At 41.1% G+C, this 57,671-nt stretch carries 54 protein-coding genes and 1 tRNA gene (2 of these 55 cut by a window edge); 20 read left to right on the top strand and 35 right to left on the bottom strand.

Annotated elements, in window-relative coordinates; translation table 11 throughout:
* Nucleotides 1-1,455, bottom strand: partial view of a multicopper oxidase domain-containing protein gene (locus AC04QZ_RS15130; RefSeq protein WP_478358436.1) — the 5' portion only. 837 nt of this gene lie to the left of the window's left edge; the window shows 1,455 of its 2,292 coding nt (coding positions 1-1,455); it begins with the start codon at nt 1,453-1,455; the stop codon falls past the left edge of the window.
* A gap of 15 nt (nt 1,456-1,470) precedes the next feature.
* A complete protein-coding gene (locus AC04QZ_RS15125) occupies nt 1,471-1,941 on the bottom strand; it encodes a DUF3347 domain-containing protein (protein WP_478358435.1) in 471 nt (156 codons plus the stop codon).
* 322 nt (nt 1,942-2,263) lie between these two features.
* Here AC04QZ_RS15125 and nth point away from each other — a divergent pair, with 322 nt between their 5' ends.
* Together nth and recA are read left to right on the top strand one after the other, a co-directional pair.
* Complete coding sequence (gene nth, locus AC04QZ_RS15120) at nt 2,264-2,929, top strand: endonuclease III (protein WP_478358434.1); 666 nt, start codon at nt 2,264-2,266, stop codon at nt 2,927-2,929.
* Between the two features lie 135 nt (nt 2,930-3,064).
* A complete protein-coding gene (gene recA / locus AC04QZ_RS15115; protein ID WP_086549214.1) occupies nt 3,065-4,078 on the top strand; it encodes a recombinase RecA in 1,014 nt (337 codons plus the stop codon).
* Nucleotides 4,079-4,192: 114 nt separating this feature from the next.
* Here recA and AC04QZ_RS15110 read toward each other — a convergent pair whose 3' ends face one another.
* The gene (locus tag AC04QZ_RS15110) at nt 4,193-4,390 is read right to left on the bottom strand and encodes a hypothetical protein (RefSeq protein ID WP_057930348.1); all 198 of its coding nucleotides are present in this window, start codon (nt 4,388-4,390) and stop codon (nt 4,193-4,195) included.
* A gap of 243 nt (nt 4,391-4,633) precedes the next feature.
* Nucleotides 4,634-5,635: a tRNA (adenosine(37)-N6)-threonylcarbamoyltransferase complex transferase subunit TsaD gene (gene tsaD, locus AC04QZ_RS15105; protein WP_478358433.1), complete on the bottom strand. Its 1,002-nt coding sequence runs from the start codon at nt 5,633-5,635 to the stop codon at nt 4,634-4,636.
* Nucleotides 5,636-5,709: 74 nt separating this feature from the next.
* On the opposite strand from tsaD, the gene AC04QZ_RS15100 reads away from it, so the two are divergent.
* Nucleotides 5,710-10,140 carry a translocation/assembly module TamB domain-containing protein gene (locus AC04QZ_RS15100; protein ID WP_478358432.1) on the top strand — a complete coding sequence of 1,477 codons (4,431 nt, stop codon included), beginning with the start codon at nt 5,710-5,712 and terminating at the stop codon, nt 10,138-10,140.
* A 609-nt stretch (nt 10,141-10,749) separates the two neighbouring features.
* On the opposite strand, the gene AC04QZ_RS15095 is transcribed toward AC04QZ_RS15100, so the two are convergent.
* The 3 genes from AC04QZ_RS15095 to AC04QZ_RS15085 form a co-directional block, all read right to left on the bottom strand.
* Complete coding sequence (locus AC04QZ_RS15095) at nt 10,750-11,961, bottom strand: bifunctional 3,4-dihydroxy-2-butanone-4-phosphate synthase/GTP cyclohydrolase II (RefSeq protein WP_478358431.1); 1,212 nt, start codon at nt 11,959-11,961, stop codon at nt 10,750-10,752.
* Between the two features lie 139 nt (nt 11,962-12,100).
* A complete protein-coding gene (locus AC04QZ_RS15090) occupies nt 12,101-13,525 on the bottom strand; it encodes an LptF/LptG family permease (RefSeq protein WP_086544751.1) in 1,425 nt (474 codons plus the stop codon).
* Nucleotides 13,526-13,555: 30 nt separating this feature from the next.
* Nucleotides 13,556-13,936, bottom strand: a complete 381-nt coding sequence (locus AC04QZ_RS15085; protein ID WP_029278206.1) for an START-like domain-containing protein — start codon at nt 13,934-13,936, stop codon at nt 13,556-13,558.
* A gap of 689 nt (nt 13,937-14,625) precedes the next feature.
* On the opposite strand from AC04QZ_RS15085, the gene AC04QZ_RS15080 reads away from it, so the two are divergent.
* The 3 genes from AC04QZ_RS15080 to AC04QZ_RS15070 all read left to right on the top strand — a co-directional run bounded on the left by AC04QZ_RS15080 (nt 14,626) and on the right by AC04QZ_RS15070 (nt 16,404).
* Nucleotides 14,626-15,369, top strand: a complete 744-nt coding sequence (locus tag AC04QZ_RS15080) for a hypothetical protein (protein ID WP_478358430.1) — start codon at nt 14,626-14,628, stop codon at nt 15,367-15,369.
* 301 nt (nt 15,370-15,670) lie between these two features.
* Nucleotides 15,671-15,744, top strand: a tRNA-Met gene (locus tag AC04QZ_RS15075).
* A 180-nt stretch (nt 15,745-15,924) separates the two neighbouring features.
* On the top strand, nt 15,925-16,404 hold the full coding sequence (locus AC04QZ_RS15070) for a hypothetical protein (RefSeq protein ID WP_478358429.1): 480 nt from the start codon (nt 15,925-15,927) through the stop codon (nt 16,402-16,404).
* A gap of 271 nt (nt 16,405-16,675) precedes the next feature.
* Here AC04QZ_RS15070 and AC04QZ_RS15065 read toward each other — a convergent pair whose 3' ends face one another.
* Together AC04QZ_RS15065 and AC04QZ_RS15060 are read right to left on the bottom strand one after the other, a co-directional pair.
* Nucleotides 16,676-17,500 (bottom strand): hypothetical protein, encoded by an 825-nt coding sequence (locus tag AC04QZ_RS15065; RefSeq protein WP_478358428.1) that lies wholly within the window; start codon nt 17,498-17,500, stop codon nt 16,676-16,678.
* Nucleotides 17,501-17,657: 157 nt separating this feature from the next.
* Complete coding sequence (locus AC04QZ_RS15060) at nt 17,658-18,131, bottom strand: DinB family protein (RefSeq protein ID WP_478358427.1); 474 nt, start codon at nt 18,129-18,131, stop codon at nt 17,658-17,660.
* 522 nt (nt 18,132-18,653) lie between these two features.
* Here AC04QZ_RS15060 and AC04QZ_RS15055 point away from each other — a divergent pair.
* The 3 genes from AC04QZ_RS15055 to AC04QZ_RS15045 all read left to right on the top strand — a co-directional run bounded on the left by AC04QZ_RS15055 (nt 18,654) and on the right by AC04QZ_RS15045 (nt 20,868).
* Nucleotides 18,654-19,199: a DUF4365 domain-containing protein gene (locus AC04QZ_RS15055; protein ID WP_478358426.1), complete on the top strand. Its 546-nt coding sequence runs from the start codon at nt 18,654-18,656 to the stop codon at nt 19,197-19,199.
* Nucleotides 19,189-19,557, top strand: coding sequence for a hypothetical protein (locus AC04QZ_RS15050; protein ID WP_478358425.1), 369 nt, complete (start codon nt 19,189-19,191; stop codon nt 19,555-19,557). The genes AC04QZ_RS15055 and AC04QZ_RS15050 overlap by 11 nt, the downstream gene beginning before the upstream one ends.
* A 270-nt stretch (nt 19,558-19,827) precedes the next feature.
* Entirely contained in the window at nt 19,828-20,868 is a 1,041-nt protein-coding gene (locus tag AC04QZ_RS15045; protein ID WP_478358424.1) for a reverse transcriptase family protein, read from the top strand.
* Nucleotides 20,869-21,098: 230 nt separating this feature from the next.
* Here AC04QZ_RS15045 and AC04QZ_RS15040 read toward each other — a convergent pair whose 3' ends face one another.
* The 9 genes from AC04QZ_RS15040 to AC04QZ_RS15000 all read right to left on the bottom strand — a co-directional run bounded on the left by AC04QZ_RS15040 (nt 21,099) and on the right by AC04QZ_RS15000 (nt 32,797).
* Nucleotides 21,099-21,911 (bottom strand): helix-turn-helix domain-containing protein, encoded by an 813-nt coding sequence (locus AC04QZ_RS15040; RefSeq protein WP_478358423.1) that lies wholly within the window; start codon nt 21,909-21,911, stop codon nt 21,099-21,101.
* A complete protein-coding gene (locus tag AC04QZ_RS15035) occupies nt 21,912-22,883 on the bottom strand; it encodes an aldo/keto reductase (protein WP_478358422.1) in 972 nt (323 codons plus the stop codon). It abuts the gene before it with no gap.
* A gap of 72 nt (nt 22,884-22,955) precedes the next feature.
* On the bottom strand, nt 22,956-23,801 hold the full coding sequence (locus AC04QZ_RS15030) for a helix-turn-helix domain-containing protein (protein WP_478358421.1): 846 nt from the start codon (nt 23,799-23,801) through the stop codon (nt 22,956-22,958).
* A 118-nt stretch (nt 23,802-23,919) separates the two neighbouring features.
* Entirely contained in the window at nt 23,920-24,408 is a 489-nt protein-coding gene (locus AC04QZ_RS15025) for a hypothetical protein (protein WP_478358420.1), read from the bottom strand.
* Nucleotides 24,409-24,866: 458 nt separating this feature from the next.
* Nucleotides 24,867-25,715 (bottom strand): NAD(P)-dependent oxidoreductase, encoded by an 849-nt coding sequence (locus AC04QZ_RS15020; RefSeq protein ID WP_478358419.1) that lies wholly within the window; start codon nt 25,713-25,715, stop codon nt 24,867-24,869.
* A 148-nt stretch (nt 25,716-25,863) separates the two neighbouring features.
* Nucleotides 25,864-26,709, bottom strand: a complete 846-nt coding sequence (locus tag AC04QZ_RS15015; protein ID WP_478358418.1) for a sugar phosphate isomerase/epimerase family protein — start codon at nt 26,707-26,709, stop codon at nt 25,864-25,866.
* A gap of 108 nt (nt 26,710-26,817) precedes the next feature.
* Complete coding sequence (locus AC04QZ_RS15010) at nt 26,818-27,990, bottom strand: efflux RND transporter periplasmic adaptor subunit (protein ID WP_478358417.1); 1,173 nt, start codon at nt 27,988-27,990, stop codon at nt 26,818-26,820.
* A 9-nt stretch (nt 27,991-27,999) separates the two neighbouring features.
* Nucleotides 28,000-32,376: a CusA/CzcA family heavy metal efflux RND transporter gene (locus AC04QZ_RS15005; RefSeq protein ID WP_478358416.1), complete on the bottom strand. Its 4,377-nt coding sequence runs from the start codon at nt 32,374-32,376 to the stop codon at nt 28,000-28,002.
* Nucleotides 32,377-32,479: 103 nt separating this feature from the next.
* On the bottom strand, nt 32,480-32,797 hold the full coding sequence (locus tag AC04QZ_RS15000) for a DUF6660 family protein (protein WP_478358415.1): 318 nt from the start codon (nt 32,795-32,797) through the stop codon (nt 32,480-32,482).
* A 199-nt stretch (nt 32,798-32,996) separates the two neighbouring features.
* Here AC04QZ_RS15000 and AC04QZ_RS14995 point away from each other — a divergent pair, with 199 nt between their 5' ends.
* On the top strand, nt 32,997-34,112 hold the full coding sequence (locus AC04QZ_RS14995; protein ID WP_478358414.1) for an acyltransferase family protein: 1,116 nt from the start codon (nt 32,997-32,999) through the stop codon (nt 34,110-34,112).
* An 82-nt stretch (nt 34,113-34,194) separates the two neighbouring features.
* Here AC04QZ_RS14995 and AC04QZ_RS14990 read toward each other — a convergent pair whose 3' ends face one another.
* The 11 genes from AC04QZ_RS14990 to AC04QZ_RS14940 all read right to left on the bottom strand — a co-directional run bounded on the left by AC04QZ_RS14990 (nt 34,195) and on the right by AC04QZ_RS14940 (nt 44,179).
* Entirely contained in the window at nt 34,195-34,656 is a 462-nt protein-coding gene (locus tag AC04QZ_RS14990; protein ID WP_478358413.1) for a (2Fe-2S)-binding protein, read from the bottom strand.
* 30 nt (nt 34,657-34,686) lie between these two features.
* Entirely contained in the window at nt 34,687-36,948 is a 2,262-nt protein-coding gene (locus tag AC04QZ_RS14985) for a xanthine dehydrogenase family protein molybdopterin-binding subunit (RefSeq protein WP_478358412.1), read from the bottom strand.
* Between the two features lie 38 nt (nt 36,949-36,986).
* Nucleotides 36,987-37,625, bottom strand: coding sequence for a hypothetical protein (locus AC04QZ_RS14980; protein WP_478358411.1), 639 nt, complete (start codon nt 37,623-37,625; stop codon nt 36,987-36,989).
* 83 nt (nt 37,626-37,708) lie between these two features.
* On the bottom strand, nt 37,709-38,185 hold the full coding sequence (locus AC04QZ_RS14975; protein ID WP_478358410.1) for a cupin domain-containing protein: 477 nt from the start codon (nt 38,183-38,185) through the stop codon (nt 37,709-37,711).
* A 2-nt stretch (nt 38,186-38,187) separates the two neighbouring features.
* Nucleotides 38,188-39,249 (bottom strand): alpha/beta hydrolase, encoded by a 1,062-nt coding sequence (locus AC04QZ_RS14970; RefSeq protein ID WP_478358409.1) that lies wholly within the window; start codon nt 39,247-39,249, stop codon nt 38,188-38,190.
* 20 nt (nt 39,250-39,269) lie between these two features.
* Nucleotides 39,270-40,004 (bottom strand): carboxymuconolactone decarboxylase family protein, encoded by a 735-nt coding sequence (locus tag AC04QZ_RS14965; RefSeq protein ID WP_478358408.1) that lies wholly within the window; start codon nt 40,002-40,004, stop codon nt 39,270-39,272.
* Between the two features lie 29 nt (nt 40,005-40,033).
* On the bottom strand, nt 40,034-40,564 hold the full coding sequence (locus AC04QZ_RS14960) for a flavodoxin family protein (RefSeq protein WP_478359150.1): 531 nt from the start codon (nt 40,562-40,564) through the stop codon (nt 40,034-40,036).
* A gap of 173 nt (nt 40,565-40,737) precedes the next feature.
* Nucleotides 40,738-41,808, bottom strand: a complete 1,071-nt coding sequence (locus AC04QZ_RS14955; RefSeq protein ID WP_478358407.1) for an alpha/beta hydrolase — start codon at nt 41,806-41,808, stop codon at nt 40,738-40,740.
* Between the two features lie 14 nt (nt 41,809-41,822).
* Nucleotides 41,823-42,284 (bottom strand): nuclear transport factor 2 family protein, encoded by a 462-nt coding sequence (locus AC04QZ_RS14950; protein ID WP_478358406.1) that lies wholly within the window; start codon nt 42,282-42,284, stop codon nt 41,823-41,825.
* A 46-nt stretch (nt 42,285-42,330) separates the two neighbouring features.
* Nucleotides 42,331-43,314: an aldo/keto reductase gene (locus AC04QZ_RS14945; RefSeq protein ID WP_478358405.1), complete on the bottom strand. Its 984-nt coding sequence runs from the start codon at nt 43,312-43,314 to the stop codon at nt 42,331-42,333.
* A gap of 13 nt (nt 43,315-43,327) precedes the next feature.
* On the bottom strand, nt 43,328-44,179 hold the full coding sequence (locus AC04QZ_RS14940; protein WP_478358404.1) for an aldo/keto reductase: 852 nt from the start codon (nt 44,177-44,179) through the stop codon (nt 43,328-43,330).
* Between the two features lie 149 nt (nt 44,180-44,328).
* Here AC04QZ_RS14940 and AC04QZ_RS14935 point away from each other — a divergent pair, with 149 nt between their 5' ends.
* The 3 genes from AC04QZ_RS14935 to AC04QZ_RS14925 all read left to right on the top strand — a co-directional run bounded on the left by AC04QZ_RS14935 (nt 44,329) and on the right by AC04QZ_RS14925 (nt 46,227).
* Nucleotides 44,329-45,231, top strand: coding sequence for a helix-turn-helix domain-containing protein (locus AC04QZ_RS14935; RefSeq protein ID WP_478358403.1), 903 nt, complete (start codon nt 44,329-44,331; stop codon nt 45,229-45,231).
* A gap of 167 nt (nt 45,232-45,398) precedes the next feature.
* Nucleotides 45,399-45,650 carry an FUSC family protein gene (locus AC04QZ_RS14930; RefSeq protein WP_086544725.1) on the top strand — a complete coding sequence of 84 codons (252 nt, stop codon included), beginning with the start codon at nt 45,399-45,401 and terminating at the stop codon, nt 45,648-45,650.
* Between the two features lie 85 nt (nt 45,651-45,735).
* Complete coding sequence (locus AC04QZ_RS14925) at nt 45,736-46,227, top strand: cupin domain-containing protein (protein WP_478358402.1); 492 nt, start codon at nt 45,736-45,738, stop codon at nt 46,225-46,227.
* Between the two features lie 29 nt (nt 46,228-46,256).
* Here the strand turns inward: AC04QZ_RS14925 and AC04QZ_RS14920 are convergent, their stop codons facing one another.
* The 3 genes from AC04QZ_RS14920 to AC04QZ_RS14910 are packed head-to-tail and all read right to left on the bottom strand — an operon-like array spanning nt 46,257 to nt 50,286.
* A complete protein-coding gene (locus AC04QZ_RS14920; RefSeq protein WP_478358401.1) occupies nt 46,257-47,777 on the bottom strand; it encodes a TlpA family protein disulfide reductase in 1,521 nt (506 codons plus the stop codon).
* Nucleotides 47,778-47,788: 11 nt separating this feature from the next.
* Entirely contained in the window at nt 47,789-48,547 is a 759-nt protein-coding gene (locus AC04QZ_RS14915) for a LytR/AlgR family response regulator transcription factor (RefSeq protein WP_478358400.1), read from the bottom strand.
* A complete protein-coding gene (locus AC04QZ_RS14910; RefSeq protein ID WP_478358399.1) occupies nt 48,544-50,286 on the bottom strand; it encodes a sensor histidine kinase in 1,743 nt (580 codons plus the stop codon). Before AC04QZ_RS14910 ends, AC04QZ_RS14915 begins: the two co-directional genes overlap by 4 nt.
* Before the next feature lie 153 nt (nt 50,287-50,439).
* On the opposite strand from AC04QZ_RS14910, the gene AC04QZ_RS14905 reads away from it, so the two are divergent.
* Nucleotides 50,440-50,610: a quinol oxidase subunit 4 gene (locus AC04QZ_RS14905; protein WP_478358398.1), complete on the top strand. Its 171-nt coding sequence runs from the start codon at nt 50,440-50,442 to the stop codon at nt 50,608-50,610.
* A gap of 52 nt (nt 50,611-50,662) precedes the next feature.
* Here the strand turns inward: AC04QZ_RS14905 and AC04QZ_RS14900 are convergent, their stop codons facing one another.
* Together AC04QZ_RS14900 and AC04QZ_RS14895 are read right to left on the bottom strand one after the other, a co-directional pair.
* Nucleotides 50,663-51,169, bottom strand: a complete 507-nt coding sequence (locus AC04QZ_RS14900) for a hypothetical protein (RefSeq protein WP_478358397.1) — start codon at nt 51,167-51,169, stop codon at nt 50,663-50,665.
* Between the two features lie 30 nt (nt 51,170-51,199).
* Nucleotides 51,200-51,997 carry a DUF4382 domain-containing protein gene (locus AC04QZ_RS14895; RefSeq protein WP_478358396.1) on the bottom strand — a complete coding sequence of 266 codons (798 nt, stop codon included), beginning with the start codon at nt 51,995-51,997 and terminating at the stop codon, nt 51,200-51,202.
* Between the two features lie 194 nt (nt 51,998-52,191).
* Between AC04QZ_RS14895 and AC04QZ_RS14890 the strand changes: the two genes are divergently transcribed.
* Genes AC04QZ_RS14890 through AC04QZ_RS14875 form a run of 4 tightly spaced genes read left to right on the top strand, consistent with a single transcriptional unit; the run spans nt 52,192 to nt 55,379 of the window.
* Nucleotides 52,192-52,479 carry a hypothetical protein gene (locus AC04QZ_RS14890; RefSeq protein WP_478358395.1) on the top strand — a complete coding sequence of 96 codons (288 nt, stop codon included), beginning with the start codon at nt 52,192-52,194 and terminating at the stop codon, nt 52,477-52,479.
* An 11-nt stretch (nt 52,480-52,490) separates the two neighbouring features.
* On the top strand, nt 52,491-53,342 hold the full coding sequence (locus AC04QZ_RS14885) for a hypothetical protein (protein ID WP_478358394.1): 852 nt from the start codon (nt 52,491-52,493) through the stop codon (nt 53,340-53,342).
* 5 nt (nt 53,343-53,347) lie between these two features.
* Entirely contained in the window at nt 53,348-54,022 is a 675-nt protein-coding gene (locus AC04QZ_RS14880; RefSeq protein ID WP_086544715.1) for a response regulator transcription factor, read from the top strand.
* Nucleotide 54,023: 1 nt separating this feature from the next.
* Nucleotides 54,024-55,379: a sensor histidine kinase gene (locus AC04QZ_RS14875; protein WP_478358393.1), complete on the top strand. Its 1,356-nt coding sequence runs from the start codon at nt 54,024-54,026 to the stop codon at nt 55,377-55,379.
* Nucleotides 55,380-55,391: 12 nt separating this feature from the next.
* Here the strand turns inward: AC04QZ_RS14875 and AC04QZ_RS14870 are convergent, their stop codons facing one another.
* The gene (locus AC04QZ_RS14870) at nt 55,392-55,760 is read right to left on the bottom strand and encodes a hypothetical protein (protein WP_478358392.1); all 369 of its coding nucleotides are present in this window, start codon (nt 55,758-55,760) and stop codon (nt 55,392-55,394) included.
* A 166-nt stretch (nt 55,761-55,926) separates the two neighbouring features.
* On the opposite strand from AC04QZ_RS14870, the gene AC04QZ_RS14865 reads away from it, so the two are divergent.
* Both AC04QZ_RS14865 and AC04QZ_RS14860 read left to right on the top strand, forming a co-directional pair.
* The gene (locus AC04QZ_RS14865) at nt 55,927-56,742 is read left to right on the top strand and encodes a helix-turn-helix domain-containing protein (protein ID WP_478358391.1); all 816 of its coding nucleotides are present in this window, start codon (nt 55,927-55,929) and stop codon (nt 56,740-56,742) included.
* A 546-nt stretch (nt 56,743-57,288) separates the two neighbouring features.
* On the top strand, nt 57,289-57,671 hold the start of the coding sequence (locus AC04QZ_RS14860; RefSeq protein WP_478358390.1) for an FAD-dependent monooxygenase. Its footprint extends 1,159 nt past the window's final position; 383 of the gene's 1,542 nt are visible here — the first part of the coding sequence; the start codon lies at nt 57,289-57,291; the stop codon falls past the right edge of the window.

Genomic DNA, 57,671 nt, shown 5'->3' with positions numbered 1-57,671 from the left:
GTTTTCGCCCTTTTTGATGTGGATTTTATCTTCTTCTGAGATGGTTTTATTGTCCAAAGTCCAAACATAACGGCTCATATTGCCCGTTAGCTGAAACTCCATTTGCCGGGTTGGAGCTTTAGGTAAAGTCGTTTTTTCAGGCGAGCGCAACATATCGTAGTTTAAAGTTGTTATCGGACCTTTCACGCCTTTTTCATTAGCCATGTCATGGCCCTGATGTGCATCCGAAGCAACCGTATCTGTCCCCGCGTCATCCAGCTCAGCATACATGACCGTATTCATATCCATCACCTGGTTCTGCATTTTCATCCCATCCATCTGCACCAGATTGCCGTTCATATCCATCATTTCGTTCATCATTTTCATGCCTTCGAAATACTTCAATTTGGGCAATTTTTGAGCCGGCACTTTCTGCCCGCTGCCCAGCCACAGCGAAGCCGATTTGGTACGATCTTCGGGCGTTACCAAAAACTCATAACTTTTATTTTTGGGAACAGTTACAATTACATCATAGGTTTCGGAAACGGCAATAATTAGCCGGTCTACCTCTACCGGATTTACATCGTTACCATCATTAGCCACTACCGTTATTTTACCACCGGCATAAGTGAGCCAAAAATAAGTAGATGCTCCTCCGTTAGCAATACGTAATCTTACCTTATCCCCTGCTTTAAGGTTGTTGGGTACCTGGTACTGATTTTTTCCATTCACCAAAAAGGCTTCATAATACACATCACTCACATCCATGGCGGTCATCCGCTTCAGTTCGTTGGTGAGCTTGGTTTTAAAGTATCCGCCTTTTATGGCTTCAGCATAACTCTGGGTAGTGCCTTTTTTTATCGCGAACCAATCATTGGCATTATGTAATCTCCTGTCCACTTCGTGGGGCATCATATTGCTCCACTCACTTAAAACAACAGGTACTGTAGGTATAGCCGGTTCTTTTCTTTTATTCAAAATCATCGCACCGTACATCCCAATTTGCTCCTGCAAACCGGAATGACTATGGTACCAATGCGTACCGTTCTGTATAATAGGGAAACGGTAAACATGGGTTTTATTGGGTTCAATAGGCATTTGGGTTAAATACGGAACGCCATCATACCGATTCGGCAGAAATAACCCGTGCCAATGCAATGAGGTTGACTCTTTAAGTCTATTATGCACATGTATTTCTGCGGTATCGCCCTCTGTAAAGGTTAGTGTGGGCATGGGTATTTGCCCGTTCACCGCTATGGCTCTTTTAGCTTTTCCGCCAAAAGTTACGGTTGTATCGGCAATGTACAAATCATAACGAACAACCCCTGGCAGCTTGTTGCTACTTAAAGTTTCGATATCGCTTGCTTTCTGGGGGGCTTTTTTGGGGGCAGCTGCTTTTACCTCGTTGTGCTGATGCTGGCCAAAAGCAAAACTGCTGAGCAAAATACTAAGGCAACAAACTAAAATAAACTTCATTTTGTAGCGTGTGTTTTATTTAAGTACCTCGGCAACCTTACCACAAGTTAACATTTTATTGCCATAATATGGATTCTTTATCGCCTCACCTTCGCTTAACCAATAGCTTTTTTTCATCGGACAATAAGCGTAATAAACAGGCTTATCGTTAAGTTTTACGGCTTTTACCAATGCATAAAAATCGGTTGATAATGAGGTGAAATGATCTCTTTGATGTTCGATATCTTTACTCTCGGCAATGTGCTCGGCATCAAATAATATTTTATCACGCAATGCTTTTGAAGCGTTGGTTTTTTCGCTGGCTTTTATAGCGTTAATTAATACCGTAGCCTTCGTGCCGGCCAAGCCTGCATTACTGCTGATTAAAGCATCTTTAACATCGTAATAGGCCTGTAGCGGGCTAACCGTTGCTGCTTTTTCCTGTGCCGAGACACTGCCTGTAACCATTATCGCAATGATTGTAAATAATTTAAATAACCTTTTCATTTTGTGTTTAAGTTAAATGTTACCAATATTTTCCTCGTAGCCAGCAACGGCTTGCTTTTTTGCATTAACTCGCCAAACCGGAACGGGTTTTATTTTTAAACAAAGCTAGCGGCATAGCCTTTCGGGATGTTATACTTTTACCGAAAATGTTTATATAATTATCGCCCTACAGTCGGGTAATGCGTTTGGACTTGATGTAGTAATTAAGCTTTATTTATGCAATAAAATTATTCCTCAGGGTAACAAACCGCAGTTTTACCGCTTCCATCATCCTTCTTACATTTCCCATCTTACATTTTCCATCTTTCCCCTATATTTGCACATGCTTAAAAAAGAACGCTACAAACTTTTTGTAGAACATTTTTCGGCCAAGCAGCCTGATGCAGAAACCGAGTTACATTATCATAATCCCTATCAGCTTTTAGTGGCCGTGATCCTATCTGCACAATGCACCGATAAAAGGGTAAACATGGTAACCCCTGCACTTTTTCAACGCTTTCCTAATGCCAAAGCTTTAGCCGAAGCTACCCCCGATATTGTTTTCGATTACATCAGAAGCATCAGTTATCCCAATAATAAAGCAAAACACCTGGTGGGCATGGCGAATATTTTGCTTAACGAATTTAATGACGTAGTGCCTTCGGGCATTGACGATTTACAGAAAATGCCTGGTGTGGGTCGCAAAACGGCCAATGTAATCGCCTCGGTAATTTATAACGCCCCGGCAATGGCGGTTGATACCCACGTTTTTCGTGTGGCCAACCGTTTGGGTTTAACCAATGGCAAAACTCCATTGGCGGTTGAAAAAGATCTAGTTAAAAACCTGCCCGAACACGATATCCACATCGCACACCACTGGCTTATTCTGCACGGACGTTATGTTTGCGTAGCCAGAAGCCCTAAATGTGAGATTTGCGAAATTACCTACATGTGCAGGTACTTCGAACGTTTAACCGCTCAAAACGAAAGAGATAAATTAAAAGCTTAAAAAATTATTTTCACTTTACTATTGACATTAGCTAAAAAACATTTACCTTAGCTAAATATATTAGTATTATAAATATCAACATTTAAGCATATTAGCCGATAATCGATTATATTTACGCAATCAATGAAAAAAGACATGAGCACTGCAAATCCAGATAAATTAAAAGCTTTACAACTTACTTTAGATAAACTAGAGAAATCTTACGGTAAAGGTACCATCATGAAACTTGGCGATTCTGCCGTTGAACCGATAGATTTTATTTCTACCGGATCAATCAGCTTAGATATTGCTTTAGGTATTGGCGGTATTCCAAAAGGCCGTGTAATTGAAATTTATGGACCAGAATCATCTGGTAAAACAACTTTAGCTACACATATTATTGCCGAAGCACAGAAAAAAGGCGGTATTGCTGCCTTTATCGATGCAGAGCATGCTTTTGATCAGTTTTATGCAAAGAAACTAGGTGTAGATACAGATAACCTTTTAATCTCTCAACCAGATAATGGTGAGCAGGCATTAGAAATTGCCGATAACTTAATCCGTTCGGGTGCTATTGATGTCATTGTGATCGACTCTGTTGCGGCTTTGGTTCCTAAAAGTGAAATTGAAGGCGAAATGGGCGACAGTAAAATGGGTTTACATGCCCGTTTAATGAGTCAGGCACTACGTAAATTAACCGGAACGATTTCTAAAACCGGATGTTGCTGTATTTTCATTAACCAGTTACGTGATAAAATTGGTGTCATGTTTGGTAACCCTGAAACCACAACAGGTGGTAATGCATTGAAATTTTATGCATCGGTACGTTTAGATATCCGTCGTATTTCGCAGATCAAAGATTCTGATGAAGTTTCCGGTAACCGCGTTAAAGTAAAAATTGTTAAAAATAAAGTAGCTCCACCTTTCCGTATTGCAGAATTTGATGTGATGTTTGGTGAAGGTATTTCTAAAAACGGTGAAATTATCGACTTAGGTGTTGATTTTGGTATCATCAAAAAAGCGGGGTCATGGTTCTCTTACGGAGATACCAAATTAGGGCAAGGTAGAGACGCTGTAAAACAATTGTTAAGCGACAATCCTGAACTTGCAGAAGAGTTGGAAATTAAAATTAAAGCCGAAGTAACAGGCGATAAATTGGCTGAGAAATAAGCCGGGCTTCAATGCTATAATATTAAAACGCCCTGCTAAAATTATTTTAGCAGGGCGTTTTGCTTTATACGTTATGCTGATTTATTTACAGGCTTTGCTGAAAAAGCGCAGCTATTAGTTTTGACTAAATATGGCGCTAAAATCTTTGGTTACATACACAATAACCAACAGTGCAGCGATTACCAAGGCACCCAGGATAATTACCCCCCAACTTCCTTTCAGTTTGTTTTTATCATTTCTGATTAACCAATATAAAATACCAATCAGCGGTATCGCACAAACAATCCAAAATATTAACGATGCTCCAGTCATATGTATATTTAATTTAAACAATTCTCTTTGCCAGTTTTCAGCTGGCGGTTTACAGTTTTTGCCACGGTAACACAGAAGTAAATAGCGTTGACTACCGTAGTAAGATTGCTTCCCCGAAGAGTCGGGGCAGGCAGTTCCTCGCAATGACGAACGATGGATAACCAATGAACAAGCCATGCGTTTGGAGTTGCGCGTTTAGCCGTCGATTAACCAATTTCAACAATTAACCGATTAACCATCCCTTTAAAACTCCATCCGCGCCATTGGCGAAACATCCTGTCCTACAAAATCCTGTTTCAGGTACTTCTGGTAACCTGCTATGGCAATCATGCCCGCATTATCAGTGCAGTATTGAAATGCCGGGATGTATATCTTCCAGCCCAACTCATCGGCCGTTTGTTGCAGGCCATTTCTTAAACCAGAGTTTGCCGAAACACCCCCTGCAATAGCAATTTCATTAATTCCGTATTGTTTTGCTGCTTTCTTTAACTTGTTCAGCAAAATTTGTACAATACTATGTTGAACCGATGCGCAAATATCATTTAAATTTTCGGCAATAAAATGCGGGTTCTCTTTTTCCTGTTTCCTGATAAAATACAGAATAGAAGTTTTAAAACCGCTAAAACTAAAATTCAGGTCGGCAATTTGCGGCTCGGCAAATTTAAAGGCCAAAGGATTTCCATGTTGCGCATGTTTATCAATCAGTGGTCCCCCCGGATAAGGCAAGGCCAGTAATTTTGCGGTTTTATCAAAAGCTTCACCGGCAGCATCGTCTAACGTTTCGCCTACAATTTCCATATCAAAGTAATCTTTTACCAGCACAATCTGCGTATGTCCGCCCGAAACGGTTAAACAGATAAAAGGGAAACTAGGCTTAGGATCATCAATAAAATGCGCTAAGATATGCGCATGCATGTGATTGACAGAAATTAAAGGTATATTTAAAGCTAATGCAAAAGATTTTGCGAAAGAAACACCAACCAGTAACGAACCTAAAAGACCAGGACCACGTGTAAAAGCTACGGCATTAATGTCCTGTTTTGTAACTTTAGCATTAATTAAAGCTTGCTGTACGGCAGGCACAATATTTTGTTGATGTACCCTTGAAGCTAATTCAGGTATAACACCACCATAATTTTGATGAATTGTTTGGTTTGCAATAACATTGGCAGTAATTTTGCCGTTGTTACAAATAGCAACGGATGTATCATCGCAAGAAGACTCAATAGCAAGTATAACAGACAAATTATTAATATTTAAGCTGCAAAATTATTAAAAAACTATTTAAAATACTCCTTTGGGTAATCGCATCAATAATCTTGCTGCTTGCGCTTCTTATTTTTTCGCTACAATTTAAGTCCGTTCAAACTTATTTTGCGCAGAAAACTGCTGCGTACTTATCAAAAGAGCTTAAAACCACCGTTTCCATTAAAAGTCTTTACATTAAACCCTTTAAATCTATCGTACTGGAAGATTTATTGATATTGGATTTACAAAAAGACACTTTATTGAGAACCCCGGAGTTCATGGTCGATATTAATCAATTATCCATTGAAAAAAAGATTATCGATATCAATACCGTTCAAATCAACAACGGGCGGTTTTTCCTAAAGGATTTCAAAGATAAGTCTTCTAACCTCGATTTCATTATAAACTACTTCGATTCTGGTAAACCCACTGTAAAGAAAAAGAAAAGCAAGCCATATGATATCAATATCGGCCGTATTATTTTAAACAAATTTGCCTTCAGGTATAAAAATTACGCAGCAAAAGATACCACTCAGGGCAAAAGTGTAAACTTCGATAATGTTGATGTTAAAGAACTCAGCGGTATTTTTGAAGGGCTAGATACCAAAACACATTTGGTTAAAACCAATATCAAAAACCTGACTTTCAAAGAAAGAAGCGGATTTTACCTGAAAAACCTTACTGCCCAAACCACGATAGACAGTAATGCCATTGAGCTGAAAAACCTGTTGCTCGAAACCAATCAGAGCCGTTTAACCGATTACTATCAAATGCGGTTTAAAAGTTATAAAGACTTTAACCACTACGTGGATAATGTGCGGATGAAAGCCATTTTTAAGGATAGCCACATCACCTCCAGGGATGTTGCTTTCTTTGCGCCTGAGCTGAGCACGATGAAACTCGACCTCGATGTTGATGGTCAGATTACAGGATTAGTGAATAACCTTAAAGCCAAAAAACTATCGTTAAGAACCGGAAAAGCCACACACATTAAAGGTGACTTTATTTTAAAAGGGCTGCCGAAATGGAAAGAGACCTTTATGGACCTCAACATTGAAATGGCGGGCACGAATAAAACCGATCTGGATGAAGTACTGGCCGGCATTACCAACAGCAAGAAAAAAATTGTTCCGGTAATTGTAAACAAATTTGGCAACATTAACTTTAACGGAAGTTTCACCGGTTTCCAGAACGACTTTATTGCCTATGGCGAATTTAAAACCAAACTGGGCCGTATTGTTTCGGATGTGAACATGAAAATCGATAAAAACGATGTTCCTTCTTATACCGGGAACGTAAAAAGCTATGATTTTAACCTGGGTAACCTGATTGATGAAAAAAGCCTTGGCCGCATCAGTTCTTCCCTATATGTTAAAGGCCGTGGCACGGAGCTTAAAGAGTTAACCGAGAAAATAAACGGTGACGTAGCCTATATCGATTTTAATGGTTACCGTTACCACAATGTGAAAATTGACGGAACTTTTAACAAAAAATATTTCGACGGCAAACTGAGCATTAACGACCGTAACGTGAAACTGGTTTTTGATGGCGGGGTAAACCTGAATCCAAAACTGCCGGTATTTAACTTCAATGCCACGATTTCTAAAGCAAAATTAAAGGCTTTAAAACTCCTGAAAGATTCGTTGCAGGTTGACGCTAAATTTACCACCAATTTCTCGGGCACCAACCTGAACAATATATCAGGCAAATTATTAATTGAAGAAATCAGGCTGCAAAACCCGAAAGGCGTTTACAGTGTCGATTCGGTGCAGTTAATGGCCAACGGTATCGGTACCAGCCGCGTACTCGATATCCGTTCAGATATTTTAGATGCCAGCATTAAAGGTGAATATGATTTAAATTCGATTGTTTCTTATTACAAAGCCATCGCCAAAACCTACATCCCTTCGTTAAAGGCCGATATCATCAAATACAAGAACCAGATTTTTCAGTTTAACCTGAAGGTTAAAAAGTTCGAACCGCTGGCGCAGATATTTGTACCTGGCCTCGAATTAGAAGAAGGTGCAACGGTAACAGGTGATTTCGATTCGCGCAATAATACCGCAACGCTGAATGGTTTTGTGAAGAAACTGAAATACAATGGCATTGTGGTCAACAATATCATCCTCGATGAAAATACCACCACCCAACAACTTCAACTGATTGTCACCTCCGATCGTGTGCAGATTAACGATAGTTTATTTATTAAAGATGTAAACATTTCCAATATCCTGCGGAACGACAGTTTGGCTTTCAACGTAAAAATGTCGAACGCCGAAGAGGATAATCAGCTCGATTTAAACGGTTTGGTAGAATTTACCAAAAACCAGGACACTACCGCAAGACTCAGCGTATTACCTTCTATCTTAAAAATTAATAACGAAGAGTGGCGCATCCAGGAGAAAGTACGTATTGTGCTCAACAATGGCAAAACCGAGATCACTAATTTCGATTTAACCAACGGAAAGCAGCAGGTGATCATTGATGGATTAATTTCAGAAGATCCGAAAGATTTAATTAGTGTTGGTTTTAAAGATTTCAACTTAAAAACCCTGAACCCTTTTACCAAAGGCTTTGGTGTTAAATTGGGTGGAAGCCTAAACGGGACTACCGATTTGTATGGGGTATTAAAAGCACCAAGGGTAACCGACGATTTAAAAATCGATTCGTTAAACTTTAACGATATCTATATCGGCACCTTAACTGATACCTCATCTTACAGCAACGAGAACAAAAAAATAAACGTATTTACCCGCATCATGGCCGACGGTTCGGAGACTTTTAAACTGACCGGAAATCTGGATCTAAAAGAAAAAGAAATCGACCTTGACGTAAAAATGGACGAAAGCAAACTCACCATTCTAGAGCCTTTTGTGAAACAACTCGTATCCAATTTAAAAGGAAATATCTCGGCTGATTTAACCGTAAAAGGTAAATTAGAGAAACCGGAAATTAATGGAAGTCTATCGTTAGATAAAGGACAGCTGATGGTAAACTACCTTAAAACCACATATGTCATTACCGATAAGGTAGAAATCAACAACAGTGTCATTAAACTCGAAGATTTTGTCCTTAACGATTTGGAAGGCCACGAAGCCACCGCAAATGGTACAGTAGATTTAAACGACATTAACTACCCTACCTTGAATGTTAAGGTAAATGCCAACAGTTTAATGGCCTTAAATACCACCGCGAAAGACAATTCGGTATATTATGGCCGTGCCTACGGTACTGGTGTGTTTACCTTTACTGGTCCTACCAATAAAATGAAGATTGATATTAAGGCGAAAACGGAGAAAGGAACCGTATTTAACCTGCCTTTAAACAGTTCTGAAACCATATCGGACAAAGACTTCATTAATTTTGTAAGCCGCGATTCGACTGTACTGGTGAAGAAAAAAACCAACTTTGATGGTTTAACCTTGACCTTCAAGTTAACCATCGATCCGAATACCACGGCGAATATATTTACCACCCTGGGTAATTTAAGTGGCAAGGGTAATGCCGAGCTGAACTTAAACATCAATAGTTTCGGCGATTTCGAAATGTCGGGCGATTATATCATCGAGACCGGAAGTTTCGACTTTACAGCCCAGGAGGTTATCAACAAAAAATTCGAAATCAGGCAAGGTGGAACCATCCGCTGGACGGGTAACCCTACCGCTGCACAGATCAACTTAAAAGCAGTATATGCGTTGAGGGCGAGCTTAAACGATCTTTACAAGGCCGCCAACCGAGATGCCAGCAGTAACGCCAACCAAAGGGTAAATACCGAGGTAGAGATGGGATTAACGGGTTTACTGTTAAAACCAGATATTAAACTGGATATCAATTTCCCTGCACAACCTTCTATTAAAGAAGAATTGCAAACCTATTTAAGCGATCAGAACAACCTGAACCTGCAGGCCTTCAGTTTAATTATCCGAAGAAGTTTTGCGCCTGGAAATGGTGGCGAATCGATCGGAAACCAGCTCAGTTCTACCGCAACCAGTACCGCTACGGAGTTGGTATTTAACCAGTTTAACAATGTACTTTCTTCCTTAAACTTAAACTTTGTCGATCTGAACGTACGCTCATTAAGCGAGGCCAATGCATCGTTCAAATTCTTTAGCGATCGTTTAATTATTAATGCGGGTATTGTAGACCGGAACAGTGTGAACGATTTTACGGTGATCGATTTCTCTAAAGACAATGTGGGCAGAGAGGTTGAGGCACTTTTCTTAATTAAAAAAGATGGAAGTTTAACCGTGAAAGCAGCAAATAAACCACCTACGCAACAAAGTATATTCTTAAACAGCGGGATCAGCTCAACTGCAAACGTAACCTCTTTTGGTTTGGTGTATACCCAGCAGTTTGATACGTTTAAAGAGTTTATTCAGAAAATTTCGGGTGCCTACCGCCGCAACCTGAAAAGGAAACAAAGTCAGGCTCCTGTTAAAACGAATAAATCGATTAATAAGGAAGCGATAATTAATCAGAGCAAGGGGAACCAACGGAGGTAGAAGGGGTTAGAGGTTAGGGTTAAGGGGGTTCTTTCTGGCCATTGGTTCATTGGTTCATTGGTCAATAGTTCATTGGCCATTGGTTTATTAGTCATTGTTTCATTTTCCCAACCCATCGTCATTGCCAGGAACGAAGCAAGACTTCAATAGAATGATCGTCATTCCCGCGCAGGCGGGAATCTTAAAGCGCAGGCTAGTAACGATCGTTGTATGATTGCTCCCCGAAAGGTCGGAACAGGCTGTCGGCTGAAAAAGCTTTCGGGCAATGACGATTCCTTGTAGCCTATTACGTCTTTGAAGCAATAAAGTCTACTAATAAAATAAATTCAGCATGACGCGACGCCTAGATTAGCAAGCGATAAAAAGCAGATACATGCTGCTAATATTAATCAAACTTAGGTTATAAAGATCCTGAAACAAGTTCAGGAGGACGAATCCCAGGAGAAATAGATCCCGAAACAAGCATAAGCGGATGAACCGAAGGATTACAAATACGCACAAAAAAACCAACAATCGAACACTTGTTCAATTGTTGGTCTTGCATAAGTTTTCAATCTACAATTTTCAGTTTGCACCATGCAAACTGTCAACTGCTAACTGCCAACTGAATTATCCTTTCATAATCGAATGGCCCATTTTATCTCTTTTGGTAGTTAAATAACGTTCGTTATGCACATTACTGGCAATTTCGATTGGGATGTTTTCCACCACTTCCAAACCATAACCAATTAAACCGGCTCTTTTGGTTGGGTTATTACTCATTAAACGCATTTTAGTTACACCTTCCGATCGCAGGATCTGTGCACCTACGCCATAGTCGCGTTCGTCGCCTTTAAAGCCTAATTTAATATTCGCTTCTACGGTATCGAAACCGGCATCCTGTAAGTTATATGAACGTAATTTATTAATTAGTCCGATACCCCTGCCCTCCTGGTTCATGTATACCACAATACCTTTACCTTCTTTTTCGATCATTTCTAATGCTTTGTGCAACTGCGGACCGCAATCGCAACGGCATGACCCAAAGATATCGCCCGTTACACAAGAGCTGTGTACACGCGCTAAAATAGGTTCGTTGGCATTCCATTCGCCTTTAGAAATGGCCAGATGTGTAGCATTATTATCTAACTGCGTATAAGCGGTCATTTTAAAATCGCCCCAGGCGGTAGGCAAATCGATGCTCACCTCTTGTTTAATCAAACTATCAATGGTTAAACGGTAGGCAATTAAATCTTCGATGGATATAATTTTTAACTGGTGCTGTTCGGCAATTTTAAATAAATCCGGAAGTCTGGCCATTTCGCCATCTTCTTTCAAAATCTCTACCAATAAACCTGCAGGTTTCATGCCAGCCAGGCGGGCTAAATCTACCGCAGCTTCGGTATGACCTGCACGGCGTATGACACCACCATCTTTAGCAATTAAAGGAAAAATATGTCCCGGTCTGCCCAACTCTTCAGGATTGGTTTTAGGATTAATCAGGGCTAACATAGTTTTAGAGCGGTCGCTTGCCGAAATCCCTGTGGTACAACCGTGACCAACCAGATCGACTGAAACCGTAAAATTAGTTTCGTAAGCAGCCGTATTTTTACCCACCATCAGGTTAAGGTTTAACTCTTTACAACGTTCTTCTGTAAGTGGCGCACAGATTAAACCGCGGCCGTAAGTAGCCATAAAATTGATGATCTCTGGCGTTGCGTTTTCAGCTGCCGTTAAAAAATCACCCTCGTTCTCTCTATTCTCATCATCTACAACAATAATCACTTTACCAGCTTTTATATCTGCGATGGCCTCTTCTATTGTGTTTAATTTTGTTTGCATTTTATAAACATTATGGGGCAAATGGTGTGTAAGGCGTATTAAAATCAATTTATACCACAAACAATAACCCGTACAAATGTACAACCTTATTGAGCAATATTTGGATTAAAATATCATCTGTAAGTAAAGGAAAAGCTGCCTATTTTTCCTTCTTTTTAAACAGCTGAATGAAGAGCTGCTTGTAATAATTTACATCAAACAAGGCCGAATCGACTGTCGCTTTATAGGTTAAAAAGGCCGCCAGGGGCGATAAAACAATCACGGCAATCCACATTCCGAAGATCGGGTTCAGATTACCTTCACGTGCTGATTTTTCGGCCACCGTGGTAATAATGTGGTATACCAGGAAGAAACAAATGGCCACCACCACGGGTAAACCCATGCCTCCTTTTCTGATAATGGCACCCAATGGTGCACCAATAAAAAACAACAGGATACAGGATGCAGCCAGGGTAAATTTACGCTGGTACTCTACAGTTGCAAAAATAATTTCACCGGTTAAATCCGTTTGGCGCGGGCCCCAGTTGGGTACGTGCTGCATAATATTCGCAACGGTATTGTTGGCATTATCGAGGGCCATTTTCCGCGATCCGTTAGGGATGTCCTTTAGGATGACATCATCAATCTCTTTCGGTACGGCTTTAACCTTCATATAACCTTTCGTTACATTAAACTGCTTAAAGTTACTGGTAAGGTTGGCAATGGTGCGTATTTTCATCGTATCCAGTTGCTTGTTCAGCGAGTCGCGCTTTTTCGTAATGCCTTTCAGGTTTAACATGGGCGTACTGTTTCCGAAAGCATTCGGATCGGTGGTACTGGGGTCAAAAGACGACATATCGAAACGCGGCGAGGTTTCTTTAAAGCGGTTCCGTGTAAAAATCTGTCTTGGGTTGTACATCCCGTTTTTCGAAGCCTGCTCCTCGTATTGCACCCCATTTTTAAGGTTAAGCACCAAAAACTTACCGTCGGAGGTTTTATTCATTTTACCTTCTCTGGCCAGAATCACCTTCGGAATGCCGTTATTCTCGCGGTGATCGTAAATCATGATGTTGTGCAACGTACCGTCTTCCTCTTTCGAATCGACACGGATGGCATAACCCGGAATGGCATTGTTAAAAACCCCTGGTTTAATTAAAAATGAAAGTTTTTTATTCCTGATATCGTACAGCAGCGAACCAAATTTTAAGTTGGCTTTGGGCAACATGTAGTTGGCGAAAAAGAAGGAGGAAACGGTCAGGATCAAAATCACCACAAACAGGGGGCGCATGGCTTTCTGCAGAGAAATCCCTGCCGATTTAATGGCCACCAGCTCATAATTTTCGCCCAGTGTACCAAAAGTCATGATGGAAGAAAGTAATACCGATAGCGGCAGCGCCATGGATACATTGGCGGCCGAGGCATAATACATCAGCTCCAGAATGGTGTACCATTCGAAACCTTTTCCAATTAAATCATCGATCCATTTAAACAGAAAAAACATTAATAGAATAAACATCATAACAAAAAATGTTGCTATGAATGGCTTCACAAATGCTTTTATTAATAGAAGATGTATTTTTTTCACCCTACAAAGGTAAACAATACGAAGATAATATTATGCACCCAATACGCTAATCAGATAATCGATCTGGTTATCCCAGATTAATTTTTTCTCTGCAAGAAGCTCGTCGGTAGTAAAATCAGTAATCGAGAGGGCTACATCATTGGTTAGTTCGTCCTGTACAATTTCCATCTCAAAATAACATTGAGGTTCATCGTCCAGCCACTTAAATTTAACCAGCTTATTTTCTTTAATGGAAACCAGTTTTGCTTTTTGCTGCTCATCGTCCCAGGTAAAAGTATATACCTGATCGCGGAAATTCACATCGTCCGCAAACCATTGCGATAAGCCGTTTGGCTCACTAATAAAACTATACAATATTCTTGGTGACGATCTAACTTCGTACTCTAGTGTAAATTTTTTCTTTTCTGCCATGTTAGTACACTACCAGGATAATTTCCGGACTATTTTTTAATATTATTTTTCTAAAGAAAGGTAATTTATTCTATATCTGCAACAATATAATTTTTATTGGATTCAGGTGGTGGTTCACTGGTTCATTAGTCATTGGTTCACTAGTTCATTAGTCATTCGTTCATTGATTATTGAGGTTAATCGGTTAATTGTTTAAATCGGTTAATCGACTAAGGACTATTGACTTCGGACTATCATTGGTTCACTGGTTCATTTGTCATTGGTCATTTGTTCATTAGTTCATTGGTCATTGGTTCATTGGGATTAATCGACTAAGGACTACCGACTATGTACTCCGGACTGCAATTGGTTCACTGGTTCATTGGTTCATTAGTCAGTGTTTATTGGGCTTGTTGGGAGATTAGTTGATTGTTTTACCCACTTAATTCACGCCAAACGCCGATCGCCAAACGCAAATTAGCTAATCGCTAGCTCAGTTGTTCTTTATCGAATAATGAAACTGATTTAATACCTATTAATAGATCCTGAAATAAATTCAGGATGACGAACGCGAGTAGGTTAATCAGCATTAAATGCTCACCGCCAACAAATGCCTCATTAATTGATTACAGATTCTTATTTAACATCCATCCAGTTAGTAACTATTAAAAAAAATCCCGATGTTTAATCCATAAACAATCAATTACATCATGAAATATTTTTTAATGCTCTCTCTACTTTTCTGCTTAAATAAAAGCCAGGCGCAAAAGAATTATGAATTTGCGTACTACTATCAGGACAAAGAAATTTTGAAGCTAACAGTTGCCAATGAAGGCTATAAATTGGACGGAATTTGGTCGATGATTAAAGCGGAAAGGGACACAAATGAATACCTGTTTACTACAAATGATAGTGGAAAGTACAACGCCATTAATACTAAATATGTCGACATGGCATCGATCTATGAAAATGCCACATATACACGAGATACGAGTAATAAATATTTCAGTGTAGATACCATATTCTTTAAACAGGATACATTAATTGGACAGATTGCATGCAAAAAAGTGTTGATCAATTATGTAAACGCTTTTATTAATGAAGAAAAGGCCATTGTACCATACGACACCTTACGAACAACCTTATTTGTTGCCCCAAATATTAAAGGGCCTAAAGCATTTTGTTTTTTCTCTAGGCTACTCAATGGATTGGTACTTAAAAGCAATTTCCAACAACCAGAGTACGATGCATCAACAGGAAAATTGGTAAAAAATATTACCCAACTGAATATGTATGTTACAACAAGGTTGATCACCGATTTAACACCGAATTTCTTTAAACTGCCCGCTAACTGTACTTTTTATACCAATCAAGATAGTTTTATGAAAACCTTAACCTTTCCAAATTTAGAAGAAGAGCTAGCAGACAACGAAGAGGAACAGGGCAATAATTAGTCAAGCTCATGAGTTCTTTTATGAGCAGATCAATATCGGACAATTCCATTCTATTTTTGCAAAAGCAATCTTGCTACATCGGTAAATTTAGCAATCGGCAGTGCAACCTAAGCCAAAAATCAGGTGATTTTAAGGATGGAAACCTTTTTAATGGCCGGCAAATAACAATCAAATTTACTGAGCAATAAGGCTTTAAAGGATTTTTCACATTTCTTTTTAATAGAATGTATATTTATTCTATATTTGCAACTCTTAAAAATAACCACATCAATATTTACGTTATACAGTAAATATTAAGCCCGGCGGGGTAGCTCAGATGGTTAGAGCGCAGGATTCATAACCCTGAGGTCGGCAGTTCGATCCTGCTCCCCGCTACTGAGAAAAAGCTCATCGAAAGATGGGCTTTTTTTGTTTTTATATCTCCTACAAATTTTGTCTATTTAGATATCAGCGAAACGCTAAGACTAGATTGTGCACAAAGGGATGCGATAATGGACACTAACAGACGACACACTCAAAAAACAGCAACTGATAAACAAGGAACATATTGTAAAGATGAGATATTTATTAATAATTTTTGCTGCATTAGTAAGTAGCGCCGTATTTGGGCAGAAAGTACCTAAGTTACCTGTCTTTATAAATGAATGTGTTATTAAAGGCATACAGGGAGATGCACATCTTAGCACAAAAAAGAATTTTGCCCACTTTTATTCAATAGCTCTTTCTTTTAATAACGAAGGAAAAATTGATACGCTGTACTATTCAAACAAATTGAACCCTGAGACCAAACGGCTATATACGCTAGATGCTTCTTTATTAAAAAGAATTAAAACGTATAACTTCACATTTAAAGAATATAAGTCGAGTATTGTACTTATTCCTTTTTATTACTATAATGTAAAAGATAATGCTGTAGACTATGAAAATGGCTTTTTAAATAGCATATCCAATATAATTCCTGATGCAGTTTATGGAAAATCAGTAATTGTATTAAAGCCTATTATTGATGCCAACATGCCACGAAGAATTAACTAAATAACATTTATCATTTGATTGATTTATACCAAAAAGCAATCTGGTTGTGATTTATGGATACTTTTCAATTAGATTAACAGATTCATAGCCCCTGAGGTCGGCAGTTCGATCCTGCTCCCCGCTACTGATTAAAAGCTCATCGAAAGATGGGCTTTTTTTTGTTTAAAGGGTTTTAATTAATCGCAAATGTTAACGCTCTAGCAAACATGTATACACGGTAGGCCTGCGCCTGCGAGGGCTACGACCAGCATTAGGACGTGAATAGCTTAAACTATTTCTTTTTCATTATTTTTTCGAATTCGGCCTGGGTTAGAATTTCTAAAAATTCATCGCGAAAGTGCCATGCAGATACATATCGGGCTGAGACAATGAAACTGATCACCCAGGTGGTCTTTCCCTTCCATAATTTAAATGCACAAATATCTGTCGCGGTAATATAAGGACTTGTTTCACCTAAGTGTTGATGTGAGGATGCTTCTATCTTTTCTATACCACCGGTTCCCAGCGGAATAAGATTGTTATGAAGCTTTGTTTTCTTAATGATATTATTGTTTTTGTCAAAATTAATCAGGTAATCATTTCCTAATAACACTTCATCCGGTGCGGTTTGCCCGGTGATGACATATACTTTTTTTGCCCCATTTTTTATGATCGGAACAAGATTTAAACTGGTATTTTCATAAAATTTAAAAAGCGTGTCGCTTGAAACAGCCTGCGCCGCTTTTGACCGGATGGCATAAAAGTCTTTTTCAACTCCGGTAAATTTTCTTGTGGTGGTGTCTATACTATATTTAGATGCGTCTAACCCATGGCCGAACTTAACTGTTGCCAATACTACCGGATTGTCATTTTTAGAAAAAAAGATCGTAGTCATTTCTTTTGCTGTCTCATAAGAAAAGTATCCCCCGGATAATTGCTTCTTCCTGCCGAACCTGGAGCTGAAAATCTGTGTACTATGACCTGAAGCCCATTCAGAACGATAAAGCATTTCACCCTCTGCTTTAATGTTATCAGCAATCTTTTTCAGCGCATTTGTTTGTGCTGTTGCGTTTTGCACCAGAATAAATAGGGTAATCAATGTGAACAGTTTTTTCATTAAGGCAAAGCGCTTGATAAATATTTGGTGAATATAAATAACGTTTCGGTTTTTGTATAATACGGTTTCAGTAGATCGAATGGGCTTCAAACGTTCCAGATCGTTAGCTATAAAAGCTATATTTCTAATTTTGGGAGATAGTTTAAGATCATGGACTTCATTCTTTGACTAATAACTTCAAATAAGTCAAAATCTGCCCGCTATGTTCCGCTTCGTGATAATTAGCGGCTTGTAGTGCCTCGATATGATTTTTTACTCGAAATCCGATCGGTAAGTCAAAGGGCTCATAGTTGACAAATAATCTGGATTCCAGATCTGATTCAAGGTGGTTAACGGTATCAATCAGTAAATGTTTTACCTCATTAACATCCGGATTAATTTGCCAGGAACGTGGTGACGATCCAATTTTGAAGGACTCCATAAATTCTTTAGAGATATACATGGGTAATCCGCTACGCATATACATATGCCGCTGTTGAGAAGTGATGCAGTGCCCAATTTGCCAGATGATATTATTGTTAAAACCCGCTGGAATTTTAAATAATATTTCGTGATTACTCGTTTCAATTAAGCGCAACAGCCTATTCCTGCTGGCTCTTAAAATTTCACATTCGAAATGTATATTAATCATTTATTTGGTTTAAGTCCTCAGGACAAAAGAATACGTCATGCGCTCTAAAGTAACTTTTTGACATTAAATTTCAAAATTTTATCTCTTTTCAGGAATCTAAGTGCAAGGGTTGTGTGGATACATTTGTTTTTTTGTTTAAAGGGATTTTAACTAACCACAATTTCCGCTCGAGCTAACATGCACATGGGGACGCAAGCGCCAGCAGGAGTACACTAGTGAGGAAGAACTATTTTTATGAAAAATACAAAAAGTAACTTACAGACAATATTTTCTATATATTTGCTTATTAACAATCTCAATAATGTCCATTTTCGAAAAATTTCGCACTAGCACTAACTTTAAGATCCATTATAAAAATTGTCTACTCATAGGCATCTTTAATCTAGGAACAATCACTAGTCGCATTTACGGCTCCCTGCATTTCAATTGAGAGATCCTGGATCAAAGTTAAACTGCGAAGTTCCATTCTATACTACAGCTATTTCTAAAAAATTAATTTTACGTTGATTTCATTTAATATAAATGACTACTAGCATTGTAAAAGAAAAAATATCAGAAGCATTTTTGACACTCATCATGGCGAAAAACAGATTCTCAATTGCAAAACCTTCTCCAGATGAAGGGGTCGATTTCACAGTATGTCCTAGTTTTATGAGAAAACGTCATAGTGGTGAAGAAACATTTATACCATCCCCCATCAAAACAGATATCCAACTGAAGTGTACCACAGAAAAGAATTTTAAACAAAATAGTAGTGGAAATTTTACTTATGCAATTTCTGCAAGAACTTATGAAAACCTGATATATCGAAGAGAGTTCAAAGGCTATACTAAGTTATTCTTGATTGTTTTTGTACTACCCGAAGCAGAGGATAAGTGGATTGAAGTCCTTGACGATCACGTTATGCTTTCCAAACATGCGTACTGGTTCTATCCTACGGCAGAATATGATATGGATAGGACAAAGCAGTTAAAGAAGAAAACATCGACTACAAACATAGAAATTTTCAAAGAAAACCGTATGGATCTGGATTTTAATAAAATTTTAAAAAAGATAGATGCGCTTTAAGCTCTTATTAAATCAGTTAAGGTCAATATTGACCTCTAAAGGCTGGACATATAAAGATGATAAATCTGACAAATATATCTCATTTGTAAACGATTTTTTGTTTGACCAACCAATATCAGTACTTTTCCCGACAGACGATAGCTTAGTGGACTTCCCTGCACAGTTGATTTCAAGTTTACAAACTCTTTTTGAGATCGATAAGGAATTAAAAGACAAAAAGATTGTTAAAGAACTAATAGCTCTCGCGACCAATATAAAAGGCAAATACTCAAAGGATAAAAATAAATGGATCCTTCGGGAACCAAATTCAAAGTATAAAAATAATGAAATTCCTGATATTTATATCCCACCTAATTAATATCTTCGTGGAAGATCTTTCTTAGCTCAAGTAGTCTTCGGACTACGGGCAAACGAGTCGTTTGCCTGAGGGGAACTTTCTTTCTAGCATTTTGAATAATTATAAATTCGCGGAGCTCATCAATCACCGAGACGCTCCCGCGGGGGGTGCATTAACTCAACTACGCTTTGGCTACGTTCGTTAATCCACTGTTTTTCTTTTAATTATTAGAAATAACGAGGAAAGAATATAATATGAGTGTATTTCTCTTGAAATGTATGACACTTCTGTATGAAAGAATCACTATTTAGTTGGAACGAGTACAAGTTCTTATTTACACAAAAAGCTTCTGATCTTGGATATTCCCCATCCAAGATTAAGGAGCTTCTGTTCTATGCAGAAAAATTACATAACAATAAATTACCAATAATTTATGATCTAAAACATCTTTCTTTCCAAACAAAATATACAGAGGATTATCTCTCACGTGCCATTCTGCGGCCAGAGAACTTTTACAGGACTTTTAAAATTGCCAAAAAGAATGGAAATTCAAGAACCATAACTGAACCATTGCCTGGACTTAAAGAAGTTCAATACTGGATATTAGAAAATATCATAAAAAAAAACGCGCCAAATCTTCTTAACAACGCATACCTGGAAAAAAGATCTATTATATCAAATGCAAAATTTCATACCAAACAGGCTTTAGTACTCAATCTGGATATTGAGAAATATTTTGACAATATAAATGGTAAAATGGTGAATATGTTTTTTCAAGAAATGGGTTATAATAAATCTATTTCTTCACATTTGTCATCACTGATCACTTTGCACAATGGGCTTCCACAGGGAAGCCCATCTAGTCCCTATCTTTCTTCAGTCATAACCAAAAAACTAGATATTGAATTGTTATCGTTTTGCAAGTCAAAAGGGCTTAGGTATTCTAGATATGCGGATGATATATCAGTCTCAGGAAATTTTGAGGCAAAAGCAGTGAGTAGGGAAATCCGGGCAATAATCAAAAATCATGGATTTAAAATTAATTCCAGAAAAACCACCGTTAAAAAGCCATATCAGCGACAAATGGTTACAGGTATTGTTGTTAACAAAAAGCTATCAATAAAAAATTCTCAAATAAAAAAATTGCGGCAAGAGGTATATTATATTTCCAAATACGGACTTCAAGAACACCTTAAACGGATAAATTCTGACAGGAGAAATTATTTGAACGTCCTTGAAGGTCGACTAAACTATTTCACATCGGTAAAGAAGAATGATAAGAGTCTAACCTGGATAAAAAACAGCCTAACCGAGATTTTAAAAAAAGATTAATGAGTAACTTATATTCTCACACCTATCGAAAGACATAATGAAATTTTATTAGCCAGCCCGATTGGCCTAAGTTTTATACTACTACTAGCAGGCTTATATAAGGAAAGGGCCCTTGTTAGCGCACACGTCTCGCGTATGCAAATTTCGCAAAGCTAACCACTACTATCTGGAGCAAGTATTATCTCCACGGCTAAAAAACAGTCCGAATCTGCTTTCGTTAGATCCATCCCTTAAGCATTTAGCGCCGTAGGTGCCATGCCGAACTTCTTTTTAAAGGCATGCGAGAAGTGCGACAGGCTTTCGAAGCCCAGATCGAGATAAATGGCAGAGGGTTTCTGGTGTTTACTTTCGATGAGGTGTTTGGCTTCCCTTAGCCGTTTATCCTGCAGCCAATGACGGGGTGGAACACCGAATGTTTTCAGGAAATCGCGTTTAAAACCGGCCAGGCTGCGCCCCGTCAGCTGCGCGAATTTTTCGATGGGCACATTAAAATGATAGTTGCTCAGCATAAACTTTTCCAGGTCGATTTTATGGGGTTCAGAAAAGTCGAACAAAAAGTTTCGCAATGCCGGCAGGGCAAGTAACAGCAATTTAATGCCTTCTTTCACTTTCAAAATACCCATTTCATCGGTCATGGTGGCGCCTGAGCTTCGGGCATAGGGAATAATCGATTGAAAATAGCCTTTCAGGAATTCGTTTGATGGAATCAGGATATTTGGCGGACCAATATACTTCTGGTCTGCTGTTAATTTTTCTTCCAATACGATCTTGCGTAAAAGCTCTTCCTGCAGGGAGATGACGATGGTTTCATAGTTCCCTCCGGGCAGCGGTGTTTTGGTGAGCGTACCCAATTGGTTTTTGCCAATCAGCAGTACTTCACCTCCGGTCATCGAAAGGTTTTGACCGGAGGTTTCTAAGGTAAACTGCCCCGAAACCTGCAGTACCAGGGTATGGTGGTTCCAGAAACACACTTTCTCTTTCCGCTGGGCAGAGAGGTATGAATAAAAGATGACACCGGGGAGAATTTCTGTTGGACTGGTCATTTAGCGTTGTAAGTAAGTACCACCACGTATGGCACCTATTGCAAAAGTAGTATTTAAAGTATTCATTTCCTGCGGGCTAAATACAATATCCATCGCTTTAAGATTTTCGGGTAAACGCGATCGGCGGCTCATGCTCACCAAAGGCATGATGTGATCACCCTGCTCTTTTACCCAGGCAATGGCCAGCTGCGTAGGTGTACAGCCTTTATCCCGGGCCATTTGTTTCAGCACTTCTACTTTTTCGAGGTTATGAACCAGGTTTTCGCCCTGAAAGCGGGAGAAATGGCTATGGTAATCGTTCGCTGCAAGCGGTGCTTTCATTTCACCGGTTAATAAACCTTCTGCGGTATTGGCGAAGGCCACTACGGCAATGCCCAGTTCTTTTGCTGCCAGCAGCAGTTCGTTTTCGATCTGACGGTCGGCCAGCGAATAGCCGATTTCGAGCGCACTGATGGGGTAAGTGCTGTTTGCTTTACGAAGCTGATCAGCGGTAATTTCAGACACGCCAATGTGACGCACTTTACCTTCTCTAATCAGGTCGGCAACCGTTCCGATGATGTCTTCTACCGGCACGCTGTCGTCCATTCGGCAGGGCTGATAGAGGTCGATGGTTTCGATACCCAAACGCGTTAAGGAGTAATTGATAAAATTTTTGATTGCCAAAGGTCGCAGATCTAATCCCAGCCACTGGCCGTTGTGAAAGATGGCACCGAACTTTACGCTGATAAAGGCCTCATCGCGCCGGTCTTTAATCGCTTTGCCAATTAACATTTCATTATGGCCGGCACCGTAAAAGTCGCCTGTGTTTAAAAAATTAATGCCACGATCTAGTGCTTCGTGAATGGTAGCCATGCTTTCTTCTTCACTGGGTGTCGCACCACCCCAGATAGAAGACATCCGCATACAACCCAAACCAAGTTTAGATACGAAGGGGCCATTCTGACCCAATTGAATTTTTGTGATGTTGTTCATGAAACAAAGATCAGCATTCGAAACACCGGAGGCTTTCTTCTACGGCTCAAATATTTTGTCTGTACGGCTCAGTTACCGGCGTTCCCGAAAATCACTCGGTGTACACTGATACCTATCGCGAAAGCTTTTGGTAAAATTGGCCAGATCATTATAACCACAATTAAAAGCAATGTCTTTAATCCTTTCGTTTGAAATTAAGAGCAGTTCGGCTGCTTTTTCGAGCCTTTTGGTTTTGATATAATTGGCTGGTGTATCGTTGTAATGTCTGGCAAATTCGCGTTTAAAAGACGATAAACTCAAATTATTCAGTTGTGCCAGGGCATCGATATTGAGTTGTTCAAACAGGTTGGCCTCAATAATTTGCTTAAAGGTATAGGTAGCAGGCGAAAAAAGCTGTGCAAATATGGTTTGTATGGCCCGAGCATTAGCAGTTTGGGCCAGCAGCAGGATAATTTCTTTTAACTTTAAAACCAGTATATCTTCGTTAACCAGTGCGGGATGCTGAAAATAAAACAGCAAACCTTCGATATATTTTTCGATTAAAAAATTGTTGCTTAATACTTCGGCACTTTTGTTCGAAACCATCCGGCCGGTTGCCTGAAGGATAGCCGGCATCTCCCGGTCGTAAATCCGTTTTAAAATATCGGGATGAAAATTAACGACCATCATTTCGTTAACACCTCCTCCATTTAAGTTACTGATGGTTTTGCTGGCTTGTATACAATTTAAAAACAAAGCATGTTTATGCGGTATATTTACCAGGTCTTCGTTGCGTTGATATTGCATTTCGCCCTGTAACATGTACAAAAAACAGGCATTATCGGTAATGGGAAAATCGAAGGTAAAGGGTGCCTTTACCCTGATGTTCTGGATAATGGCTTTACCAAACAAATCGTATTTTTTATGGTCAATGATCATATTAAAAAACCCTCAGGCTATAAAAATAGCAAAACTAATGCATGCTTTGACCTTTCTGCCCCATGCATTAGTTGATATATGATAAAATATCTTTTATCCCAAAATCACAAGCTTTGCTTTACCGTATCTTAAGCGCATGACGTTGTTTAATGTACTGGTAAATGGCACCGGCAATAAATGCGATTAAGAGCACCAGCAAGGTTTGGGCAATGATAGGATCGGTAGGGTTTTTAGCCAGTGGATGCCCCAGCGGAACCCGCGTAAAGGTTTCATTCACGGTGGGGATGAGCGACAGAAAGAAGCTGAAAGAGAGTAAAAAATTCTCTATATAACGAGCCTTATAATTGCCGCTTCGCTTTACCGAAAGCCAAAAAGCCACCACTACTAAAATAAAAATGAATACCGAAAAAATATGCCCGGCATTAAAGCCTCCGTGTTTGGAGATGCCTAATGCAGTTAAAGCGGTAACGCTAGTTGTATAAAAGTATATTTTACCACTAAGCTGCGTTAAATCAATTTTGCCAAAGCGTACAAATGAAATGATTGCCGCTACAATGGCTACAATACCAATGATGGTATGAAAAATTCCTAAACCTGATAGTCCCATAGTCTTTTTGTAATTATGTAATTGTTGTTTACAAAAGTGACTATAGTAAGGTTAAGGGGTTTTGTGGATTCGTTCAATTCATTGGTAATCTCGTTCAAAATTGCATTCTAGACTCATTCTAGCGCAAGTCTTAGTGTCACTGGCCGGAAACATTGGCCAGACTTGTGCTTTCATTAAATTAATCTCATTAGCGAATTTTATTAGTCAAATATCCTGAATGCACAAGTCATCCTGCCCGTTGCCCTATACACTAAGACTTGCGCTAGTTAGGGGTCCTCTCATTTTAGCGCAAGTCTTAGTGTCACTGGCCGGAAACATTGGCCAGACTTGTGCTTTCATTAAATTAATCTCATTAGCGAATTTTATTAGTCAAATATCTTGAATGCACAAGTCATCCTGCCCGTTGTCCCCTACACTAAGACTTTCGCTAGTGAGGTATTTTATTCGACCTAAAACTTTCAGAGGTTATCCTTAGCGATTACACTCCAGTCATCCGAGCCATGGCCTTTTGCAATCCAGTTATCCATTTGTGCTATAACGGCAGGCAGAACGGTAAGGTTTACGCCATTTTCTTTTGCAGCATCTATCATCAAACCGGCATCCTTACGTGCCATATCGAGTTCCCAGGAAGGATGCTTAAAATCCCCTGCCCTTATTTTATCGAACCTAACCGGAACACCTTCACCAGGATTCCATGAGCTAAACAGTGAGGCCACTTCGGCAGAATCAATGCCGAGGGCTTTGGCCAATCCAAGGGCATCAGCAAGTCCTGCGGTAAGCGAGATGAGAAAAAGGTTACCGATGAGCTTTATGCCGGCTGCTTTTCCTTCTTCAGGACCAAAATTGATCAGTTTACCAGTCATTTTGGCCAGTTCAGGTTCAAGATGTGCAATAACAGCCTGATCGCCCGACACGAGCATGTTCCCGGTTCCTTCCAATGCATTTGGCGGCCCCATAAATACTGGCGCATGCAGATAAGTAAAGCCATTACTTTTCCAGTGTGCTGTTCTTTCGATCGCGCCTTCCACTGAGGTTGTGGTATGGTCGATGATGGTGATGCCCGGCGAAAAACCTTTACTGGCAGCGGCCAGTACTTCATTTACAGTTGCATCATCCTTCAGGGTAAGATGGATAACAGTTGCGCCTTTTACCGCCTCAACCACATTTTCGAATGCTTTTGCACCATCCGTTTCCAATGCCTGTGCTTTTGATGCAGTCCTGTTCCATACCTGTACCGCTTCGCCACGGCGCAGCATGGCTTTAATAAAACCCGTCCCCAAAAGGCCGGTCCCCAAAAATGCTTTCATAGAATATTTTATTGATCTGATAAAGGTAACGAATGACAGGCATTTCAGGCAAAGAAAAATCCGGCTGATCCTGTCCATACCGGGTGTATAAATTGATATGCGACCTAAAAACCGCATATCAATCATAAATTTACATCAATTGCAAATATTAACGGGTAGCATCGCAAACACCCTTAAAATAGCCGACTGATTCAGCTATTCCGGCTAAGGGATCTTTCATGTCTTTTTCGTATTCCAAACTACAGCAGCCCTGGTAATTCACCTTTCTCAGCATTTTCACATAGGCCGGGATATCAATTACACCACGACCGAGTTCGCAAGTGGTACCTTCATTCGCCGCTACCGTTACATTTTTTAAATGCATATCAAAAATCCGTTTCGAGAATTTCTGAAGGTCTGCCACAGAATCCCGCCCATCTCTTTTGTTATGTCCCATATCAAAGCATATTCCCACACGTTGATCCAGGTTTTTAATCAGATTATAAATGCTTTCTGCATTTGGATATAGTTTATCCTGGGGGCCATGGTTATGAATGGCATAACGGATGTTGTATTCTTTTGTCTTTTGGGCCACATACTCCAGGTCGGCATGGGCCGGAATTCCGATCAGCAAATCAACACCTACCCTTTTTGCGTAATCAAACGCCTGATCAATCTCTTGCTTATTTTTAGTGTAAATAGGCCCCACGGCATATCCAACTATGTTATTTTCCTTCAGTTTAGCATGAAAGGCTGTAATTTCTTCTGCTGTACTTTTAAAAGGCAAATGAAAGTCTTTAATACAGAGGTAATGTACATCAACCTTTTTCATCATTTTAAGTGATTCGTCGAGGTTAAAGTTCAGAAAGCTATAACCGGCGATGGCTAATTTAAAAGCATCTTTAGCCGCAACATTTGGTTGAACAGGCTCCGCGAAAACTGAGGGAATATTGGTCAGCGAGGCTGCAGTTAGCCCCAATATTCCGGTTTGTAAAAAATTTCTTCTTGTGGTCATCTTAATTTTATCTGGCGACTAAAGTTAATATTTAAATTGATGTAGTTCAACGTTCAGGGAACCCGATATGACAAAATTTATCCATAAATCGAAGCCCGGCTTGAACCTTTAATGTTCCTCGCCTTCCTCTTCCGCATTTTTCACCTTGCTTAACAGGTCGTACGCGCCTTTTATCACCACCTTCACCTCACCGATCTGCTCCGCAAAAGAAACCTGTGTATAACCATTTTCGGCAACACCTGTTTTTACTTCCATCATCCGGTACCGGTAAGGGTTGTTGCCCTTAGCAGCAGGCTGATCGATAAACACGAATTTTTTACCTTCAAATTCAACAATAGCCGCATCGGGTAAAGCCTCTACCTTGTTCATGCCGCTTTCCACATAAGCCTTCAGGTACATGCCCGGAAGCAGCTGTGTATCTTCCTGATCCAGGTGGCAGTGAATTTGTACCGTACGCTCTTTACTAATTTCCCTGCCGATGAGGTATACCGTGGCCATGCGTTCCTTTTCCTCGTTGGCCAGTACAAAGCGCACCTTCTGCCCCAGCTTAAGCTTCGGAACATCCTTTTCAAATACCGTAAGCTCAGCATGCAGGTGCTCGGTATCGGCAATTTTGAACAACACATCAGTGGTACTGGCAAAGGCACCTATATTGGTGTTCACCTGCGTAACATAACCCGCCATTGGGGTATAGAGGTTAAAGGTTTTCTGAATCTGTCCTTTTTCAAGTGCTGCGAAACTGATATTCATAATCGAAAGTTTTGAACGTTGTCCCAGTAATCTGGCGCTCACACTCTGGTATTCGCTCCTTGCTTTTTGCAGTGCTTTTTTAGAATTGACGTTTTCCTTTGCCAGTTCTTCCTGGCGGTCGAGCTCCTGTTTTAAAAACTGCAGCTGACTTTTATAATCCAGATAGTCTTGTTGCATCTGAATGAATTCCGGGTTCTGCATTACCGCTACCAGCGCCCCTTTGGCTACACGCTTTCCTTGCAGCATACTAGTGCTTTTTACTATCCCTTCCAGCGGTGTGGAGATAGATACCAGGCTTTGCGGAGGAAGATCAAGCATGCCATTTACTTTGGTTGTTCCGCTTAATTCTTTCTGCTCTATAGCGCCCAGCGTAATTTCCGATAACTTGTACTGCTCCGGGGTAAGGCTTACGATATCACTCTCTTCGTGAACGGCCTCTTTTTCGGGCTCCTTTTCCGTTTTGGGACGGCTACAACCAGCCAGATAAAATGGAAAGGATACCAGGATAAAATATTTATATATGGATCTCATGAGCTATGTTTATAATGATTGGTGATTACCGGTTAAAAATTCAATCTGATTGATGCTCTGGCTTAACTGGAGCAGGGCCATCAGGCGCCCCTCGTAAATACCATTTGCCTGTTTAAGGTTCAGCAGGTATTCCGAATAACCTATTTCTCCATTCTGGTAGGCAATCCGGCTGTTTTTTAAGATCAGTGCCGCATTGGCCAGGGCCGAAGTCAGAAAATAGTCGTAACGTTTCCTGTTTTTCAGGTATTCGCCCAGGGCTTGCTGATACTGGCCAGTTAGTTTTCGCTGCTGGAGCTCCAGGTCGTTCGAGGCAATATCCCTGTTAATTGATGCGGCTTTTGCCTTCGCAGCATGGGACCTGTAAAATAGCGGAACAGAAAGCCCCACCTGAAAGCCTTGAAAACGTTTGTCGCGGCCAAAGAAAACATCATTTCCGTTAACATTCTGAAAACCGGTTAGCGACTGGTTAAAATAGCCAAGGGTAAAATCGGGTAATGCTTTAGCAAGTTCCACTTTCCGCTGTTTTTCGGCGATTACGATCTGTTGCCTGAAATAAGCAATGGCCGGATTTTCATTTAACAGCGCCGTATCTCCAATCGAAACTTCGGGTGTTTCTTTCAAAAACTTGTCAGCAATTAGCGGAGCTCCATTCCTGCCCAGAAGCGTAGCCAGCTGCGCAGTATAAATTTCGATATCAGACTGGTTTTGATCGAGCAGGTTCTGTACCTCTTTGAGCTGGGTCTCGGCGGCGACTTTTTCGAGCAGGTTCCCCTCGCCTGTTTTGTACTTCAGCGAAGCCGATTTTACAAAACCCTTGTAGATGCTGTCTTGCCCGAGCAGCAGTTTTTCTTTCGAATACAGGTACTGAAGATTCGTATAAACCGTCTTGACCTGAAAAATGAGTTCATTTTTGCCCGAAGCCACCTGAAGCTGGCCCGCTTTAATGCGTTCATCGCCGAGTGCCGCATTTGCAGCAAAAAGTGTGGGGAAAGGAATACTTTGCGAAACGGTAAAGTTGTTGTCGTTTTTAACCAGACTGTTGTACTGCCCGTAAAGCATAGACACTTCAGTTTTGGGCATTTCAAAGGCGCTTTTCCGCAGCGCCTGCTGCAGCCCTACCCCGAGGTTCGCCCCGCTGATTGCCTTGTTATTTTCCAGTGCGGCAGATATAGACTGCTCAAGGGTTAATGCCGTCTGCGCATTTGCAGTTTGCAATCCAAACAGGGTAATACACATCACCATTATTCCCGCTACAGGAGTTATTCTTATTTTTTTCCTGCCTATTTTTTCTACCCAGATATAAAGTACCGGAAGCACCAAAAGGGTAAGCAGTGTTGCAGAGATTAGTCCGCCGATAACAACGGTTGCCAAGGGGCGTTGTACTTCAGCACCGCTTCCACCCGAGATGGCCATCGGAAGGAAGCCCAGCGAGGCTACAAGTGCCGTCATAATTACCGGGCGAAGCCTGACCGAAGTTCCTGTTTTAATGATTTCGAGCATATCTTTCATTCCTTCTTTTTTTAACCTGTTAAATTCACTGATCAGCACGATACCATTTAGTACCGCCACGCCAAAAAGTGCGATAAAGCCGATGCCCGCAGAAATACTAAATGGCATAGCCCGTGCCCATAGCGCGAATACGCCACCAATAGCCGACAGTGGAATTGCTGTAAAAATTAAAAGCGCATGTTTAATGGATGAAAAAGTAAGATAAAGCAACAGTAAAATGAGCAATAGCGCCAGTGGAACGGCAATCCCCAATCTTTTAGTGGCGGCCTGCAGGTTCTCAAAAGTACCGCCAAAGGTTGGGTAATAGCCTGGCGAAAACTTAACCTCCGCATCAATCTTCTGCTGGATTTCCTTCACGATACTTTCCACATCTCTTCCCCTCACATTAAAGCCAACGGTAATCCGCCGCTTGGCATCATCGCGCTGGATCTGGTTTGGCCCTTCTTTGTACTCAATATCAGCCAGCTGTTCAAGCGGGATCTGGTTGCCATTGGGTGCGGTTACGAAGAGGTTTTTCACATCTTCCAGTGACTGCCTGTTTTCTTTTTCCAGGCGGACAACCATATCGAATCGCTTTTCACCCTCAAATACAAGGCCTGCAACCTCTCCGGCAAAACCCGAGCGGATAGCCGTATTTACATCCTCAATATTCAATCCGAACTGCGCAATTTTTTCCCGGTGAAATTTAATGATCACCTGAGGGAGTCCGGAGGCCTGTTCAACATACACGTCCTCGGCGCCTTCGATTTTTCCGGCGATAGCACCGATTTTTGCTGCGTAGGCACTCAGCTTCGAAAAATCTTCTCCATAAACTTTGATCACCACATCCTGCCTTGCACCGGTCATGAGTTCATTAAAGCGCATCTGTATAGGTTGCTGGAAGCCGAAAGTAACCCCTGGAATATACTGTTCCAGTTTGGCCTGCATCTTTCCGGCAAGTTCATCCCTGGTCGAAGCATTTGTCCAGTCGCCCTTATCCTTTAAGATGATGATCAGATCACAGGCTTCTACGGGCATGGGGTCGGTGGGAATCTCGCTGGAACCGATCTTTCCGATTACTTCTTTTACCTCAGGAAAGTTGGCCTTTAATACCTTTGCTGCCCGTGTAGACGCTTCGATGGTTTGAGAAAGGCTGCTTCCGGTAAGCACCCTGGTTTCTACGGCAAAATCGCCTTCCTCTAATGTGGGAATAAATTCTGCGCCCAGATAATTGAAAATAATAAGGGAAATGGCAAATAATCCGATTGCGATGCCCACCACGGCCACCCGCGCCCGAAGCGCAAAATTGAGCATTGGCGTATACACCCTTTGAAAAAAGGACATGATTTTATCTGAAATATTTCTTTTGGTGCTGATGGTTTTGTTCAGGAACAGCGCACTCATCATCGGCACATAAGTTAACGACAAGATAAAGGCGCCCAGGATCGCAAAAGCCACGGTTTGGGCCATAGGCCTGAACATTTTGCCTTCTATACCAACCAGTGCCAGGATAGGCAGGTAAACGATGAGGATAATAATCTCGCCAAAAGCAGCACTGTTACGGATCTTGGACGCAGATTCAAAAATCTCTGTATCCATCTCCTGCTGGCTTAACCTGTTTTTGTTCTTTCGGATACCCAGGTGGTGAAGTGATGCTTCTACAATGATTACCGCACCATCTACAATCAGACCGAAATCAATGGCACCGAGGCTCATCAGGTTTCCACTGACGCCAAAAAGGTTCATCAGGCATACCGCAAACAGCATGGCAAGTGGAATAACCGAGGCTACGATGAGTCCGGCACGGAAATTCCCCAAAAGCAGTACCAGCACAAAGATCACAATTAAGGCACCTTCTGCCAGGTTTTTGGTCACTGTACCAATAGCACTGTTTACCAGTTTGGTACGATCGAGAAATGGCTCGATAACAACCCCCTCGGGAAGGTTTTTTGCGATCTGATCCATCCGGGTTTTTACGTTGGCAATAACCTTGGAGGAATTGGCACCTTTAAGCATCATCACTACAGCCCCTACTACTTCGCCCTGATCATTTCTGGTCATGGCACCATAACGGGTGGCCGCACCAATCCTCACCTCAGCTACATTTCGGATCAGCACCGGGATGCTGTTTTCATTGGTCCGCACCACAATGTTCTCTATATCCGCTATACTTTTGATAAGCCCCTCGCTTCGGATAAAATAAGCATTGGGTTTCTTATCGATGTAAGATCCGCCGGTATTCTGGTTGTTTTTTTCAAGCGCCTTAAAAATATCGCTGATGGATATGTCCATGCTCCTGAGTTTGTCGGGATTGAGGGCAATCTCATACTGTTTAAGGTATCCCCCAAAACTGCTGACATCTGCAATGCCCTCTACACCCAGCAGCTGGCGGCGAACAATCCAATCCTGAATGGTGCGGAGTTCGGTGGCATCATATTTTTTTTCATATCCTTTTTTGGGATGGATGACATACTGGTAAATCTCTCCCAGTCCGGTGGTTAATGGCGCAACTTCGGGCGTGCCGATGCCTTTCGGAATGGCCCTTTCTACTTCGGCAAGTCTTTCACTTACCTGTTGGCGGGCCCAGTAAATCTCTACATCTTCCTTAAATACCACCGTTACAACTGAAAGTCCGAACCTGCTAAAGGAGCGGATTTCTTCTATTCCGGGAATGGTGGCCATGGTTTGTTCTACCGGATAAGTCACAAATCGCTCAATATCCTCCGCGCCGTTGCTTGGCGAGGAAGTAATAATCTGGACCTGGTTATTGGTAATATCGGGAAGTGCATCTATGGGCAATTGCCGCAGAGAATAGATTCCCCAGGCAATCAGCGCCAGCATCATAATTCCCACCAGCAGTTTCTGCCTGATGGAGAATTGTATTATTCTGTTCAGCATTGTTGTTTAAATCAAAAATCAATAAATAGCGAGATAACATTGCACCGTGTGGTGCAACATGTGCATGCTTTTCATGGACAGTGCCATGAGCTCAAAAAATTGATTAAACGAGTTTAGGCGGCTGCCAGATATCGAGTGGTTGTTTCTTTAATGCCGAGCACTGGAAAACCGGGTAGGGTTTCCGGAATACCGGAACAATCAGGTCTGTTAACTTTTCGGATGGGAAGTGCTGACCAACAGAACAGCAGGCACAGCTGCAGAATGGCGGACAGGATTCTCCGTGCGTATGTTCAGCTTTTGCATGATCGCTGTGCACAGTGCTTTCGGTGTGTGATTTGGAAACCATATCCTCCTTGTCCTGGCAGGGCATGAGGCCCAGAAGGATCAGATAAAGAGAAAAAAGGAATACCAGGTTTTTCACTAAGGGCAAATGTAATGATTAAAGTTTTTAATTCATAAAGCCCGTTTTTATTTTAATCCTGTTCTGTTTTGATCGGCAAAAAACTATTATCTTTTATCTTTTCAACAAGCCTCAATACGTTACGTATTATTGTGGATGCAAAGTTATCGGGTAAAGAATGTTGGTTATTTTTACCCATTGCAATTTTACCTGCTATTACATGATAACTAACCTGAATAATGCACTGGCCACCAAGCCACACTATCCCATATTAGACGGTCTTCGCGGTATCGCGGCCATCATCGTTGTTACCTTTCACCTCACTGAGCCTTTAGGAACCGGGCACCTGGATATTTTGGTTAACCACGGTTACCTGGCTGTAGATTTTTTCTTTTTATTATCAGGCTTTGTAATGGGCTACGCTTACGACGACCGGTGGACTAAAATGACGGCTGGCAATTTTTTTAAACGCCGCATCATCCGTCTGCAACCCATGGTAATTTTGGGGATGACACTGGGTGCTATCGGATTTTATTTTACAGATTCTACCATATGGCCATTGATTCATACCATTCCGCTATGGAAGATGCTGCTGGTGCTGCTGATTGGTTATACGATTCTGCCTATACCCTTATCGCTTGATATACGTGGCTGGCAGGAGATGCATCCCATGAATAGCGTAGGCTGGTCGTTGTTTTTTGAATACATAGCCAACGTCCTTTATGCCGTGTGGATCAGGAAGTTTTCTAAAACAGCTTTAAGTATTTTAGTTATTATCGCTGCCATCGCACTGGCACAGCTGGCCATTACAAACGGCGACGTAAGCGGGGGCTGGACATTGAATATTGAACAGGTACGCATTGGTTTTACCCGCACCCTGTATCCCTTTTTTGCCGGTTTGTTACTTTCGCGTATCGCAAAACCAACCCGGATTAAAAATGCCTTTTTATGGTGCAGCCTCTTAATCGCTATGGTATTGTATATGCCGCGCATTGGCGGTGCGGAACACCTGTGGATGAACGGAATTTATGAATCCGTTTGTATCATCATTGTTTTTCCGCTTATCGTATACCTGGGCGCCAGCGGTGTGCTGCATACACAAAGAGAGCACAGGCTATGCAAATTTTTAGGGGATATATCCTATCCTTTATACCTGGTACATTATCCACTGGTTTATTTTTACGTGGCCTGGATCAGCAATCATAAAGGCACAACAATCGTGCAGGCCTGGCCTTATGCCCTGCTCATTTTAACAGGTAGTATTGTTTTGGCCTACGCTGTGTTGAAATGGTATGATGAGCCTGTACGCAAATGGTTGCAGAAAAAGCTGGCCTAAGCATAGACTAGTCCTCATCTGTTTTTGTAAAACCTCCAGTGCGCATACAGGCCGCCATGCATTGAAGTTGCTTTCAAGGCATTTATACTTTTTGCTGTTCTTTAGCTGCCAGCTGAATAGCTTCCCTAATGCGCAAATAGGTGCCACAGCGACAAATATTACCGGCCATGGCATCATTAATATCCTCATCAGTAGGGTTTTTATTTTCTTTGAGCAGCACCGCAGCCGACATAATTTGTCCGGCCTGGCAATAACCGCATTGCGATACGTCCAGTTCGAGCCATGCTTTTTGCAGAGGATGGTTATTGGATTCGGAAAGGCCCTCTATGGTTACCACTTTTTTACCCTGGGCCCTGCTTATTTTGGTTACGCACGAACGCACAGCTTCACCATCGAGATGTACCGTACAGGCGCCGCATTGTGCCACCCCGCAGCCATATTTGGTTCCCACTAAACCAATGATATCACGGAGCACCCATAACAAAGGTGTATTGGGGTCTGCAGCAACCTTATAGTTTTTCTTATTGATATTTAGCGTGATCATATTAAAAACATTAATGATAATAGAAATGGATTAAACACTACCTGCATTTGTTTGCGGCATCGCAAAAGGCTGCTGATAAAAACGCTTTCCGGTGGCTTTATGTAAAGCATTTGCCACGGCACCAAATACAGGCGGGAAAGGTGGTTCACCTAATCCTGTTGGGTCAATGTCGTTCTGCACAAAAAAGACTGCTATTTTTTTCGGTGCTTCGTGCATCCGGATGATCCGGTATTTATGGAAGTTGTTTTCTTCTACCACACCATTTTTATGTGTCAAACCGCCATACAAACTGTTTCCAATACCATCAACAACTGCGCCCTGAACCATGTTGGTAGCGGCATCAGGATTGATTACAATACCACAATCGATAGCACTGAACACCCTTTCTACATAAGGTTCTCCGTCTTTCACGATCATATCTACCACATGCGCCGCGTAGGAATTATGACAGAAATATGCGGCAACCCCGCGGTTGTAATTTTTATGGTCGGCACCATTCCAGCCCGATTTTTCTTTAATCAGTTTCAGTACACCTGCATAACGATCTGCATCGTACTCATTGTTTTTACCGACCGGATTTTCTTTAGCTCTTTTTAACAGTTCCAAACGAAAATCAATCGGATCTTTGCCCATGGCTTCGGCCAGTTCATCAAGGAAAGATTGTTCAGCTGCGGCATTAAAGTTAGATCTCGGCGCCCTGAATGCCCCTATTGTAATATTAGAAGGAATTTGCCAGCCCTCGGCAAGATAATGATCTACCGCTCCGGCCGGAAACCTATTGGCGTGGATGGCATGTTCGGGAATACCGCCCCCTTTAACATGAAAGGCCATTAGGTTTTTATTCGAATCTAAGGCAGCCCTATAGGTAGCGGTATACATTGGACGATAAATGCCATAGGTAGTATCGTCTTCGCGACTGTAGATCAGTTTTATAGGTGCTTTTGTTTTTCTGGAAATTAGTGCTGCTTCTACCAGGTAGTGCCCATAGGCCCTTCGGCCAAAACCGCCACCCATGCGGGTCATCTGGATTTCGATCTTATCGGCAGGAAGTTTTAAAACTTTCGACAGTGTAGGCTCTGTCCATCCTGGAGCCTGCAAAGGCCCCACGAGCAATGCTTTTTCATCGGTAACATGTGCAAAGAAATTCATGGGTTCCATGCAGTTATGGGCCAAAAACGGCGCAGTATAAGTACGCTCGATCACCTGTGCTGCATTTTTAAAAGCAGTTTCTGGGTCACCGTCTTTTCTCAACTGCTGGGCAGGTTTAGCTGCATTCTCCAGCATCTTTGCATATTGGTCGGTTGTATTTTCGATTGTTCCAGGGACAATCGCTTGCCTGCCCCCGTTCCTGCCTGCCATAGTATCTTTGGTATCACCGGCAGGCATCCACTCTACGAGGAGTTTTTTCCGGGCATTCATCACTTCCCAGGTCGTTTTACCTACTACCACCAACAAATCATTAAAAGTGCGCACATCGAATCCGCCCTGTTCGAATCCATCTTCGTATAGTTTTAAACTGAAAACATCTTTAATACCTGGCATTTTTAAGGTCTGCGAGGCATCGAAAGATTTAAGTTTCATACCAAAAGCAGGTGGATGCTGGATCATCGCAATCAGCATTCCCTCATGTTTGTAATCAAGGCCAAAAAGTGGCTTACCGCTAACAATCTTACTACCTTCTACATTTTTCTGCGAATTTCTGACAACATTAAAATTCTTTACTTCCTTTAATTTAACGCCTTTTGGAACAGGAATAGTGGCCGCCTTTGAGGCAAAGTCGCCATATTTACCTTTTTTACCGCTTTTTTCGTGATAAAGCACTCCGGCCCTGGTTGTTATTTCTGTTATAGGCACGCCCCATTCCTGTGCCGCAGCTTGCATTAACATATTGCGGGCTGTTGCTCCGGCTTCGCGCAGGGGGCGCCAGTACATCCGCATCGAATTACTTCCGCCGGTGAATTGCGGACCCAATTTCACATTATCATGCGGTCCCATTTCTACCACTACTTTATTCCATTCTACCTCCAGCTCTTCCGCTACGATCATTGGAAGGGAGGTCATTACATTCTGTCCGAACTCTGGATTTGGGCAGATGATTTTGACTAAATTATCTGGCGTGATCTTCACATAACCGTTTATTTCACTCCACTGCACAGCTGCTTCTATTTCTCCATTGTTGGTAGGCATGGCTAATTTGGCCAGCCCGCTAAAATGGATCATCAGTCCTCCGCCTACAAGTGCAGAGGTTTTAAGAAAGGCGCGTCTGCTGTTGTCAGTCTTAATCTTTTCCATGTTGGATGTATTGATAAATGAACATTTGATTATTTTTCCTAAGGTGCATAAGCGCCTGTGTTCAACCAGGTAATCCAGGCCTTTTTAAATTCGGCATGGCTTAATGGTGGTAATTTTCGCCCTTCGCCAGGATTCCAGCCGGCTAGCACAAGACCATCATCGGCATGCTCGATCAGTTTTTTGATATCTTTATTTCCATTCTGTTTCAAATCGGTAAGCTGTTTAGCCAGCTGCCGTGGCGATCTCCCCTGGAAAACCATTTTCATATTTGCAGGTGGTAAATGCCAGTTGGGATTGCCCGGAGGGGTATGAAGCCCAGGTGTGTTAGTAGGCTGGTGGCAGTTTGTGCATTTCATCGCATAAACGCCTTTACCATCGCTTCCTCTTTTGGGTAACATGGCGTGCAGGTGACTGTCATCTCCCTGAAGCGGAACGTTGCCAGCGGGATGGCAGTTCATGCAGCGTGGACTCATCAATACAGCATATACTTTTTCGAAAGCCTTAACTGATGCAATACTGTCTTTCTTTACCACCTGCAATGGGTTTGGCACAGCGCGCTTATTGCCCTCTCCTAAGCCTGAAGCCATTATACATACCAACGATGATAAGATTCCCATTACCAGGAAGGCCCTAAGGGCTCCCCGCTGTTTCCCTTTGTTAATTTGCTGGGTATTCATCTTTTGTGCTGTTAGTTGTTATATCTAAATATAGTTAAAATTTGTAGCAATGTACTCGGCACTCATTCAGCTTTAACTCTTCATTACTTTCCCTTAGCGAGGTAAACACTATCGCTCACCACCTCCAGCCAAACGGTTGGTCCTTTTTCGCGTCCTGTAATGGCAACCTGAACAAAAGCACTGTCGGCACTTGCCCCATGCCAATGCGCCACATTTGGTGGGCATTTTATTACATCGCCCTTGCGGAGTGTAACCTTTGGCTGGCCTTTTTCCTGGTAATAGCCTACACCGCCAGTGGCCAATAAAATTTGTCCAGCCGGATGCAGGTGCCATTTGCTTCTGGCGCCAGGTTCAAATGTAACATTACCAATACTGTTCGGATTTATGCTGTCGCCTTCAACCATGGGGTGCAGATAAACCGTTCCGGTAAAATTATTGTTCGTAACTTTTTCACCTTTAGGAAAAACCAAATCCGTTTTTGTTGTTGCCTTTTGATTGTTTACACAGGCGGTAAAAAAAGCCAGCATAGCGGGAAGGAAATATTTAAGATTATCTTTCATGATTATAAGTTAGCTTGATAAAAACCTGTTAATTTCTTCACCGCCTGCGATACATATTCCGGTTTCCAATAGGTTTGGATATGAGTGGCGCCATCAATTAGAAATAGTTCTTTCTTTTTGGCGTTGGTTGCTTTTTTAAAGGCTTCTGCTGTCATATAATAAGTATCGGCTTTGCTACCAGCAATCATTAATAAAGGCTGACCGATTAAGTCCATATTGGTGCTGGCATCAAAAGTCATCAGGTCGAGCAGGCTACTCATGGTATATTTAAAGGTCGAGTTGGGGTGTGCGTGTGTTCTGTAATAATATACATATCCTTCACGGTATAAATCAGTTGGGATTTTGGCAATTTCCTCATCTGTTGGATTCGCCAGGCCTGCATAAATCACATCGCCACCAGCAGCTTCCTGCGCGCGGGCATTGGTAGCCTGCTTTAAACGTTCCTGTATGGTTGCAAGCTGTGTATTCATAAAACCATTGCGCCTTACCTCGCCAGAGTTAAACATGCTTAAGGTTGCAACAGCTTTAAAACGTTTGTCGGATTGAGCGGCCTTTAAAGTATAACCGCCTCCACCACAAATACCTAAAACACCCAGTCGATTTACATCTACCCCTGCATAATGGCTAATAAAATCGGCCATACCATGAATATCTTCGATGCGGTTTGTAGGTTTATCTACATGGCGCGGCTGTCCGCCACTGGCACCCTGATAGGCCGCATCGGCAACAATGGTAATATAACCTTCTTCGGCCAAACGTTGCGCGTACAATCCGGCTGTTTGCTCTTTAACCCCTCCATTGGGGTGGGCCACCACTACAGCAGGATATTTCTTGGATGAATCATACCCGGCAGGTGTATAAATATTGGCAGCAATATTAATCCCATCTAGTTTATAGGTAACGGGATGAATGTTTACTTTTCCAACTTCATTCTTGCTAATGGCTCCCTCATAAACCAGCGTATAAGGGTTTTGAGCAGCTGCTCTTGTATTACTTTGTGCTTCTGCATTATCTAAGCCCGCCATTGTGATGGCTAAGGCTATTATTGAGGTTATTTTCTGCATTTTGATGACTATTCTAAATTTTACTTCTTGCTTTTCAGCACTTCATTTAAAACGACTTGTGCCGCATCGGCTTCTTTTTTCCCTATTGACTGCGCGATAACACCAACGAACTGCTGTAACTGGCCGGGCGATAGGCCTACATTTAAACAGATACTCAAATGCGAATTTAACATCGGCTCTGCCCCACCAATGCTGCTCAGTACAGCTACGGTTACCAACTCCCTTTCAGCATAAGTCAATACATCCCGCTCAAAAATATCGGCAAAGAGGTGTTCCTTGAGGAAAACTTCAATTTCAGGAGCGAATGCCGCATATCCTGTTCGAGGTTCATTCTGTGAAGTTCCGGTTAGCTTTCCCAAAATTTCCTTACCACGCTCATATTTAGTCCTATTGTCCTTTACAGGAGAAGGTTCCGCTCCGCGCTGATCAGCGATGCCTTTAGCTTTTCTTTCTTCCAGAACAGCCATTAGCGTTTGAAGCCCCCGGACGCTTCTTGGGAAACCACAATAAGCATAGAGGTGCACCATGGTTTCTTTTGTTTCGTTTATAGTTAAACCCGCATCGAGGCCAGCGTTCAGTTTTACTTTCAGTGCTGGCAGATCTCCTTTTGCGGTGAGGCCTGCAATGGCAATGAGGTTTTGCTGTTTTGCACTTAAAGTACTTTTCGCATTGCTTGGTTGAGCCATCAAATTTGCAGGTAAACTAAGGGTGACACCCACTACGAGCGTTAATAAGTTTATATTGAATAATTTCATAGATTATTTTTTCAGTAACCGGTTAATTCCTACTTGAGGAGCTTAATCTCCTGCAACCACTTTACAACTTCGGCCTGCGCCTGCTTTTCTTTGTCACCTTTCATTATAAAATAAATTCCGTCGCGTTCTTTACCTCCCTGCGTAGAGAAACCGGCTAATATTTTGCTGGAAGGCGCCAGTTCTTTTACAGTTTCAAAACTGCTACCCATACCATAACCCGCGTTGGTATTAAAAGGCACCAGGATTTTTCCTTTCAGATTATATTGTTTCAAAAAACTTTTCATTGGCGGAGGAAGTTGCATCCCCCAGGTAGGAAAACCTACAAAAACTACATCGTATTTTTCGATGCTATCAATAACCGTTTTCAATGGTGGTAGAAACCCTGTTTCATTTTCCCTGGATACCTGATCAACGATTGTTTTATAATCTTCCGGGTATGGCTTTTGCAATTCCAGCGCCACTAATGTTCCACCAACCTTTAGGTGTATCATATCTGCGATTGCCTTGGTATTTTTGGTCCGGGACAAATAAACGATCAAAACTTTCTTGTCCTTCAACATTTCCCCCTGGTCAGCAGCGGAAGACTGTGCTTTTGAACAGCCAGACAATAAACAGATTGCTGTACTTATTAGGATACTTAGTGTAATTTTCATCTTCTTGATCTCCTGTAGACACAAAGTTCACAGAATTAAAGCCTTTTGAGGTAGATGAATTACAGAGATTACAACCAATATTACTGATCCAATCCTTTATCTTTTAACCATTTGGACAATACATCAGCCACCTCCACATTGTTCAGATCAGCAAAAGGAAAATGTGTATTTCCCTTTATTCCGATCTCGGGAAGATGGATTACCGTTGCGTTGCCTCCATGTTTATTAATGGTTGCAACCCAGATCTTCGCCATTTCGAGCCCTGAACGCCAATGGTCTTTGTTCCATACGGTGGTAGGCTGGGCTGCAATGTTATCGCCGTAGTACACCACAATGGGGATTTTCGTCAAGCGGTTAAAGTCTTCGAGCGGTATTTCAACGCCTTTTAACTCGCCAAAAAGACCTGCAGATTTGATGGGCGCTGGCAATTCTCCCTGCGGAAACACGAAACCACTATACGGTTCGTATGCTACCACAGCTTTAACTTTATCATTTTTAATGGCAGTTAACCAACCAGGCCCACCTCCTTGTGAATGTGTTACCAGGATGCCTTTTCCAATTTTGTCGAATAACTGCGATACCGCATCTCTGACCACAACGGCATCAAAAGCACCTGTATTCGGGGTCATTTGCCTGTAAAACTGTTCGAGTGAAGCAGAATCTTTCGGAAACTGCACATTGGGAAAATAATCGGGATAATTGCCTATGCGGAACTGGCTGAACCAGAACTGTTCGTCGGGAGTTGGTGTTAATGTTGCGGCAACATTACTCTTTCCTGCATCGCCACGTCTGGGCTGATCGAGCAGGTAAACACTAAACCTGCGCTTTAGAAAAATATTCTGAAAACCAGCCCTTCCATCTGGAGTAGTTTCCCATGTTTTTTTCGATTGTCCGGCTCCATGCAGAAAAACCATTGGGTATTTACGTGCTTTTACCGGCACCTGATAAAAAGCATAAGCATGGTCGCCATGAAAAGTCTGCCCCTGAGGTTTCAATGCATCTTTAATGTCGAATACCCCAGGTTGTATGCTTTTGGTACCGCCAACCAGAAAACTGCCCTGATCTGCAATCATTAGTGGCTTTTGACTTTGCTGGGCAAACAAAGTTGATCCCATCAACAGCGCGACAACTGATAAACATAACTTTTTCATCGTATGGCTTTGTTTTAACGTTGTGCGCCGGGGCTATTCACTTTGGTAAAAGAAAGCGAGCCCATTTTCCATTTTCCACCCTCTTTTATATAAACCTCGGTGACAATAAATGGATTGGTAACTTCGTTTCCACCAACCACGGCCAGCAAAGTAATGTTATTTAACAGTATGGCCGTATTCCCAATAATATTTACGGAAACCGCATGGATATCTGCTTTTTTATAATGGATGCCGCCGCTTTTAATCACCGCAATTTCCCTTTCTTTTCCCCAGCTTCCGCCCATGTGCACGAAGACAGCTTTTTCATCAAATAATGCGCTTAGCGCATCTACATTTTTGTCTGCCATCCAATCCCACTTGCTTTTAGAAAGTGTAATAATCTCCTGCTGGGCTTTTGTAGGCGTGTTATCTGTTTGTGCTTTGCATAATGACACACAAAAGATGAAGAAAAATAATCCGATAATTGATGTTCTCATGATCATGTTTTAGGGGTTTATAAGATTGTTGATTAATTTGATTTATTTACCTGCCAACCATTTTCTGGCTCTGCTCAGGGTAGCGGTGACCCTGCACTTCAATTTTAGCTACCGCAGTTTCGATTTCGGTGAGTTCTGTTGCGGATAACTGAATCTGAGCGGCACCAAGGTTTTCTTCCAGACGATGCAATTTGGTTGTACCCGGAATAGGAACAATCCAGGGCTTTTGAGCAAGCAGCCAGGCGAGCGCAATTTGTGCAGGCGTGGCATGCTGTTTGGTTGCAATACTACCCAACAGGTTTACCAACACCTGGTTTGCTTTCCGGTTTTCCTCAGAAAAACGTGGCACAGTATTGCGGAAATCGGTCTTATCGAAGCTTGTATTTTGATCGATTTTACCTGTTAGAAAACCTTTACCAAGCGGACTAAAAGGGACAAAGCCAATTCCAAGTTCTGCTAATACAGGTAATATTTCCTTTTCCGGTTCGCGCCACCACAGTGAATACTCGCTTTGCAGTGCAGTTACGGGTTGTACGGCATGTGCTTTTCGTATAGAAACTACGCCAGCCTCCGAAAGTCCGAAGTGTTTTACCTTACCTTCGGCAATCAGGTCTTTTACTGTACCTGCCACATCCTCTATTGGCACTGCAGGATCAACACGGTGCTGATAGAACAAATCTATACGATCGGTACGCAGCCTCTTCAGCGAAGCTTCTGCTACTGCCCTGATATTTTCCGGACGGCTATCAAGTCCTTCACTGGTTCTGGCATTTTTAAAACCAAATTTGGTTGCAATAACAACTTCATTGCGAAAGGGTGCCAGCGCTTCGCCAAGCAGTTCTTCATTGGTATACGGCCCATAAACTTCAGCTGTATCAAAAAACGTAACCCCTTGTTCAAATGCCGAACGAATCAGTTCTATTGCTTGGTTTTGATCGGCAGCCGGACCATAACCAAAGCTTAAGCCCATACAGCCTAAGCCCAATGTAGATACTTCCAATCCACTTTTCCCTAATATTCTACTGTTCATATTTATCATTTTATTAATGTCCCAGCTTTCTTTCTCCAAGCCATTTCACCATTGCCGGGTCGCGGTGATCGAAAAAACTGCTGGCTTTGGTATCCATGCTCTTAATCGAGTTCATATCATCATCGCTCAGTTTAAAATCAAAAACATTTAAATTCTCGGCCATACGTTCTTTCCGCACCGACTTTGGGATAGCCACTACACCGCGCTGGATAAGCCAGCGGAGAATTACCTGAGCAACAGATTTGTTGTACTGACTGGCAATGGCAAGCAGCAGCTCATCATTAAAAATATTGTGTTTCCCTTCTGCAAAAGGCCCCCACGACTCGATCTGTACTTTATTCTCATTTAAGAAATGCTGGGTATCGAGCTGCTGATGAAAGGGATGTGTTTCGATCTGGTTCACCGCTGGGGTAATTTCATTGTGAATGATCAGATCAGCTAAACGGTCGGGATGAAAATTACTCACGCCAATGGCCCTTACCTTTCCTTCCTTGTACAGCTCTTCCATCGCACGCCACTCGCCATACACATCTCCATAAGGCTGATGGATCAGGTATAAATCCAGGTAATCTAATTTTAGCTTTTTTAACGAGGCTTCAAAAGCTTTTTTTGTGTTTGTATAACCGTTTGATTGTATCCAGAGTTTGGTGGTCACGAATAGCGCCTCTCTCGGTACATGGCTGTTTTTAATCGCCTGGCCAACTGCTTCCTCATTCATATAAGATGCAGCAGTATCGATTAAACGGTATCCGGTATCAATTGCATCCAATACGCTTCGTTCGCATTCTGCCAGGTCTGTTACCTGAAATACACCGAAGCCCAAAAGCGGCATCTCAATGCCGTTATTTAATTTAACTGTTTCCATATGCTGATCGTATTACAAATATCTGCTCAATAAGTAAGTGTATAGGTATACAGATTCCTGCTTTTACTACCAATATTACTGATCGCTGATTGCGCGCGGTGATAAGCCCGGCGAATTGATTAAGTTTGTATGAGCAAAGACAAAAGGCGATGGAAAAGGAATTTAATTTTAATACAATCAGTGCGTATAATGATTTCAATAACCACGAAACGCATCATCCATTGGTTAGTGTAATCGATTTTTCAAAAGCAAAAGAACGAACAGGTTCAAAAATGAATTTTGAGCTGTACTGTATTTTTCTAAAAGATGTGAAATGTGGCGATCTGAAATATGGCCGTCATTATTACGATTACCAGGCAGGAACGTTGGTTTTCATCTCGCCAGGACAAACCATCGATGTGGAAAATAAAATAGATTATTACCAGCCCGTAGGGCATGGATTGGTATTTCATCCCGACCTGATCCGCGGTACTTCACTTGGAAAAACCTTAAGTGAGTATAATTTCTTTAGCTACCACACCAGCGAGGCTCTGCACCTATCGGCTAAAGAGCGGCAACTGGTATTGGATCTGTTTGCCAAAATTGACAACGAACTTCAGCAATCTATCGATAAACACAGTAAAAAACTGATTGCCTCCAATATCGAACTGCTACTGAATTACTGTGACCGATTTTACGACCGCCAGTTTATTACCCGCGATACTGTTAACAAAGGCGTACTGGAAAATTTTGAGGAGTTACTAAATGGCTATTTTAAATCAGAAAAACCTTATTCAATTGGCCTCCCTTCTGTTGCTTACTGCGCTGAAGAACTTCATTTTTCGGCTAATTATTTTGGAGACCTGATTAAAAAAGAAACCGGTAAATCAGCACAGGAGTTTATTCAGGCTAAGATTATTGATGTGGCCAAAAATAAAATATTCGACAGCAGTAAAACGGTAAACGAAATTGCTTACGAGCTTGGGTTCAAATATCCACAGCATTTTATCAGGCTATTCAAAAAAAGGGTTGGCAGTACCCCTAACGAGTACCGGAGCAACCAGACAGCATAAATTTTAACCAAATCGTTAATAAATTCATTCTTGAAAAACTTCTGATTAAAAGCTACTGGAAAAGCGGATTTTTTTGATTAAACCTAATTTACAGTTTTTAGGAATTGAGTCTATCGCGTATATTTGAACGTGACCGACAAGACGATTACGCTCAAAAAACAGGAAAAATGATACAAAAAGAATTAACGGAATTAACAGATGAGGAATTGTTGCAGGAAGCAAAAAAGAAGAAATCAGCAGCCATAACCAACGCCGTATTAATTGGTTTTCTGGCTGGTGTGGTATTTTACAGCGTGATGAAAAACAGTTTAGGTTTTTTGACCCTCATCCCTTTATTTTTCATCTATAAACTGGTCAATAATTCGAAATATGACAACCAGGAATTAGAAAACCTTTTAAAAGAAAGAGGCTTGAAATAAGAAAGGTGGCTGATGATCAGATAATGATGGCTGACCTTGGCAAATGGTTGAAGTGTAAAAATATACATCGAAAAATCTAAGAAAGATGGAATCTAATATCAAGATCATTAATAAAAATGAAGGCGAATATTTAGGCATAGCCGGAGGTAACTACAGGATCATCATTTCTGGTGAGCAAACCAGTGGCAACTATGCCGTTATTGAAATGACGGTTCCTCCAGGTGGCGGCCCACCGCCTCATGCGCATCCGGATACACAGGAAATGTTCCATGTATTAGAGGGAGAAGTTGAATTTAAAACGGAAAGCGGCAAACAAATCGTTTCAAAAGACGGCTTTGTCAATATCCCACTTGGCGGAGCCATTCATTGCTTTAAGAATATCTCTGAAAAACCTGCACGACTGCTTTGCACGGTAGTACCCGCCGGACTGGAAAATCTATTTCAGGAAATAGGTGCGCCTGTCCTTCCCGGCCAAACGCTACCCATTCCTGAATTAACAGAAGAGCGAAAACAATTATTAAAAGAGATGGATTTGAAATACAATCAGCAAACCTATCCGAAGGATTTTTTGGGATAGTGAGTTCGTTACAGTGCTTAATATATCGCTTAAAGCCCTGCAACTTTTTTGAGGCTTTCTCTATTCAAAGCACCCATATAGCTAATCACTTTTGAATTGGCTTTACCATTCATGTCGACAGCTACATAAGTTGGAAACCCGCCTTCTGCATTCAGGATCGTTCTTAACTGCGCCAAGACTTTTTCATTGATGAAAACATGGGTACCAGGAATCTCCATTTTGACAATGTTCTTTTTCCACAATTCCGTATTAGAACCGCTAGTAGTACACAAATAAATGTAGACTACTGGCAAATCCTTATTTTTCTCATGGAGGCTTTTGCTCGAAGGCAGATCTGCTAAACAAGGTCCACACCAGGTAGCCCAGATATCGATGATCAGTGCCTTATTAGGAAATTTTGATTTTAGATTAATTAGTAAATCTTCAGCTTTTATTTTTTCATCTACTTCATAAAGGTCAGCCTCAAAAGGTAATTTCACTAAAGGTTTGCCAATGTTTGCATCTTCTGGTTGTTTTGATGTGGCAAATAAGTTTTCTACCTTTTTTTGATTAAGATTAGCTTGAGCCAACTCGTTTGTTGATACGCTTTTGCACCAAGGCGTTGTTATGCTGTTAATGATAGTTGGATAAGCGGTAGAAAACAGGTCTTTATAATCATCCAGAAGAAACAGCTTCAATATATCCGATTTCTGTGGGCTATACAAACTGTCTATTAAGGCAAGCGCACCCGGCAGCCCTTTTCCCTTTGTCAGTTTTTCACTCGTAGAATAGCTTTGCAGATACCGGTAAAAAGTGGAGCCATCATTACTTACAAAATAAGGTTTGTGATTGCTAACCTCATTAAAAAGTTTAACTGGCATCAGATTGTTCCGATAGGCTACGCATATATTTCCGTAAAAACCGGATAGGGTTTCGTTTTTGATTGCCCAGGCATAATCGGAATGATCGGCAATAAATTCTTCATCAATCTGGAGTAGCGCATTTTTTATAGAATCAATTTTCGCCAGAAAGAATTCTTCGCTATGTAGTTCTTTCAGCTTTCTAAAATTGTTGAGGCTTTTATCCAGATCTGATTTCTCTTTACGTTTAAAAAGGACATTTTTATTCATTACGGTGTTCAGCTTTCCGTCATCGCCCAGGTATTCCACTCCGTCGGCAATCATAAATGCCCGCTTCTCTAGTTTTTTTGCATCGAGCACTACGGTTAGTCCTGAGTTAACATAAATGCCCGCGTAGAGATAGGGACCAACAGTTAACCAGATTTGCTGATAAGGTAAATTCTGATCGAGCACAACTTTTGCCAGGCCGGCGGCATCTGTTTCTGCAAATTTGCTAACCTGAAAACCAACGCCCATCTGTACCAGCGTTAATTCGATGTTCACCTTTTTGATGCTATCAGGAAGGTTTTTGACCTGAATGCTTAATGTTGCCGGCTTGCGGTTGGCAAGGTAGCTACTCATTTTTTCATCCTCCATTTGAAGAGGGCCGCTGCTTTGTGCATGCACCTGGGTGCAGCTGAGCAGTAATAAGAAATATAAGATACGTTTCATTTTGATTGGTTTTATTTTTTGATGGTGTTTAATGCTTTAAGTACGTTTTCTTTTTTGCCTCTTGAAATGGGTATGCGTGTATCGTCGTTTAATAACAGGTAACCACTGTCCTCTTTAACCAAACTTTTTATGAATTTTGCATTGACTAAATGAGACTGGTGACAGCGGATAAAATCGTAATTGCTAAGCATTTCTTCGTATTCGAAAATGGGCTTTGATACCATAATATTTTTGCCATCAGCAAGATAGAATTGAGTGTAGGCATTGGACGATTCACAGCGAATAATTTCATCAGTATGTACAAACCTGATTTCTTTGGTGGAGGCCAGGGCTAATTTGTGGTCTTTTTTGGCATCTTTATTCTTAATGAGCTCCATTAAGTTTTCCAACTGAACGTTTTGCTTACGCTGATTCAGCTTGGCTTCTACCTTTAGAATTGATGTTTTTAGCTCCTCTGGATTTACCGGTTTAAGCAAATAATCTATAGCGGAAAATTTCACCGCCTGAATACCGTACTGATCGAAGGCGGTTACAAATATCACTTCGAACTGGTAGTGTGGTAATGCTTTGAGCACATCAAAACCATTCTTCTCCGGCATTTGTATATCCAGAAACAGTAAATCCGGATTGGTAGCGACAATGGTCGAAATGGCATCATCGGCATTGGTGGCCGAACCTACAACCGTAACAGGCAATTCATGCTTCCGGAGTAAGCTTACCATGGTTTCAATATTGTTTTTTTCGTCGTCTATTATTACAGCTCTTATCATATTAGCCAGTTTTTGAAGTAGATGGTAACTTGTGTTTCGTTTTGTATTCGGTTTACAGAAAATTCAATCTGCTGGGCATTAAGTGTTTGGTTCAATAGTTTGATTCTTTCTTTAGTGAGCTGCAGCCCAAATCCATTTGATGGATTATTTTGATCGAATCCCCTGCCGTTGTCCCTCACCTGAACAGACATATCATTGCCTGTTTTATCAAATAAGACCATAAGTCTTCCTTGCTCCTGCAGTGAAGATATTCCGTGTTTTACGGCATTCTCTACCAGTGGTTGTAAAAAGAGGCTCGGGATTTCTATGGCGTTGCTGTCTATCTGACTGCTTGCTTTTATCTCATAACTGAAACCGAAACGTAATTTTTCTAGATTTAAATAATTCTCCAAAATCTTTATTTCACTTGATATGCTTACAAATTCGTTGTTGGTGGCTTTTAACGATTCGCGCATCAGGTTACTGAATTCGATCAGATATTTGGATGCATTTTCAGAGTCGTTTTTGGTGATCAAACCCTGGATCGAACTCAGTGCATTGAACACAAAATGCGGATTAAATTGCGAGCGGATAGATTTCAGCTCGGTTTGTACCAATTGCTTTAAGGTATCCTGGGCTTTGAGCTTTTCAGTCTGTTTAGCCGAGCGCCGCAAGAGCACAATAAAACCAACGGCTAACAGAACAAGCATACAAAGACCTATTTTAGCCCATAGGGTTTGGTACCAGGCCGGATGGATGGTAAATGTATATTTGCATACGTGTGTACGTTGCACACTATAGCGGATCAGCAAATCGTATTTACCTGGCGAAAGGTTTTTGAGCCAAACCAGGTTAAAATCGAAATCGTTTACTGTCCAGCCTGTACTGTCTGCACCTTTTACAAGGTTGTATTCGATGATGTTTTTAGACTTGATGATATCGTCTAAATAAAAGATCAGGTTATTTTCATTGGATCGGAATTCCTTTTTCAATTTTAGGAGTGTCGAATCCTTAGCCCAGTCTACCGGTTTTTCATTTATCCTCAGGTCTTTCCATTGTTCTTTAAAAATGCTTAGAAACTCAGGGAGCTGCGAAAATGTAAATACACCAACTACTCTGGGCTGCCATTTTACCCAGTAGGCAGATAACGAAGTTTTAATGCTGTCTGGTTGGTCTGTTTGCCGCACCTGAAAAGTTAAGGCTTTGCCATAAGCGCCTTTAAACTGCCCCAGGTAAGCCGTCACATCATCAATTTTAGTAGAGTCGGCAATTTTGGTCATCCAATACGTATTGGTAAATATTTTCGGCGTGGTCCAGGGTAATACCACCTTTTTATTATTTTCCAGCACCCTGAACTGGTATTTAGTCGCATTTTGAGCATTAATGCCATTTACGGTGATGACAATCCCGGTTGAGTCAAAGATGGGCACCGCAAATACACCGGCATAACTATCTCTGGCCTGGGCATATACCCCCGATTGTTTATTGGAATAGGTTTTTAATTGTGGTATTTTTTCCAGCACATGCCTGTAGTTTACCGCCAGTTTGTTGGAATAAAAGGCCGAGATTAACAGGTTATTCTGCTGTGTAAATCTAGAATTGTGGCTGTAAAATGTATTGGAGAAATATTTACGAATAGAATCACCATGCTGATCATATTTAATAACAGGGTGGATACTATCCAGGTTCATCTCCAGCTTTTGTGCAAAGCAAAAGATCTGGCAAAAATAGAAAAGGATAAATATGATGGTACTGCGCATCTGCTTGTTTGAAATTATTAAGTTCAAAGTAAAGGCTTTCAATCATTGCTTGTATACGCTGATTTGAATCTGGTAGATTCTATTTTGAATCAGGTAAATTCGATCACCGAAAGAGCGGTGAGCAATTGGCACAGTTATCGCTTATTTCCTATTATGAAACAAATATATCTTATTGTAGCGTTGTCGGTAATGCTGCTTAGCAGTGCTTGTTATAGCACCAGAACTGCTGGTAACAGCGGCAAAGTGCCCCCAGGACAAGCTAAAAAAGGAACAGGCTCAAAATCGGCCAAACCTTTTGCCCCAGGACAACAAAAAAGGAATTAAAAAAGAAAACCCTCCAAAATCTGGAGGGTTTCTTTCTTTATTACACAAACAACTAATGTTTTCCTTTACCGTTTCCATGGCCTTTGCCATTTCCGTTTCCTTTGTTAAAATGCGGTGAAGCTTTTCCCTTATCACCTTTATAAACTTTGGCATTACCCTTCACCGCCGAATATTTTGGCCCTTTGCTTTTCCCTATAGCCGATTGGCCATGATTGCCTTTAAATTTGGCATATTTAACTTTGTGGGTTTCAAAATAACGGTAAGGCTGAGGAGAATTAATTACCACCTTGTAGCCATTATATAAATCGTAGCCCCTATATCTCGGTGGAAGCGCTGTGGTAAAAACCCATCCTCCGCTACCTAAATAAATAAACTGTTTTTTAGGCACATAATAATAACTCTCAATATCGGGCAGATAGTAATAATCTACATAATCATATCCGGTTGGACCCCATGCAGGCTGTGCGCCAATATTGATGTTTACACTTACCTGGGCCTGAGATTTGAAAATAAAGCCGCTGCTGACCACCATTAATAACAGCAAGAATAACTTTTTCATCGGTTTAAATTTAGATGTGAACAATTCGTATTACGGTTTTAAAGTAACCGTTCCCAGCAGTGTATTTTGCCCTAAAGCTACTTTAACAGCAGTAATGGTGCTATCTCTATAACCCACAACCGGCACGAATTTAACCGAGTAGGTACCCGAAGATAAGCCACCCACTGTAAATTTACCCGTTAAAGGATCTGCAACGGTACCTACGGTATCTGTACCTGCAATAACCAATACCTCAGGATGGCTGGCCAAAGGCAAAACAGTTCCTGAAATTAATCCGGTGGTTGCTGATGCAATTCCACGTACCACTGGTTTTAATATATATTTTCCGTTTCCCGTACTGACGATCGATTTCGCTGCATCAAAATCTAACAGCAATGTATAAGCAGCGCCTTCAACCAGTTCAGGATTAGCCGTTAATTTTACCTTCCAGCCAGATGTTTGTGCACTAGGCGTTTTAAGTTCCTGTTGAACACCATTTACTACAATCGTATTTCCGGTTTCATTAAGCACTAGTCTGATTTCGGTAATTTCTCCTGATGGCATTTCGCCCGAAGCAACCAAAATATCAGGGTTACTGGTGCCGATTCTAAAATCAAGAATATCGAATATACCCGTACTGGCCGCAAACACATAAGGTTTATCGCCCGATACCAACACAATCTCTTTTACACTTAAATTAATCTTATCGAAGTTACCCGGGGCATCAGTCATTTTAATCTGAACTTTAGTTGTTCCCTGGCTCGATTCATTTTTTTTACATCCATAAAAGGCAGTCATCCCGATTACAACGAAGACGGCTAAAATGGTATTTACAAAATTTGTTTTCATAACTGTAGATTTTATTTAAAGTTTTACGCTTCAAAGTTGAAGGCCGAACATGAAACCAACATGAAATTTAAAATTTATTTTTTTCATCTTATTTTCATGTTGCCAGTCTACTTTTGAAATGTGAGCGCACCATGTATGGTGGTTTTTAGGTAGGGTTTACCTCTTAGGGGGTAAACTTTTTTTATATTTATAAAATGATCCGATTCGCCGTTATTTTTTGTCTGGTTATTGCCCCGCTTTCGGGTGTTTTCGCCATGCGCCAAGATTCTACCACTTTGAGTGTAGCGAATCTGCAAGAAGAACAAGTGATAAAAAAACAGGACAAAGGAAAAAAAGACAAACAGCCTGAAAATCAAAAACCTGAGCTGCTTCAAATCAAAGAAGTACCAAAAGCCAAAAAGCAGCTAAAACCCATGGCGGTAAGGCCTAATGTAAAGGTAAAACCCATCAAGATTATTAAACCCAAGATTAAAAGGCCGTAAAGGATAAATATATGCGCATACGTCTCTTAATTTTATTCTCGTTTTTGGTCATATCGAATGTAAAGGCACAGCAAGATTCGACAAAAGCTACGCTTACACTGGCGACCATGTATAATAGTAACATTAACTATTACGGACAGGTTACCCCTGAAAAATATCCCTATGTACTCTTTAATGCCACATTACGATTTCCTAACGGTTTGTATTTTTCGGGTGGTGGTTATAAACTGCTAAATTATGGCTCAGCCATTTCTGAAACCGATTTAGGCATAGGTTATGATTATGATTTTAACGAAAAACTCACTGCGGGAATAGCCTATACTCACTCTTTTTTCCCTTCCAATTCTCCTTTGCTCCAGGCATCCAATAATAATAACATCAATGCATCGGCTGCCTACCAGTGGCCCTGGTTTAAAACAGATCTTAGTGTAGACGTGGCCTTCGGAAAGCAAACCGATGGATTTATCAGTTTTGGAAATTCAAAAGAAATCGAACTGGGAACGGTGTTCAATGAGAAAAACCTCATTTCAGTTACACCAGCCATCGAGATTACAGCGGGCACTACCCATTTTTACGAAACGTATATCATCGAAAAAAACAAAAGGCAGAATTCGAATGGAAACGGAAAGGGAAAAAGTGATACGGCTCCTGGAATCGTTAACGGAAATACGACGTCGGTAGTGGAGAACACGGTCAATCAGTTTAAACTATTGTCGTACAATTTTAAGTTGCCTTTAAACTGGAGTAACGGGAATTTCCTTGCAGAGGCCAGTTATCAGTTCTCTATACTTGGAAACAGAAAAGAAGAGAACGTAAAACACCAGCAATCTTTTTTTGGTTTAGCAGTTTACTATCAATTTTAATCGGCATGAAGGTATTGATTGTAGAAGATGAAAAAACACTAGCCTTTGAAATGGAAAAATTCCTTAAAAAGGCTTTTTTCTTATGTGATCTGGCCCATAGCTTTAAGCAGGGCGTTAATAAACTGGAGCTGAACCAATATGATTATGTGCTTATTGATTTAGGTTTGCCGGATGGGGATGGCTTTGAGCTGCTGGGCAAGGCGAAAAAAAGCAATCCCGATGCCGCTTACATCATTCTTACGGCCAGAGGTAAATTAGAAGACCGGGTGGCGGGCTTAGACATGGGCGCAGACGATTATTTAGCGAAACCTTTCTTTTTACCCGAACTCCAGTCGCGCATGCAGGCCATTGCAAGGCGAAAATTTAAGGTTACCGAAGAATTAATTCCACTCGGAAACTTTAGTATCGACCTGCAAAAACGTTTTGTATTTTTTGAGGAGGAGCAGATTGAGCTTTCGCGCAAAGAGTTTGACCTTTTAAGTTACCTTTTACTGCATAAAAACAGGGTGCTTACCCGAATACAATTGAGCGAACATATTTGGGGCAACTTCGTAGATGATGATTACGATTCGAACTACATTGATGCACACATTAAAAATATCAGAAAGAAATTAAACATTTACGCCCCTACCGAATGGTTAGAAACCGTTCGGGGCGTTGGTTATAGAATTAAAAAATAATTTGAAACTATCTACTAAACTCACTTTATTTATTACCGGATCTAAACTTGCCATTGTAGGTCTGTTTATTCTATTGCTCCCTTTTCTGATCCGGCAGATCGCCTCTAACTACACCAATTTTTCACTTCGGAACCAGCAGAAAAAAGTAATCCAAAACATCAATAAAAAAGGATTAGATTATTACTTCGAAGGGGATAACAGTTATGGAAGCTACACCATGCTTAAAGATGAATATATTGCACTCGAAACGGTGGCGCAAACCCTGAAACTAGATACCATACGCGACACCAAACGTATTGTAGAGCAAGATACCATTGCTTATCGGGTACTCAGTTTTACCTTTAAAAAAAATCAAAAAAACTACCTTCTGGAAATCGGTAAAACCACTGCCAGCATTAACCTTTACAATGATGCATTACAACGTTTTGCCTTATATGTGCTCATCATTCTTATTGCCTTAAGCATTATTATAGATTTGATTTTTACCCGGCAGCTAATCAAGCCACTTGGGCAGATTATTAAATTAAGACTAAGCAATAGCCGGTTCCCTTTTAAAAAGAAACATGGTCATATTAATACCAGTACACAAGATTTTAAATACCTCGATCATTCCCTCATTTCATTAATGGACCAGATTAATGAAGCTTTTGAAAAGGAACGGGAATTTACCGCGAATGCTTCGCACGAGTTTATGACCCCCATTAGTATTTTACAAAACAAAATGGAAAACCTGCTTACTGAAGAATCGGCATCCGAAACGGTACAGGAACATATTGTGGATATGATGAAAACACTGGAGCGGTTGAAGAAAATATCGCGATCGCTTTTACTTATTTCAAGAATAGAAAATGAGCAGTTCTCTAAACAGGAAGAGATAGAACCGCAAGTACTCCTGAATGAAATAGTGGAAGAAATAGGCCATAGGCTCGAAGAGAAAAACATTCAGATCGACATCAATCTCAGCCATAATCAGCGTTTAAGCCAGATCAATCACGATCTTTTATTTCAGCTTTTTTACAACCTCATTAACAATGCCATTAAGTTTAACAAAGAAAATGGAAGTATACAGGTTGCTGATCTTATTGAAAAAGGTTATTATTCTATTCAGGTGAGCGATAGTGGCCAGGGTATTAAAGCAGAAGATATACCGCATGTATTTGATCGTTTTAAAAAAACCGGACATGCTGAAAATACCGGTTACGGATTAGGTCTTGCCATTGTTAAAAGCATAGCCAGCTACCTTAGCCTAAAAGTTCAGGTGAGCTCAATACCAGGGGAAAGAACAAGTTTTAAAGTGATTTTCGAAGCAGCGCAAGGCGGAAACAAAAAGAAAGCTAAGGGCGCAGATGAGGTTTAATCCCCTACTGTTTCAGGGCGTTAGATCAAATTTTTTACCGAATAAAACAGTTATTTTCTTCCTTTTTTCCAGGTAGTTTTTCAAATCGTCACCCGAATTAAACTGCATTTGTTTACCATTACAATAAAACGGTCTTCCGTATGTACTGCTATAGTACGACTTATAAATATTGATTACTTCTTCACCATTATATTTATACAGCACAATACCATTCATATCAGGATAATTGGCAATATCCTGAAATTCGTTTTTAAGCCAGGCTAAATTCGCTAAAGGATTTTTTGTTCCACAGGCGGTGGTATTTTGATCATAAGAAACATCCTTTTTTTTACATCCGATCATGCAGGTTAAAAGCAATATGGCTATGATTTTTATTTTCATTTTTTAATAATGGCTTGTGGTCATCTTTTTGGTTAGCTATTCTGATAAACGAAGATAGTCATTAGTCATTCTTTTTCAATAAAATAGCCACTAAAAACCCCTGCAAACTTTAGCCAATTGAAAATAAGTGTAATAAGCACTACCTTCGAATATGCCATTATTAAAAATGCATCATCAAGAATTCGAAGCTCCTGAGCAACTGCAGGACACGATAAAATGCTTCTGGTATAACAGAAGAGTATCTGGAGCGCAACTATCGGGTTTTGAAGTCATACCTGATGGTTATGCAGAAATTATTTTTCATTTTGGCAGCGGATGTAGCATGTTGGTTAACGGAGAATTGCAGCCTTTACCCTCTCCTTTTATGATGGGTTTACTTAATCAGCCGGCCATATTTTACACGAAAAACCGTTTTGAAATCATTGCGATCAGGTGTTTTCCATGGACGGTGTTCGATTTACTCGATCTCCCATCCGACAAGCATGACTTACATCTGTTCGAACACCCCATCGCCAGGCTTCAGGCTGGACTGAATGCCTTTGTTATTGCCGGCCAGATAGATGAAGCTGTGGCAAAGGTTAAATCGTATTTCTTACAGGCCAGGGCGCAGCTTGCTCCCAACAGCATGTTATTCAAAGCCGGGATGGCGATGCAGGAAGCAAAAGGCACCATACCCGTGAGCGAGGTTGCAGCCGCAGCCCATGTTACCGTACGTACACTGGAAAGGAACTTTAAACGATCTTCCGGTCATACGGTTAAAGATGTATCCGGCCTGATGCGTTTTGAACAGGTGCGTAATCAATTGTGGCATGATCCGGATGCCAGTCTCGCCAGTTTGGCACATGAGTTTGGTTATACCGATCAACCCCACCTCAGCAGAGAATTTAAACGTTACAGCGGCACCAGCCCCGCAGCATTCGCGCGAAAGGCAAAGAAAGGAAAACAGATGTTAAACAACGGTATGCTTAACCTTTCCTCTTGAGGGATAATTTATTTTATAAAAATCAGTGATACTTCGTGGTTGCCTGTCTACGACTATCTCGTGTGGACACAGCTAGTATAAAGATTTCCCTTACCGCTCTATGCCGCGGCGGCATGGTACTTTGGAGCGCCAAAGTACCCAAAACGCTTTATCAATCCAGCTAGGGGCTTTTTACACAATCTCACGCACATCAAAAAACAACGGCACTTTGTTTTGTGTAGATATTGCTAGGCTAAAGTTTGTACTTAATATGCACAAAACCACTGCGTTTTATGTTTGGAAGTGACATGGGTGCTGAGTTGCTCCTGTTTTTTGATCTTCCTAGCCCTTGGGATTGACGGCGCTCTTCGGTAAAACCTGTGCTTTTATTAAAGGGTGTAGCCAAACGCATAAAAACTACCAGAAAAAGATGTGTCCAATCATTATAGCTGCGTGGGAATAATAAGCAATTTTTGAAACGCTGTAATGATACCCTGTCAACGATTGTCGTGTTTATACAAGCCTAATACCCGGGCATTCCAGAATTTTGTGTTTTAATCATACGATATGAACACTACACATTCAAATAAAAATCTCGAACACCCAGATGCCTTTTACGATGTTATTATTTCAGGCGCTGGTCCTGTAGGTTTGTTCCTGGCCTGCGAACTGGCTTTAGCCAAATGTTCAGTACTGATACTCGAAAAGGCAGTGGAGGCGCACTCACCTTTAAAACAGCTTCCCTTTGGCATCCGTGGTTTATCGGCGCCAACCATTGAAGCACTTTATCGCCGTGGTTTGCTGCAAGAACTTAAAATACATCAACACCTTAAAAACCCACATCAAAATGCCGTTCAGGGACCCCGCCGACAAGCAGGGCATTTCGCTGGCATTCCATTTCACGATGGCAATATTGATAGCACACAATGGAAATATCGCCTACCAGGTTC

The organism is Pedobacter folensis (assembly GCF_056490665.1).
Note: the sequence above shows the minus strand (reverse complement) of the source record. Positions and strands in the feature narration are given on the sequence as shown.

What these genes read in the sequence shown, in the direction of transcription:
- AC04QZ_RS14940 (WP_478358404.1), bottom strand. Translation starts at nt 44,179, where the DNA reads ATGGAAACAGTTAAATTAAATAACGGCATTGAGATGCCGCTTTTGGGC.
- AC04QZ_RS14885 (WP_478358394.1), top strand. Translation starts at nt 52,491, where the DNA reads ATGCGCATACGTCTCTTAATTTTATTCTCGTTTTTGGTCATATCGAAT.
- AC04QZ_RS15015 (WP_478358418.1), bottom strand. Translation starts at nt 26,709, where the DNA reads ATGACCACAAGAAGAAATTTTTTACAAACCGGAATATTGGGGCTAACT.
- AC04QZ_RS14990 (WP_478358413.1), bottom strand. Translation starts at nt 34,656, where the DNA reads ATGATCACGCTAAATATCAATAAGAAAAACTATAAGGTTGCTGCAGAC.
- AC04QZ_RS15055 (WP_478358426.1), top strand. Translation starts at nt 18,654, where the DNA reads ATGACTACTAGCATTGTAAAAGAAAAAATATCAGAAGCATTTTTGACA.
- AC04QZ_RS14975 (WP_478358410.1), bottom strand. Translation starts at nt 38,185, where the DNA reads ATGAAAGATAATCTTAAATATTTCCTTCCCGCTATGCTGGCTTTTTTT.
- AC04QZ_RS14930 (WP_086544725.1), top strand. Translation starts at nt 45,399, where the DNA reads ATGATACAAAAAGAATTAACGGAATTAACAGATGAGGAATTGTTGCAG.
- AC04QZ_RS14950 (WP_478358406.1), bottom strand. Translation starts at nt 42,284, where the DNA reads ATGAGAACATCAATTATCGGATTATTTTTCTTCATCTTTTGTGTGTCA.
- AC04QZ_RS15060 (WP_478358427.1), bottom strand. Translation starts at nt 18,131, where the DNA reads ATGATTAATATACATTTCGAATGTGAAATTTTAAGAGCCAGCAGGAAT.
- AC04QZ_RS15040 (WP_478358423.1), bottom strand. Translation starts at nt 21,911, where the DNA reads ATGACCAGTCCAACAGAAATTCTCCCCGGTGTCATCTTTTATTCATAC.
- AC04QZ_RS14935 (WP_478358403.1), top strand. Translation starts at nt 44,329, where the DNA reads ATGGAAAAGGAATTTAATTTTAATACAATCAGTGCGTATAATGATTTC.
- AC04QZ_RS15020 (WP_478358419.1), bottom strand. Translation starts at nt 25,715, where the DNA reads ATGAAAGCATTTTTGGGGACCGGCCTTTTGGGGACGGGTTTTATTAAA.
- AC04QZ_RS15005 (WP_478358416.1), bottom strand. Translation starts at nt 32,376, where the DNA reads ATGCTGAACAGAATAATACAATTCTCCATCAGGCAGAAACTGCTGGTG.
- AC04QZ_RS14960 (WP_478359150.1), bottom strand. Translation starts at nt 40,564, where the DNA reads ATGTTGAAGGACAAGAAAGTTTTGATCGTTTATTTGTCCCGGACCAAA.
- AC04QZ_RS14900 (WP_478358397.1), bottom strand. Translation starts at nt 51,169, where the DNA reads ATGAAAAAGTTATTCTTGCTGTTATTAATGGTGGTCAGCAGCGGCTTT.
- AC04QZ_RS14865 (WP_478358391.1), top strand. Translation starts at nt 55,927, where the DNA reads ATGCATCATCAAGAATTCGAAGCTCCTGAGCAACTGCAGGACACGATA.
- AC04QZ_RS14920 (WP_478358401.1), bottom strand. Translation starts at nt 47,777, where the DNA reads ATGAAACGTATCTTATATTTCTTATTACTGCTCAGCTGCACCCAGGTG.
- AC04QZ_RS14955 (WP_478358407.1), bottom strand. Translation starts at nt 41,808, where the DNA reads ATGAAAAAGTTATGTTTATCAGTTGTCGCGCTGTTGATGGGATCAACT.
- AC04QZ_RS14995 (WP_478358414.1), top strand. Translation starts at nt 32,997, where the DNA reads ATGATAACTAACCTGAATAATGCACTGGCCACCAAGCCACACTATCCC.
- AC04QZ_RS15125 (WP_478358435.1), bottom strand. Translation starts at nt 1,941, where the DNA reads ATGAAAAGGTTATTTAAATTATTTACAATCATTGCGATAATGGTTACA.
- AC04QZ_RS14880 (WP_086544715.1), top strand. Translation starts at nt 53,348, where the DNA reads ATGAAGGTATTGATTGTAGAAGATGAAAAAACACTAGCCTTTGAAATG.
- AC04QZ_RS15110 (WP_057930348.1), bottom strand. Translation starts at nt 4,390, where the DNA reads ATGACTGGAGCATCGTTAATATTTTGGATTGTTTGTGCGATACCGCTG.
- AC04QZ_RS14945 (WP_478358405.1), bottom strand. Translation starts at nt 43,314, where the DNA reads ATGAACAGTAGAATATTAGGGAAAAGTGGATTGGAAGTATCTACATTG.
- AC04QZ_RS14870 (WP_478358392.1), bottom strand. Translation starts at nt 55,760, where the DNA reads ATGAAAATAAAAATCATAGCCATATTGCTTTTAACCTGCATGATCGGA.
- AC04QZ_RS15030 (WP_478358421.1), bottom strand. Translation starts at nt 23,801, where the DNA reads ATGATCATTGACCATAAAAAATACGATTTGTTTGGTAAAGCCATTATC.
- nth (WP_478358434.1), top strand. Translation starts at nt 2,264, where the DNA reads ATGCTTAAAAAAGAACGCTACAAACTTTTTGTAGAACATTTTTCGGCC.
- AC04QZ_RS15045 (WP_478358424.1), top strand. Translation starts at nt 19,828, where the DNA reads ATGAAAGAATCACTATTTAGTTGGAACGAGTACAAGTTCTTATTTACA.
- AC04QZ_RS15065 (WP_478358428.1), bottom strand. Translation starts at nt 17,500, where the DNA reads ATGAAAAAACTGTTCACATTGATTACCCTATTTATTCTGGTGCAAAAC.
- AC04QZ_RS15025 (WP_478358420.1), bottom strand. Translation starts at nt 24,408, where the DNA reads ATGGGACTATCAGGTTTAGGAATTTTTCATACCATCATTGGTATTGTA.
- AC04QZ_RS15080 (WP_478358430.1), top strand. Translation starts at nt 14,626, where the DNA reads ATGAAATATTTTTTAATGCTCTCTCTACTTTTCTGCTTAAATAAAAGC.
- AC04QZ_RS14985 (WP_478358412.1), bottom strand. Translation starts at nt 36,948, where the DNA reads ATGGAAAAGATTAAGACTGACAACAGCAGACGCGCCTTTCTTAAAACC.
- AC04QZ_RS14915 (WP_478358400.1), bottom strand. Translation starts at nt 48,547, where the DNA reads ATGATAAGAGCTGTAATAATAGACGACGAAAAAAACAATATTGAAACC.
- AC04QZ_RS15050 (WP_478358425.1), top strand. Translation starts at nt 19,189, where the DNA reads ATGCGCTTTAAGCTCTTATTAAATCAGTTAAGGTCAATATTGACCTCT.
- AC04QZ_RS14890 (WP_478358395.1), top strand. Translation starts at nt 52,192, where the DNA reads ATGATCCGATTCGCCGTTATTTTTTGTCTGGTTATTGCCCCGCTTTCG.
- AC04QZ_RS14895 (WP_478358396.1), bottom strand. Translation starts at nt 51,997, where the DNA reads ATGAAAACAAATTTTGTAAATACCATTTTAGCCGTCTTCGTTGTAATC.
- AC04QZ_RS15085 (WP_029278206.1), bottom strand. Translation starts at nt 13,936, where the DNA reads ATGGCAGAAAAGAAAAAATTTACACTAGAGTACGAAGTTAGATCGTCA.
- AC04QZ_RS14970 (WP_478358409.1), bottom strand. Translation starts at nt 39,249, where the DNA reads ATGCAGAAAATAACCTCAATAATAGCCTTAGCCATCACAATGGCGGGC.
- recA (WP_086549214.1), top strand. Translation starts at nt 3,065, where the DNA reads ATGAGCACTGCAAATCCAGATAAATTAAAAGCTTTACAACTTACTTTA.
- AC04QZ_RS14905 (WP_478358398.1), top strand. Translation starts at nt 50,440, where the DNA reads ATGAAACAAATATATCTTATTGTAGCGTTGTCGGTAATGCTGCTTAGC.
- AC04QZ_RS14925 (WP_478358402.1), top strand. Translation starts at nt 45,736, where the DNA reads ATGGAATCTAATATCAAGATCATTAATAAAAATGAAGGCGAATATTTA.
- AC04QZ_RS15035 (WP_478358422.1), bottom strand. Translation starts at nt 22,883, where the DNA reads ATGAACAACATCACAAAAATTCAATTGGGTCAGAATGGCCCCTTCGTA.
- AC04QZ_RS15010 (WP_478358417.1), bottom strand. Translation starts at nt 27,990, where the DNA reads ATGAGATCCATATATAAATATTTTATCCTGGTATCCTTTCCATTTTAT.
- AC04QZ_RS15095 (WP_478358431.1), bottom strand. Translation starts at nt 11,961, where the DNA reads ATGCAAACAAAATTAAACACAATAGAAGAGGCCATCGCAGATATAAAA.
- AC04QZ_RS14910 (WP_478358399.1), bottom strand. Translation starts at nt 50,286, where the DNA reads ATGCGCAGTACCATCATATTTATCCTTTTCTATTTTTGCCAGATCTTT.
- AC04QZ_RS14965 (WP_478358408.1), bottom strand. Translation starts at nt 40,004, where the DNA reads ATGAAATTATTCAATATAAACTTATTAACGCTCGTAGTGGGTGTCACC.
- AC04QZ_RS14980 (WP_478358411.1), bottom strand. Translation starts at nt 37,625, where the DNA reads ATGAATACCCAGCAAATTAACAAAGGGAAACAGCGGGGAGCCCTTAGG.
- AC04QZ_RS15070 (WP_478358429.1), top strand. Translation starts at nt 15,925, where the DNA reads ATGAGATATTTATTAATAATTTTTGCTGCATTAGTAAGTAGCGCCGTA.